Here is a 53,164-nt window from a genome sequence, read left to right on the forward strand (position 1 = left end):
GACCCACCCCACGAGCCACACCATGAATTGCTCCATGCACCCTGATGAGCGGGCCGCCCGCATCGAACTGGCCGCCTGCTACCGCGTCTTCGCCATGCTGGGCTGGGACGAACTGATCTACAACCACATCACGGTGCGCCTGCCCGACAGCGTGACGGGTGGTGAAAAGCAGTTCCTGATCAACCCCTTCGGCCTGCACTACGAAGAGGTCACGGCCAGCAACCTGGTGCGCATCAATGTGCGCGGCGAGGTGCTGGATGGTTCGCGGCATCCGGTGAATCCGGCCGGCTTCGTGGTGCATGCGGCCATCCACGACGGCCTGCCGGGCGCGCACTGCGTGATGCACACGCACACCACCTCGGGCATGGGCGTGGCCTGCCTGGAGCAGGGCCTGTCGCAAAGCAACTTCTACAGCGCCCAGCTGCACGGCATGGTGGCCTACCACGACTTCGAGGGCATCACCATCCATGCCGACGAAGGGCCGCGCCTGCTGGCCAGCATAGGCAACCGCAAGGCCGTCATCCTGCGCAACCACGGCCTGCTGAGCTGGGGCAGCGACCTGCCCCAGGCCTTCGTGGTGCTGTGGACGCTGCAGCGCGCCTGCGACGTGCAGATGGCCACCCTGTCCATGGGGGCGCCGCGCATGGTCTCCGACGCCATGGCCCGGCGCTGCAACGAGGACTCGCTGACCTTCAACGACAGCCACGGCGGTGCCCGCGATGTGTTCGACCACCTGGTGCGCCGCGTCAACCGGCGCGACAGCAGCTATCTCGATCTTTGAACCCGGAGCTTCCCGCGCATGACCATGGAACAGACAAGCATTTCATTCGACAAGGCCTGCATCTTCGGCGCCGGTGCCATCGGCGGCTGGATGGGCGCGGCCCTGGCCCGCGCCGGCTGCCAGCTCAGCGCCGTGGCGCGCGGCGCCGCGCTGCAGGCGCTGCGCACCCAGGGCCTGACCCTCGTGCACGGCGAGCAGCGCGAGCACTTCAGGCTGCGTGCCGAGCAGGACCCTGCCGCCTTGGGCGTGCAAGACCTGGTCATCATCTCCGTCAAGGCGCCGGGCATGCCCGATGTGGCCGAGCGCATCGCCCCGCTGATCGGTCCGCAGACCGTGGTCCTCACGGCCATGAACGGCGTGCCCTGGTGGTTTCTGCAAGGCGGTGTCGATGCCAGCGTGCGCGGCCGCCAGCTGAAGACGGTGGATCCCGAAGGCCGCATTGCGCGCGCCATACCGCTGGATCAGGTGCTGGGCTCCGTGGTCCATGCCAGCTGCTCCAACGATGCGCCCGGCGTGGTGCGCCGCCACTTCGGCAACAGCCTGATCCTGGGCGAGCCCCTGGCGACCGGCCCCGGCCAGTCGCCCACGCCGCGCCTGGCGGCACTGGCCCAGCTGCTGCAGCGCGGCGGCATCGAGGCCAGGCTGTCCGACAACATCCAGCGCGACGCCTGGTACAAGCTCTGGGGCAACATGACCGTCAATCCCGTCAGCGCGCTGACGGGCGCCACCTCGGACCGCATCCTGGGCGACGAACTGGTGCGCGGCCTGATCACGCGCGTGATGCTGGAGGCCAAGGAAATCGGCGCGCGCATCGGCCTGCCCATCAACGAATCGCCCGAAGACCGCCATGCGGTCACGCTCAAGCTGGGCGCCTTCAAGACCTCCATGCTGCAGGACGTGGAAGCCGGCAAGCCCGTGGAACTCGACGCCCTGGTGGGCGCGGTGCGCGAGATGGGCCAGCTGTGCGGAGTGGACACGCCGTTCACCGATGCGCTGCTGGGCCTGGCGCGGCTGCAGGCGCGGCAGAAGGGGTTGATGGACTGAGGCCGCGGCCATCTGGCTTGTGTCGTGCCAATGCGTAAAATGAGAATAGTTCTCACTCATTGGCCTGGATGACGCTTCGGGCCGCCTCCCATGCCCGGCGCCGAATCCGCACTGCACCCGTCCATCCATCGGCTCTACAGCGACCACCATGGTTGGCTGCAGGGCTGGCTACAGCGCAAGCTGGGCAATGCCTTCGATGCCGCCGACCTGGCCCAGGACACCTTTGTTCGCGTGCTGACGGCGCCCGATGACCTGCCTGAAAAGCAGGCCGGCTGGAACCTGCGCGAGCCGCGCGCCTATCTGACCGTGATCGCCAGGCGGCTCATGGCCAACCTGCACCGCCGCCGTTCACTGGAGCAGGCCTATGCCGAGGCGCTGGCGCTGCTGCCCGAGCCGCACATGCCTTCGGCCGAGCAGCAGGCCATCATTCTGGAAACGCTGCAGGAAATCGACGCCATGCTCGACATCCTGCCCGCCGCCGTGCGCCAGGCCTTTTTGCTGGCCCAGCTCGATGGCCTGACCTATGCCGAGATCGCGCAGCAGATGGCGCTCAGCGAGCGCACGGTCAAGCGCTACATGGCTCAGGCCATGGCACGCTGCATTCTGCTCACGCCATGAGCGCCCGCGACCCGAGGCCTGCGCCGCTCAGCGAGGCCGTGGCACTGCAGGCGGCCCAATGGTTTTTTCTGCTCCAGGGCGGTGATGCCAGCGAGCGCGATCACGCCCGCTGGAGGCAGTGGCACGAGGCCGACCCGCTGCATGCCCAGGCTTGGCAGCGTGCCCAGCGCGTGGGGCAGAAGTTCGCCATCGTGCCCAGGGACCTGGCCGGCCCTGCGCTGCAGCGTCCGGGCCGGGGCGAGCGCCGCCGCGCGGTCAAGGCGCTGGCCCTGCTGCTGATGGCCGCGCCTGCCGGCTGGCTGGTCTGGCAGCAGACGCCCGCACGCGACTGGCTGGCCGATGCGCGCACGGCCCGTGGCGAGCGCCGCAGCCTGGTGCTGGCCGACGGCAGCCGCGTGGACCTGGATACGGCCAGTGCCATCGACCTGCGCTTCGATGGTGAGCAGCGGCTGCTGCAGCTGCGCGCAGGCGCCATCCATGTGCGCACGGCCGCCGATCCGCAGCCACGCCACCGTCCCTTCATCGTTGCCACGGCCGAAGGCCGGATGCAGGCGCTGGGCACGCGCTTCACGGTGCGCCAGGGGCCGGGCCACACGCAGGTGGCCGTGTTCGAGGGCGCCGTGCGCGTGCAGCCCGCTCAGGCTGCACGCGATGGCTCTGGCGCCCTCGTGCTGCAGGCCGGCCAGCAGGCCGTGTTCTCGCCAACGGAGGTCCAGGCCGTGCAGCCCCTTGCAGCCCATGCGGATGCCTGGGTGAACGGCGTGCTGCAGGTGCGCGAGATGCGCCTGCAGGACTTTGCCCAGGCGCTGGGCCGCTATCGCACCGGCCTGCTGCGCTGCGACCCCGCCGTGGCCGATCTGCGCATCTCGGGTGCCTTCCAGCTCGATGACACCGATGCCGTACTGCAAAGTCTGCCCCAGGCCCTGCCCGTGCAGGTGCTGTGGCGCACGCGCTATTGGGTCACGCTGCAGGCGGCGCAGCACTGAACCGACGCAGCGCACGGCACGTATTTTTTCGCGGGGCGCGGTCCCCTGCTGTCACCTTTTCCGTTCTCGCGTGTGAAGTCTGGAGAAACAGCCATTTCACACATCCGAGGAGGAAGCTTTCCATGACCCATCCACCGTCATCCCATCTAGCTGCGGCCCTGTTGCTGGGCATGGCCTGCGCAGGCGGCGCGGCCACCGCGAACGCCGCGCCAGCAGTGTCGGAAGGGATTGCGCCGGCCGCCGCTGCAGCCTCCGAGCGCAGCTACCAGGTGCCCGCCGGCCCGCTGGACGAGGCGCTGGCCGGCTTTGCCGCCCAGGCCGGCGTGAGCGTGGTGATGGCGCCTGATCTGGTGCGCGGCCTGCGCTCTGCGGGCCTGCAGGGCCGGCACGGCGTGGCCGAAGGCTTTGCGCGGCTGCTGGCAGGCTCCAGCCTGCAGGCCGTGGCCAGTGGCGCGGGCAGCTATGTGCTGGGCCAGGTTCCCGAACTGCGCCCGGCCGCAGTCCCCGGTACGGCCATGCTGGGCGAGGTGCGCGTGACGGCCAGCGCCGAGACCGAGCAGGCCCTGGGCCCGGCCGGCGGCCATGTGGCGCGCCGCAGTTCCACCGGCAGCAAGACCGATGCGCTGCTGGTCGAGCTGCCGCAGTCCGTGTCGGTGATCACGCGCGAGCGCATGGATGACCTGGGCGTGCAGCACATGGGCGAAAGCATGCGCTACCTGGCCAATGTGCGGCCCGACAGCGGCGGCGCGCAGAACGCGGCCACCAATGTCTATATCCGCGGCTTCCAGTCGGCGGACTTCTATGTGGATGGCCTGCGCTACCGGCCGCTGGGATTTTTCGGAATGATGGCCGAGGAGCCTTATGGCTTCGAGCGCGTGGAAGTTTTCAAGGGGCCGGTGTCCGGCCTGTACGGGCAGTCCAACCCGGGCGGCATCGTGAACATGGTCTCCAAGCGGCCCACCGAGGTGGCGCGCGGCGATGTCGAATTCTCCACGGGGACGGGCGGGCGTGCCCAGGTGGCGGCCGATGTCAGCGGCCCTGTGAATGCCGACAAGACCCTGCTTTACCGCTTTGTGGCGCTGGGCCGCCAGGCCGATGCCTACATGGACCATCAGCAGGACGACCGTGTCTACCTCGCTCCCAGCCTGAGCTGGAAGCCCGACGCGCGCACGCGCCTGGACCTGCGTGCCGTCTACCAGAAGAACTGGGCGCTGGCGACCACCAATGTGCCCTGGGCGGCCGTCAACGGCAGCAGCCCGCACGGACGCATGCCCATGGATCGCTTTCTGGGCGAGCCGGGTTTCGACAGGGAATTCCAGGAACAGAAGTCGCTGGCCTATGACTTCTCGCACGACTTCGGCTCGGGCTGGAGCGTGCGGCAGAACCTGCGCTATGCCGACTTCAACAACCGGGAAAACTACCTGGCGCGTGCCAGCGGCCTGGTCAACGGCACGCAACTGATGCGCAACTACCAGCTGCGCCATGCCCACGGCAGCGTGCTGTCGCTGGACACCCATCTGCTGGGCCAGGTACGCACCGGCGCGCTGCGCCATGAGGTGCTGGCCGGCATCGACTACAACCGCAACCGCACGGTACGCGACGAGAAATGGGGCGTGGGACCGGTGCTGGGCAATGTCTTCGATCCGCGCTATGGGCAAAGCGTGGATACCTCGGTCCACACATCATGGGTCAACGACGGCAACGGCACGCGGCAGCTGGGCACCTATGTGCAGGATCGCATCCACTGGGACCGCTGGGTGTTCACGGCCGGCCTGCGCCATGACAGGGTCAGCACCGAGGTCACTGACCTCTGGACCGGCACGGTCAGCTCGGACCGCGACTGGTCGGCCACCACCGGCCGGGCGGGCGTCAACTATGTGTTCGACAACGGCCTGGCGCCCTATGCGGGCTATGCGCAGTCGTTCACGCCGGTCTCCGGGGCGACCTCGCCCGCGCGCGGCAGCAGGCCTTTCGAGCCCGAGACCGGGCGCCAGTTCGAGGTAGGCGTGAAGTACCAGCCTGAAGGCCGGCAGAGCTTTGTCTCGTTGGCATTGTTCGATCTGCGCCGCCAGAACGTGGCCACCACCGACCCCCAGGATGATCGCTACAGCGTGCAGACCGGCGAGACGCGCTCGCGCGGGCTGGAACTGGAAGCTTCGCTGCAGCTGCAGCGCAACCTGCGCCTGATTGGCGCCTACAGCTACAACGACATCCAGGTCACTCGGGACAACGCCAGCACCGATGGCTACACCGTGCTCGGCAAGGGCGTGTTCAAGGCGCCTGCGCACATGGCCTCGCTGTGGCTGGACCAGGCGTTCACGCAGGGCGCGCTGCAGGGCCTGAACGTGGGCATGGGCGTGCGCTACACGGGCTCGGCCTGGGGCGATGCGCTCAACACCTTCAAGGTACCGGGCTACACGCTGCTGGACCTGGCGCTGCGCTATGACCTGGCCCAGGCATCGCCCGCCTGGCGCGGCTGGAGCGCCAGCCTGCATGTGCGCAATCTGACGGACCGCTACTACGTGGCCTCGTGCTTCTTCGCGCTGGCCTGCAACATGGGCGAGGGGCGCACGGCCGTGGCCAAGCTCAACTACCAGTGGTGAGTCGCCAAGGCTGAGGGGGGCGAGGCGCGCAACCGTAGACTACGCCCCCATGACATCCGCCAAGAACCCCGTGTCGTCCTGGTCCACGCTGTGCGTGGTGGCCACCACTGTCCCCAGTGCCGAGGAGGCAGGCCATCTGGCCCGCAGCCTGGTGCAGCAGCAGGCCGCGGCCTGCGTGCAGGTGGAGGCCATCACCTCGCACTATGTGTGGCAGGGCGAACTGCACGCCACGCCCGAATGGCGCCTGGTCTGCAAGACCCTGCCCGACGTGCTGGAGCGCCTGACCCGTCTGCTGCGCGCCGGCCACAGCTACAGCGTGCCGCAGATCACCATGCGCACCGAGCGCTGCATGGCCGACTATGCGCAGTGGCTGCGCTCCCAGGTCTCGACCAGGGACGTGGCTGACGCTGCAGAGAAGGCCGCCGCGCCGCGCGTCACTGCGGCGTGACGTTGGCGGCCTTGATCACGGGCACCCAGGTCGCTGTTTCCTTGCGGATCAGCTCGCCAAAGGCGTTGCCCGTGACCACCCAGGGCTCGATCCCCTGCAGGTCCAGCTGCTTGACCACGGCCGGCGTGCTGAAGATCTCCTGAATATCCTTTTCCAGCTGCCTGAGCACGGCCGGCGGCGTCTTGCTGGGCGCCATCACGCCGTACCAGGACGAGATGGCAATGCCCGGCACGCCAGCCTGTGCCAGCGTGGGCACGTCGGGCAGGTACTTGCTGCGCGCCGGATCGGTCACGGCCAGCGCGCGCAGCTTGCCCGACTGCACATGCGGCAGCAGGGCGGGCACATTGCCCACGATCATGGGCACGGTGCCGCCCAGCACATCGTTGAGGCCGGGCGCCGTTCCCTTGTAGGCCACATGCAGGATATCGGCGCCGGTCTGCTGCTTGAACAGCTCGCCGGCCAGGTGCAGGCTGGAGCCCACGCCGGGCGAGGCATAGCTGATGGTGGCAGGCCTGGCCTTGGACAGGGCCACCAGCTCCTGAACCGTCTTTGCGGGCACGCCGGAGTGCACGGCAATCACATTGGCTGCCCTGGCCAGCGAGGCCACGGGCGCGAAGTCCGCCTCCACGCTGTAGCCGGGCCTGGCCAGCAGCGTGGGATTGATGGTCAGGTTGCCCTGGGGCACGACCAGCAGCGTATGGCCGTCAGCCGCGGCGCGTTTCACCATGTCGATGCCGATATTGCCGTTGGCCCCGGGCTTGTTCTCCACCACCGAGGTCTGCCTGTAGCGCTCGGCCAGGCCCGTGGACAGCAGGCGGGCCAGGGCATCGACCGGGCCGCCTGGAGGGAAGGGCGCGACGATGGTGAAGGGCTTGGCGGCCAGCTGCTGCTGCGCGGCGGCGTCCTGGGCCAGGGCAGTCTGGCATGCGGCTGCGGCCAGCAGGGCGGCGGTGCCGAGCAAGGAGGGGGCTTTCATGGGGTAACTCCGGGAACGAAGGCAAGGCAGGTACAAGCAAGAGAGATGCCTGTTGGCTATAGATTGTTTCTTTGATGAAACAATGTTCTTCTTATAAATCGACGCGAAGCATAAAACCTGCAGCTTGATCCGGATCAAGGGAAAACCCTTGGCTTGAGCCCCAGGGCCTGCCTGCGCCCTGCCGCCCATGAAAAAAGGAGCGCAGTGCGCTCCTTCGTGTGCTTTGCTCGCGGTGCTCAGGACAGCAGCGCCTGAGCGAACTCCCTGGCATTGAAGGTTTCCAGGTCCTCGACCTTTTCGCCCACGCCGATGAAATACACGGGAATCGGGCGTTCCTGCGCAATGGCAGCCAGCACGCCGCCCTTGGCCGTGCCGTCGAGCTTGGTGACGATCAGGCCCGTGAGCTGCAGCGCATCGTCGAAGGCGCGCACCTGGGCCAGCGCGTTCTGGCCGGTGTTGCCGTCGATGACCAGCAGCACCTCGTGCGGTGCCGTGGCGTCGGCCTTGGTGACCACGCGGCGGATCTTGCGCAGCTCCTCCATCAGGTGCAGCTGGGTGGGCAGGCGGCCTGCCGTGTCCACCAGCACCACATCCTTCTTGCGCGCGCGGCCGGCGGTGACGGCGTCAAAGCTCACCGCCGCAGGATCGCCGCCTTCCTGGCTGACGATCTCCACCGTGTTGCGGTTGGCCCAGACGCCGAGCTGCTCGCGCGCGGCGGCGCGGAAGGTGTCGGCCGCGGCCAGCAGCACGCTCTGGCCTTCGTCGGCCAGATGCTTGGTCAGCTTGCCGATCGATGTGGTCTTGCCTGCGCCGTTGACGCCGGCGACCATGACCACGGTGGGCTGGTGCTCGCCGATGATCAGCGGCTTTTCCAGCGGGCGCAGCAGGTCGGCCAGTGCATCGGCCAGCAGGGCCTTGACGGCGGCCGGGTCGGTGGCCTTGGCTTCCTTGACGCGGCGGCGCAGGTCGGCGAGCAGATGCTCGGTGGCCTTGACGCCGGTGTCGGCCATCAGCAGGGCATCTTCCAGCTCCTCGTACAGCGCGTCGTTGATCTGCGTGCCGGTGAAGACCGTGGCGATGCTGCTGCCGGTCTTGCGCAGTCCGGCCTTGAGGCGCTGCATCCAGTTCTGGCGGCTGGCGCCTTCGGCTTCGGGCTTGGCCGTGGGCTCGGGTGCGGCAATGAAGTCGGCAGGCGCGATCGTGGAGGCGGGTGCAACGGGTGCAGTGGCTGCCGCGGGCGGGGCGGCATCGCCCTTGCCGCCGCCGAAGGGCTTGCGCCACCAGGCGCTGCCCGCGTCGGCTGCGGCCGGGAGGTCAGGTGTGCCGGGGGGCAGGGCTGGGGCGCTGTCCTGCGGCGGGGTTGCGGGAATGCCGGCCTCTTCGGGCGCGACGCTGCGGTCCGCCGGGGAAATCTCGGCGGAGGAGGGGGTGGGCTTTTTCTTGAAAAAACTGAACATCGGCAGGTTCTTAGAATCACAGCATTCTATGAAACATGCACTCACCCTCCTGGGCTTAATGGCCTGCATGGGCACCGGGGCTGCTTTGGCAGCCCCGGATGCATCCTCTTCCATCCCTTCGTCGCTGCTGCAGACGGTTGCCAGCCAGGCCGCAGGCGGCACGCGCACCGGCACTTCGGCGCAGCAATTCACCCTGAAGAACGGCATGCAGCTCATCGTGCAGCCGGACCGGCGCGCGCCCACGGCCGTGCACATGGTCTGGGTGCGGGTGGGCTCCGTGGACGAGGTCGATGGCACCTCGGGCGTGGCCCACGCGCTCGAACACATGATGTTCAAGGGCTCGCGCAAGGTGGCTCCCGGCGAGTTCTCGCGCCGCGTGGCTGCCTTGGGCGGCCAGGAAAACGCCTTCACCAGCCGCGACTACACGGGCTACTACCAGCAGATTCCGTCCAGCCGACTGGAGGATGTGATGAAGCTGGAGTCCGATCGCTTTGCCAACAACCGCTGGCCCGACAGCGAGTTCAAGAAAGAGATCGAGGTCATCAAGGAAGAGCGCCGCATGCGCACCGAGGATCAGCCGCGCGCCGTGCTCATGGAGCAACTGATGGCGGCGACCTTCATGGCCTCGCCCTACCACCGCCCCGTGATCGGCTGGATGAGCGATCTGGACGCGCTGACGCCTGGCGACGTGCGCGACTTCCATGGCCGCTGGTACGTGCCCGGCAACGCCACCGTGGTCATTGCCGGTGACGTGGACGTGGCCAAGGTCCGCGCCTGGGCAGAGAAGTACTACGGCAGCATTCCCGCACGCGCCCTGCCGGTGCGCAAGCCGCGCACCGAGCCTGCGCAGATCGGCATCCGCCGCATCGAGGTCAAGCAGCCGGCCGAACAGGCCCTGGTGGCCCTGGCCTTCCGGGCGCCCTCGCTGACCCGGGTCAGCGACCTGCAGTCCGACGACCGCGATGCGCTGGCGCTGCTGGTTCTGTCGGCCGTGCTGGACGGCTATGACGGCGCCCGCCTGGAGCGCGCCCTGGTCCAGGGCGAAGGCCGCGTGGCCGACGGCGCGGGCAGCTCCATGTCGCTCATGGGCCGTGGCCCCGGCCTGTTCATGCTGACGGGCGTGCCTGCCACGGGCAAGACTGCGGCCGAGGTCGAGGCCGCGCTGCGTGCCGAAGTGGCCAAGGTCGCCAAGGACGGCGTGGAGCCCGCCGAGCTGGAGCGCGTGAAGACGCAGTGGATGGCCTCCAATGTCTACGAGCGCGATTCGGTCATGGGCCAGGCCCAGAGCCTGGGCAATTACTGGATACAGGGCATGCCGCTGGATGCGGAAGACCAGTTGCTGGCCCAGCTGCGCACCATCACGCCCGATGACGTCAAGCGTGTGGCTGCCAGGTACTTTGGCGATGACCAGCTCACGGTGGGCACCCTGGTGCCGCAACCCCTGCCCGAAGGTGGCAAGCCCCGTCGTCCCGATGCGGGTGCCGGCATCGGCGGACCCCTGCATTGATGGCCCCGAAGCACGCTGGAGTGAAGATGAAGAACATGAAGAAAATGGTGGCCAGCACGGTGCTGGCAGGCGTGGGCATGGGCTTTGGTGCCACGTCCGCATGGGCCCTGCTGCCCATCCAGCACTGGACCCAGCCCAGCGGGGCGCAGGTCTGGCTGGTGGACAGCCCGGGCATTCCCATGGTCGATGTGCAGATGGACTTCGATGCCGGCAGCCGGCGCGATCCCGCCAACCAGGTCGGCCTGGCCAGCGCCGTGGCGCTGATGGCCTCCAAGGGCGTGACCGCCCAGGGCGATGCGCCTGCGCTGGACGAGAACGGCCTGGGCCAGGCCTGGGCCGATCTGGGTGCCAGCTTTGGCGCGCAGGCGGGCCGCGACAGCTTCAGCTACGGGCTGCGCTCCCTGACCGAGCCTGCGCTGCTGCAGCGCGCCGTGGCGCTGGCGGCGCGCCAGATCGCCAACCCCAGCTGGCCGCAGGACGTGTGGCTGCGCGAGCGCGAGCGCTGGACCGCGGCCATCAAGGAATCCGACACGCGCCCCGGCACGGTGGCCGGCAAGGCCCTGAGCCAGGGCGTGTTCGGCACCCATCCCTACGGCGCGCGCGCCACGGGCGAGAGCCTCGCGCACATCGACCTGTCCGACATGCAGTCCTTCCACCGCCGCCTGATCGCGGCCTGCCGCGCCAAGGTCAGCATCGTCGGTGCGGTCAGCCGCGAGCAGGCCGACCAGCTGGTGCAGCAACTGCTGGCTCCGCTGCAGGCGGCGCAGGGCCAGGACGCCAGTGCCTGCGCGCCCCTGCCCGACGTGCCCAAGGTGCAGGCGCTCAAGGCGCCGGTCAACGAGAACATCCCCTTCGCCTCGGCCCAGGCGCAGGTGCTGATCGCCCAGCCCGGCATTGCGCGCAACAGCCCGGATTTCATGGCCGTGCTCGTGGGCAACCACATCCTGGGTGGCGGAGGCTTCACCTCGCGGCTGACCGAGGAAGTGCGCGAAAAGCGCGGCCTGAGCTACAGCGTCTACAGCGACTTCTCGCCGGGCCTGGACGCGGGCGCCTTCACCATTGCCCTGCAGACGCGCCCCGACCAGGCGGCCGAGGCCCTGAAGGTCTCGCAGGACACGCTGCGCCGCTTCGTGGCCGAAGGCCCGACCGAGAAGGAGCTCAAGGCCGCCAAGGACAATCTGATCGGCGGCTTTGCGCTGCGCATAGACAGCAACCGCAAGCTGCTGGGCAATGTGTCCAACATCGCCTGGAACGGCTTGCCGCTGGACTACCTGGAGCACTGGACCGAGCGCGTGCAGGCGCTGACCGTGCGTGATGTGCGCGAGGCCATGCAGCGCATGCTGCAGCCCGAGCGCATGGTGACCGTCGTCGTGGGAGGCCAACAATGAGCCGCAACAGCATCAAAATCCATACCCCTGCCGGCAAGCGCTGGCTTGAAAAGGCCACGGCCGAAGCCGCCGCGCCCAAGGCGACCGCCGCAGCACCGGCCACAAAGGCAAAGGCGGGCAAGCCGGCACCCTCGGGTGCGGGCGAGGTCCGCATCATCGGTGGCCAGTGGCGCCGCACGCGCCTGCCCGTGGCGCAGCACCCCGGCCTGCGGCCCACGCCTGATCGCGTGCGCGAGACCCTGTTCAACTGGCTGGGCCAGGACCTGACGGGCTGGCACTGCCTGGATGCCTTCGCTGGCACGGGCGCGCTGGGCTTCGAGGCCGCATCGCGCGGCGCGACCAATGTGCTGATGAACGAGCAGGACGCCACCCTGGTCCTGCAGTTGCAGCGCCTGCGCGAGCGCCTGGACGCCCAGTCCGTGCGCGTGCTGCGCGGCGATGGCATCGGCTGCCTGCGCCAGGTGGCGCCGGGCACGCTGGACCTGGTGCTGATCGATCCGCCCTTCGACCATGCCGATCTGTTCGAGCCGGCTCTGAAGGCTGCCGCGCAGGCGGTGTCCGCCACGGGCTATGTCTATCTGGAGGCGCCCCAGGCCTGGACCGAGGAGCAACTGGCCGAGGCCGGTGGCCTGCAGCTGTTCCGCCATCTGAAGGCGGGCGCCGTCCATGCCCACCTGCTGCGCAAGGCACCGCAGGACGAGTAAAGGGCGCTGCGGCGGCCGCGTTCCCTGGCAGGAGCGCGGCTGTCGCACAGCCGACCGGCCATGCTGCAGCGCAATGCATAATGCGCCATCCGTGCCGGACCAGGGCACGCGCAGCCAAGGAAAGTGAACGCCATGAGCCACGACGTGATTGCCGTCTACCCCGGAACCTTCGATCCGATCACGCTGGGCCACGAAGACGTGGTGCGTCGTGCGACCCAGCTGTTCAGCCACGTCATCGTGGCGGTGGCGGCGGGCCACCACAAGAAGACCATGTTCAATCTCGAGGAACGCATGGAGATGGTGCGCGAGGCCGTGTCCATCTACCCCCATGTCCAGGTCGAGAGCTTTCATGGCCTGCTGCGCGACTTCGTGGTCGAGCGCGGCGGCAAGGCCATGGTGCGCGGCCTGCGTGCGGTCACCGACTTCGACTACGAGTTCCAGCTCGCCGGCATGAATCGCACGCTGATGCCCGAGGTGGAGACGGTGTTCCTCACACCCAGCGACCGCTACCAGTTCATCAGCAGCACCTTCGTGCGCGAGATCGCCACGCTGGATGGCGAGATCGACAAGTTCGTCTCTCCCAGCGTGCGTACCCGTCTTCTGCAGAAGGTGCAGGCCAATCGCGCTCCCTGATCGCGCTCCCCTATCGCGCTCCCCGAACGCGCGCCCAGATGCCCTGACCGCCTGTCTGTCTTGAGGCCCGCCAAGGGCCAGGCTCCTCTGGCGATTCCTTCCTAGAAGGAAGCCTGCCGCGCAGCGCTCGCATTCACGGCGGCGTGCACGAATTCCAGCTTGCGCCTGGCCCCGGCCGAAAGGGCGAACGGATAGGCATCGCCATGGCCCAGGCTGCGGTTGAGGCTGTTGGTCAGCAGCGTCAGCGGCACCCACTGGTCGAGCATGGTGCCGAAGTCCGGCCGTGCATGGACCGCGAAAGGGTCCTGCACGCACAGCGCGGGCTGCGTGACCGAGCCTGTACTTGTCCCTGAGCCTCCAGGCATGGTGATGCAGGTGCCATAGCTGGCCGCAGTCTCCAGCAGATCCACCATGTGCAGGTAATGGGCCCAGCTTTCGGCCCAGTCTTCCCACGGGTGGGAGGTAGCATAGGCGCTGACGAAGTTGTCGCGCCACTGCCCGTCCATCGGGTCGCGTGCATAGTAGTTCTGCAGTGCCTGGCCATAATCCTGGCGCTCGTCGCCGAACAGGCGGCGGAATTCCTCGATACGGCCCGCTCCCACCACCAGCCTGTCCCAGAAGAAATGGCCGGATTCATGGCGCAGATGGCCCACCAGCGTCCGGTAGGGCTCGTGCAGGGCCTGGCGGCGCCTGGCGCGCTCGGCATCATCGGCCTCCACCACGTTCAGCGTGATGGTGCCGTTGGCATGGCCGGTCATCACGGGCGCCTGCCCGGGCAGGTCGGCCAGCAGCTCGAAGCGCGGCCCGTCCTCTCCAGGCCGGGGACCCAGGCCCAGGCGGGCCAGCGTGTAGAACAACTGGCGCTTGGCGGCCTCGATCCGGGTCCAGCGCAGCGCATTGGCCGGGTCTGACAGATCGGGCAGCCAGCGTGTCTGGCGGCAGGACTCGCACAGCGCATGGGGATCGTCTGCGGGCAGGGCGAAGTTGCACTGTCCCACGGGACCCCGGTGGCTGCACATCTTGTAGAGACGGCCTGGCGGCTTGCCGCTCGTCAGCGAGGACAGGCTCTCCCACAGCACGCTGTCCCGCGCGCCGGAAACCGGGCGCAGGCAGGCCACATGCAGTCGTTCGGGCAGGAAGGCCAGGGTGGCGCCGCAGTGCACGCATTGAACGCTGTCGAAGAAGACCGGGTGGCCACAGGCATCGCAGTTGAAGACTCGCATGTCGGTCACTTTACGCCGTATGTCCGGCGCCCGGTGGAAAGGGGTCGCGTCTGCCTTAGCCTGCAACGGCCGGCCGGCCGTCCTTGCGCCGGGCCCTGCGGCAGTGGATCCCTGGATGAAAAAAGGCCGGAAGTCTCCGGCCTTGTACTTGGCTCAGCCCCCGCAGGGGCCTGCATCAGGGACGAACCACGATGCTGTTGCGCACCTCGCGCACGTTCTTGGTGGTGCGGGCGATCTCGGCGGCGCGGGCCTTTTCCGATTCGGACTTGGCAAAGCCCGACAGCTGCACCGTGCCGTTCAGGGTCTCGACGCTGATGGAGGTGGCCGAGACACTCTTGTCCTCTGCCATCTTGGCCTTCACCGCAGTGGTGATGCCGGCGTCATCCACATACGAACCCACGGTCTGCTGGTCGCGGGCGACGGAGCAGGCGGTGGTGCCGAGCACGGTGGCGCCGGCGACGAGAGCGAAAGCGATGGCACGGGTGTACTTTTGCATGATCAATTCTTTCTCGGGTAAGAAAAGTGGGGTAACTGGACTGATAGCACTCGGGGACTCAAGGAACTTGGCGACCGCTCACTTGCGCGAGCGTGAGCTCATGAAGAACGCGGTGGCAAGGGCTGCGCCCGTGGCCGCGGCCAGCAGGATGGAGCGGCCCGGTTGCTCGATGACGTAGCGCGTGGTGGCCTCGGTGGCAGATTGCAGCTGGCGGCGGGCGCGGTCGGAGCTGTCGGCACAGAAGTTGATGCCGCGCGTGGCCAGTTCCTGGGCACGTGCTGCGAGGTCATCGATGACGGGGTTCAGCTCACGCTCGATGGACTGGACGCCCTCCTCGGCCTTGTCCAGCGCATTCGCTGCGGTGCGGCGCGTGGTGTTGACGGCTTCCTTGGCGGCATCCGCGACATCCTGTGCAACGTCCTTGGCGGTATCGGCGGCTTTGTTCACGGCTTTCTCGGCTTGGCTCATTGGTTCTATCTCCTCAAAACTGGCATGAATGCGAAAGGCGGTCGGGCTGCCGGGCTGGCTGCCCGCGGGAGGCGGGCTTGGGCTGGCAGGGGGCTGAAGGCGGCGCCGCCGCTACTTCTTGATCAGGCTCATCACAAAGGTGACGACGGCCATGATCACGAAAATATAGAACAGGATCTTGGCGATGCCTACAGCACCTGCCGCAATACCGCCAAAACCGAATATGGCGGCTACCAGGGCGATGACGAAGAACACGATGGCGTAGTGCAGCATGTAAAACTCCTTGGGTTGTTCGTTTCCAAGAAACGGCACGGGGCGGATGGGCCAAGTGCTGTTTGCATGGGTTCGACTGTACTGAGCCGTCCGAGGTGTATCTGACGGTGGCCGGCGTGGCATGGCGTCAGGGTTAGGCGGGGGGGTGGTGTAGGAATGCTCTGGCTGCACAGGGCTGGCAAGCGCCGCCGGCTGCAGCCAGCCTGGTGCGGGCATGAAAAAAAAGCCCCTGGCGCGTGGGCGCGCAGGGACTTTTGCATGGTGGATGCTGGCGCTTCAGGCGGCGGCGACCGTACCTGCGTTTTTGTCCGTGGAAATGGGCGCCAGCGGGATGACGGCGGAGATTGCCGTGCCCTTGCCCAGCTCGGACGACACGGTCAGGCGTCCGCCTGCGGCCTCCACGCGGTGGCGCATGCCGGCCAGCCCGTGGGAGTTGGGGCGCATGGCCGAGGTCTCGAAGCCTTCGCCGTCGTCCTGGATCTGCACCGTCACATAGGTCGGATAGTTGTGCACGGAGACCAGGACATGGCTGGCCTTGGCATATTTGCCGATGTTGGTCAGCGATTCCTGGACGATGCGGTAGACCGTGAGCTGGGTGGATTCAGGCAGTTCCACCTGCTCCAGATTGGCCGTGACTTCGATGCCGCTGCGCTCGCCGAACTCGCGCGCCAGGATTTCCAGCGCCGTCGTCAGGCCCAGGTTGGACAGGGAGGAGGGGCGCAGATCCTCGATGATGCGGCGCTTGAGGGCGATGCCGCTGTTGAGCGTCTCCACCAGATGGCTGACGCGTTCGCCCACGTCCGGCGCGCTGAGGTCGATCTTGGATTTGAGGCGCGCCACGTCGAGCTTGGCCGCCGTCAGCAGCGAGCCCAGCTCGTCGTGCAGTTCGCGCGCCAGGTGTCCGCGCTCGTCCTCGCGCACCTGCTGCAAGTGGTTGGCCAGCTCCGTCAGCGTGGCCGTGCGCTCGCGCACCAGGGCTTCGAGGCGGTTGCGCTCGTCGCGCTGGATCTCCTGCTCGCGCTGGTGGGCCTGCTGCAGCGCGTGGGCCTGGCGCAGGTACATGAAAAAGCCCAGCACGCCCAGGGCCGTGACCGTGGCGATGCCTATGCGCGACAGCGAAAGCGTGTGCTCGATGTCCTGCAGGTTCTTGGCCGAGCGCTGGTCTATGCCCGACAGCAGCTTGCCCGTGTAGTCGCGGATGGCGTCCATGTTCTCCATGCCCACGTCGGTGAACATGACGAAACGCCAGGCTTCCTCGTTGCCCTGGCGGTACAGGCGCAGGCTGAGTTCCATCTCGCTCATCTTGCGCTCGACCTGGCGCGCCAGCGGCGTGAAGATCGCCAGCTCCTGCGGGTCGTAGATGAAGATCTGGCGCAGCTCGTCCATGTTGTAGTTGATGGCCGTGATCGCCTTGCTGTAGGGCTCCAGGTAGCGCTCCTCGCCCGTCAGCAGGTAGCCGCGCAGGCCCGTCTCCGCATCCAGCATCAGCCGCAGCAGCTGGCTGATCTCCGAGCGGGTGGCCTGGGTCTGGGTCATGGCCTCCAGCGCCTTGGTGGAGCGCTTGTAGCTGGCCTCGTTAATGCTGACCAGCAGCACGGCCGCGACGATGGCAAATGCCAGGCTGATCGCAATTCTTCGGAAATTTATCCAACGCATAAGCATCCTCTCACCTACAAGATCTTCGCCGATATTCTGCATAATTCGTGTTATCGGCTGCCGGGGCAGTTCCTGCGCCGGCCGTTACCATATATTGTTTGCACGACCAGCGATCCCGCTGGTCCCCCGAAAAAGAGGTATTCATGATCAGAATTGGCATTGTGGACGACCATGCAATTGTGCGCTCGGGCCTGCGTCAGTTTCTCTCGGAACACGTGGACCTGCGTGTAGTCGGTGAGGCCGCCAATGGCCGCGAGGCCATCGATCTGGTGCGCGCCCACGAGATCGACGTGCTGTTGATGGATCTGTCCATGCCGGGGCAAAGCGGTATCGACGCGCTGGCCATGCTGCGCGCCAAGGCGCCGGACATGGGCATCCTGATCCTGAGCGGCTATCCCGAGGAGCACTATGCGATCAACCTGATCCGCCAGGGTGCCAGCGGCTACCTGAACAAGGAGTGTGATCCCCAGGAGATTGCCGAGGCCATCCGCACCGTGGCCCTGGGCCGCCGCTATCTGACGCCCGCCGTGGCCGACTTGCTGGCCCAGCAGCTCAACCGCAAGGATGATGCGCCAGCCCATGAACAGCTGTCGGAGCGCGAGTTCCAGGTCTTTCTCAAGCTCGCGCGTGGGGAAACCGCGGGTGATATTGCAAAGTCGCTTTCGCTGAGCGTAAAGACGGTCAGCACCTATCGCACGCGTCTCATGGAGAAAATGGGGTTGTCGTCCAACAGCGACCTGACGTATTACGCACTGAAGAACAGGCTGATCGATTGATTTTCAGTCAATAGAAAATACGGGCTGCACGATTATCAAGTCGTGCAGCCTTTTTTGATGAAAAATCAAATGCAGTGCTTTGGGTTCAGGCTGTTTTAAGTTGGTTGAGTGACGCCGCATCGATATTCATGCAATAGTCCATGAGCGCGTCGATTTCATTGGACTTGTCGAAGACGGCATCCACGCCGAGCTGGGCGCAGCGGCTGCGGATGTCGGGGGTGGCGTAGTTGCTGAGCACCACGATCTTCTGGTGCGGCTGGCGCTCGCGGCAGGCAGTGAGCACACCCAGGCCGCTGCCCTGGCGCAGGAACAGGTCGACGATGGCGAGATCCCATGCGTCGGGGTTCTGCTGAAGCCAGTCCGTCCCCGCGCTTTCCGTCTCGGCGATGCCCACGGCCTCGACATCGGCCAGTTCTTCGAGCGTGGCGATCAGGTTCTCGCGGATCGTAGGGTTGTCTTCAACAAGATAGGTGCGCAATTTCACGGCTGTATCCAATAGGGACGCGGATGGCAATCGGAGTCCGGCGGAACCCGGCCTCCATTGTCCTGCGCGACAGCGGGCGATTGTGCCAGTGGGGGATCGGCGTGGAAGTCAGTCGATTCCTACGCCTTGTTACCGCAAACGGGGCAGTCCGGCACACGGGTAGTTTGCATGCTACTCCAATCGAGGCTGCGGCTGTCGAACATGGTCAGGCGGTTTGTTGCAGGCGTGCCAAATCCCGCGACCAGCTTGAGGGCTTCCGCCGCCTGCAGCGTGCCCATGACGCCCACCACCGGCGCGAAGACGCCCATGGTCGAGCACTGCACTTCCTCGAACTGTGCCTCCGGCGGGAACACGCAGGCATAGCAGGCGCAGTTCTCGTCGCGCGGGTCCATGACCATGAGCTGGCCGTCCAGGCGGATGGCCGCCCCCGCCACCAGGGGTACCTTGTGGCGCACGCAGGCCGCGTTGATCATGTGGCGCGTGCGGTAGTTGTCCGTGCAGTCCAGCACCAGGCTGGCCTGGGGCACGAGCTCGTCGAGCAGGGCATCGTCGGCGCGCTGCTGGCGGCAGTCGATGCGGATGCCGGGGTTGATGGCATGCACGGCCGTGCGTATGGATTCCACCTTGGGCTGGCCCACGCGGTCCGTGGTGTGGGCGATCTGGCGCTGCAGGTTGGTCATGTCCACCGCATCGTCGTCCACCAGGGTGATGCGGCCTATGCCGGCCGAGCCCAGGTACAGCGCAGCGGGCGCGCCCAGGCCGCCTGCGCCGACGATGAGCACATGCGCTGCCAGGATGCGCTCCTGGCCTTCGATGCCGATTTCGTCGAGAAGGATGTGGCGCGAGTAGCGCAGCAGTTGATCGTCGTTCATTCGCGTCTCCAGACGTGAAAAAGCCGGGCGCGCGGCCCGGCTTGGTTGGGCGCGGACCCTGCCCGCGCCGCGCTGTCAGTTTTCCTTCTTCTCGGGCTCGCGCTCGGTCAGGGTCTTGCTGACCATGACGGGCTGGCCCTTGAGACGGTTGAGCGCCTGCTGCAGCTGGAAGTCCTTTTCGGTGCCGAACTCGGGCAGGCGGCGCTCGGCCGGCGGCTTCTTTGCTTCCTCTTCCAGGCGCTTGCGGGCTTCCTCGCGGGCCTTCTCGCGCACCTCGTCCTTGACCTCGGCGCCCTGTCCGCTGGACAGGTGCTTTTCCAGGTCGGCCTCGCGCATGCGCAGGGCGGCGAACAGGTCGCCTTCGGGTGTCTCGTCCACCATCACGTCGGGCACGATGCCCTTGGCCTGGATGGACTTGCCGCTGGGCGTGTAGTAGCGCGCCGTGGTCAGCTTCAGGCCCGTATCGGGGCCCAGGGGGCGCACGGTCTGCACCGATCCCTTGCCGAAGGTCTGGCTGCCCATGATGATGGCGCGCTTGTGGTCCTGCAGTGCGCCGGCCACGATCTCGCTGGCCGAGGCCGAGCCTTCGTTGACCAGCACCACCAGCGGCAGCTTCTTGAGCGAGGCCGGCAGGCGCTGCAGCGGGTCGCCCATGCCGCGGCGGGCATAGAAGCTGGGCGATGCCTTGTAGGTTTCCTTGCTCTCGGCCAGTTGGCCATTGGTGGAGACCACGGTCACATCCGGCGGCAGGAAGGCGGCCGAGATGGCGACGGCAGCGTCCAGCAGGCCGCCCGGGTCGTTGCGCAGGTCCAGCACCAGGCCCTTCATGTTGGGGTCCTGCTTGTACAGCTCCTCGACCTTGCGCACGAAGTCGTCCACCGTGCGTTCCTGGAACTGGCTCAGGCGGATCCAGCCGTAGCCGGGCTCGATCACCTTGCCCTTGACGGACTGCGTCTTGATTTCCTCGCGCGTGATGGTCACGGGGAAGCTGCGGCTTTCATCCTTGCGCAGGATGGTCAGCTGCACCTTGGTGTTGGGCTCGCCGCGCATGCGCTTGACGGCGTCGTTGAGCGACAGGCCCTTGACGGCCGTGTCGTCGATCTTGGTGATCAGGTCGCCCGTCTTGAGGCCGGCGCGGAACGCGGGGGAGCCTTCGATGGGCGAGACGACCTTGATCAGGCCGTCTTCCTGCGTGATCTCGATGCCCACGCCGACGAAGCGGCCCGAGGTGCCCTCGCGGAATTCCTTGTAGGACTTCTTGTCGAAGTACTGCGAATGCGGATCAAGGCTGGACACCATGCCGGAGATGGCATCGGTGATCAGCTTCTTGTCATCGACCGACTCGACATAGTCGGTCTTGATCAGGCCGAAGACGGCGGACAGCTGCTGGATTTCCTCCAGCGGCAGCGGGGTCATGGCACCGCGGGCCACGGTCTGCAAGGAAACCGTGGTCAGTGCTCCGGCGATTACGCCTACGGAAACCCAGCCGGCAATTTTGATTTTCTGGCCCATATCACCCCTTTAACCGCGTCAATATACACCCGCTTGGAAAGGCAGGCGCCCGCGTGGTTCCCTAAAAACGGCGCAGCAAGCGCAATTTCCGCAGCAGGCGCTCACCTCAAGCGGGTCCGGCTCAGGCCTTGCCCTGCGCGGCCACGGCGGCTGCAGCCTTGGCCGCAGCTTCTGCATCGCCCAGGTAATAGTGGCGAATGGGCTTGAGATCGGCATCCAGCTCATAGACCAGCGGAATGCCATTGGGCACGTTGACGCCGACGATGGCGTCATCCGAGATGCCGTCCAGGTATTTGATCAGCGCGCGGATGGAGTTGCCGTGGGCCGCGACCACGACGCGCTTGCCCGACAGGATGGCGGGCGCGATGGACTCGTTCCAGAACGGCAGAACGCGGGCCACCGTGTCCTTCAGGCATTCGGTCAGCGGCACCTGGCTGGGGTCCAGCTGGGCGTAGCGCACGTCGCTGCGCTCGCTGCGCGGGTCTTGCGGCTCCAGGGCCGGCGGGGGCGTGTCGTAGCTGCGGCGCCACACCAGCACCTGGGCGTCGCCGTATTGCTTGGCCATGTCCGCCTTGTTCAGGCCCTGCAGGCCGCCGTAGTGGCGCTCGTTCAGGCGCCAGCTGTGCTGAACGGGCAGCCAGGTGCGGTCCATTTCGTCCAGCGTGTGCCACAGCGTGCGCGTGGCGCGCTTGAGCACGCTGGTGTAGGCCAGGTCGAAGTCATAGCCTTCGGCCTTGAGCAGGCGGCCTGCGTTCTTGGCCTGTTCGACGCCGGTGGCGGTCAGGTCCACATCGGTCCAGCCGGTGAAGCGGTTTTCGAGGTTCCAGGTGGATTCACCGTGGCGGATCAGCACGAGCTTGTACATGGCGGCTTTCTAAGTCTCTCGATGCGACAAAGCTGGGCTGTCGCGGGGGCAAAAGCCAGCATTCTAGAATTGACAGGTTTGCCAACCCAAGGAATGACGTGAAATTCATCATCGATAACTGGTATTTGATCCTGATCGCGCTGGCTTCCGGCGTGATGCTGCTGCTGCCCCTGGTGCGCGGCGCAGGCGGCGGCTCGCTGACGGCGGCGCAGGCCGTGCAACTGATCAACCGCCAAAAGGCCGTGGTCATCGATGTCTGCGAGCCCGAAGAGTACGCGGCCGCCCATGCCAACGGCGCCAAGAATGTGCCGCTGAGCCAGTTCGAGGAAAAGCTGCCCACCACCGTGAAGAACAAGGCCCTGCCGCTGGTGCTGATCTGCACCAAGGGCAATCGCGCTTCGCGGGCCGAAGGCATTGCGAAGAAGCTGGGCTACGAAAAGGCCCAGGCCCTGGCCGGCGGCCTGAAGGCCTGGCGCGATGCCGGCATGCCGGTTGAAAAGGCCTGAGACGCCCCCATCTGACGGCGATGGAAGCCGCTGCTCCGCGCCCCGGGCGCCAGCCGGCGGAACGCCGCAAACTCGAAGAAAGTCGCACATGCAAGCCGTGAAGATGTACACCACCGCTGTCTGCCCCTATTGCATCCGGGCCAAGCAGATCCTCAAGTCCAAGGGCGTGGAGCAGATCGAAGAGATCCGCATCGACACCGATCCGGCCGCGCGCGACGTGATGATGCAGAGCACGGGCCGCCGCACGGTGCCCCAGATCTTCATCGGCGAGCGCCATGTGGGCGGCTGCGACGACCTGATGGCGCTGGACGCCGACGGCGGCCTGGTACCCCTGCTGCAAAGCTGAAACACGGGCACTGCATAATGCTGGCCCAGGTGCCCGCTGCGCAAGCTCTTGGCAGCGGGCATTTTGTTGGTGATTTTTTTGATGCCCTGGTCACCGCACCAGGGTTTTTTGCCCAGAAAGACTGATTCCATGGCCGAACAGGACACTCCCGTCTTCCAGATCCAGCGCGTCTACCTCAAGGACCTGTCGCTGGAGCAGCCCAATTCGCCCGCCATCCTGCTGGAGCAGGAGCAGCCCAGCGTGGACATCCAGCTTGGCGTCGAGGCGACTCCCGTGGCCGAAGGCATCTACGAAGTGGCCGTGACCGCCACCGTGCAGACCAAGATCCAGGACAAGACCGTGTTCCTGGTCGAGGCCAAGCAGGCCGGCATCTTCGAGATCCGCAACGTGCCCGAAGACCAGATGGGTGGCGTGATCGGCATTGCCTGCCCCCAGATCATCTATCCCTACCTGCGCGGCAACGTGGCCGACGTGGTCACGCGCGCCGGCTTCCCGCCCGTGCACCTGGCCGAGATCAACTTCCAGGCCATGTACGAGCAGCAGCAGGCAGCCGCCCAGGCGGACGGCAATTCGCTGCCGCAGTAAGCCGGTCCATTCCCGGCCGATGTGATTTGCGCCCAGGCGCGTCGCATCGCTGTGGTACAAGAAAAGAGGCCCGAGGGCCTCTTTTTTTCATCAACGTCGCTTCTTCAACGTCGAGCAGATATGAACATTGTGGTGATTGGCGCAGGCGCCTGGGGCACGGCGCTGGCGATGAGCGCGGCCTCGCGCGGTGACGGGCATGTCGTGACCCTTTGGGCGCGTGACGCAGCCCAGGCGCAGGCCATGCGGGACAGCGGCGAGAACGCACGCTACCTGCCGGGCGTGGCGCTGCCTGCTGCGCTGCAGGCGGTGCATGGCGAGATCGACGGCCATCTGGCGGCCGCCGACCTGATCGTGATCGGCACGCCCATGGCTGCCCTGCGCGAATGGCTGGGCCGGCTGCAGCATGTGCCCGCACCCGTGGCCTGGCTGTGCAAGGGCTTCGAGGCCGTGCCCGCAGGCGCTTCGGCCGCCGCCCATGGACTGATGGCGCACGAGGTCTGCGCCGAGGTGGCGCCCGATCTGCTGTGCGGCGTGCTCAGCGGCCCCAGCTTCGCGGCCGAGGTGGCACGCCACCAGCCCACGGCCCTGGTGGCGGCCAGCCGCCATGCCCAGGTCAATGACGCCCTGGTGGCCGCCTTCCACGGCGGCGCCATGCGCGTCTATGCCAATGCCGACATCGTGGGCGTGGAAGTGGGCGGCGCCGTGAAGAACGTGCTGGCCATTGCCACCGGCCTGTGCGACGGCCTGCAGCTGGGCCTGAACGCCCGCGCCGCACTGATCACGCGCGGCCTGGCCGAGATGACGCGCCTGGGCCTGGCTCTGGGCGCGCGCACCGAGACCTTCATGGGCCTGTCTGGCCTGGGCGACCTGGTGCTGACGGCCACGGGCGATCTGTCGCGCAACCGCAAGGTGGGATTGCTGCTGGCCCAGGGCCGCACGCTGGAGCAGGCCGTGGCCTCGCTGGGCCATGTGGCCGAGGGCGTGTACAGCGCGCGCACCGTGCTGGCGCGCGCGCGGCTGCTGAATGTGGAGATGCCGATCACCGAAACCGTGGTCGAGCTGCTGGACGGCCGGCTGCAGGCGGCCGAGGCCGTGCAGCACCTGATGGCGCGCGATCCGCGCGGCGAGTGATTCTTCGGTGTCCATGAAAAAGCCCCGGGGCTGGAAGGCTCCGGGGCTTTTTTTGCGTCAGAAATCCTGGCGCCTGGCGCGCTACAGGCCCAGTTACAGGCCCAGCTCCAAGTCCAGCAGTTCCTCCACCGTCTGGCGGCGGCGGATCAGGCGGGTGCTGTCGCCATCGACCAGCACCTCGGCGGCCAGCGGGCGCGTGTTGTAGTTGCTGGACATGGAGCTGCCATAGGCGCCCGTGTCATGGATGACCAGCAGGTCGCCCACCGAGGCGCCGGCCAGCGCGCGCGGCAGCACCACGCCGCCGTCGCCCTGGGTGAAAACGTCGCCCGATTCGCACAGCGGGCCGGCGACCACGGCGTCGCGCAGGGGCATGGCCTGGCCGTCGCGGCGCAGCACTTCCATGCCGTGCCAGCTGCCGTACATGGAGGGGCGCATCAGCTCGTTGAAGCCCGTATCGACCAGCACGAAATGGTTGCTGCCCGCATTCTTGGTGGCACGCACCTGGCCCAGCAGCACGCCCGACTCGGCCACCAGGAAGCGGCCGGGCTCGATCTCCAGGCCCAGCGCGTGGCCCACGATGGCCTCGGCGTCCTTGCGCGCCGCATCCCACAGGCCGTGGTAGTGGGCCGTGTCGATGGTGGCGTCACCCTCGCGGTAGGGAATGGACAGGCCGCCGCCGGCCGAGATGGCCTGCAGGTCATGGCCTGCCTGGCGGGTGGCGCGCACCAGCTCGACCATGGCGCCGCAGACCTGCTGCAGGTGGCCGTAGTCCACGCCCGAGCCGATGTGCATGTGCAGGCCGGCCAGCTTCAGGCCGCCGTCGCGGATGGCCTGCAGCGCCGCCAGCAGGTCGCTGTGCCAGATGCCGTGCTTGCTGTGCTCGCCGCCCGTGTTGGTCTTGTTGCTGTGGCCGTGGCCGAAGCCGGGGTTGATGCGCAGCCACACGGGATGGCCGGGCGAGGCCTGGGCCAGCTGGTGCAGCATGTCGATGGAGCCCGCGTTCACGGGCACCTTGTGCTCGGCCACGCAGGCCAGCGTGGCCTCGTCCATCACGTCGGCGGTGAACACGATGTCGCTGTGCAGGTCGTCGCCATGGCCAGCCGCGTAGCCGGCGGCCAGGGCGCGCAGGATTTCGCCGCGCGATACCGCATCCACCTTCACGCCCTGCTCGCGCATCAGCCGCAGGATGTGGATGTTGGAGCAGGCCTTCTGTGCAAAGCGGATGGTGTCGAAGGCCTTGAGCTGGGCAATGCGCGCGCGAATGGTGGCGGCGTCATAGACCCACAGCGGCGTGCCGTGCCGGTCGGCCAGGGCCCAGAGCTGGGCGGGCGGGAAGGGATTGGACATGGTGTCTCTTTCAGGGGAACTGCCACGCATCATGGTGGATGGCGGTCATTCAGTCCAATGCTTGTTCTTATGGTGTCTATTTGATTTGGATATGCTCTTGCCATGCAAGACCCCGAGCTGCCGCACACGTCTGCCGAGCCCCGCATCTCCCACCGCCACCTGGAGGTGTTTCGCGCGCTCATGCTCAGCGGCAGCGCCACGGCGGCGGCGCAGATGCTGTTCAGCTCCCAGCCCACCGTCAGCCGCGAACTGGCACGCCTGGAAAGCCTGCTGGGCTACGCCCTGTTCGAGCGTGCCCAGGGCCGGCTGAGGCCCACGGCGCGCGCCCTGTCGCTGTGGACCGAGGTGCAGCGCAGCTGGCAGGGCCTGGACCGGGTGGTGGAGCACGCGCTGGCCCTGGGGCGGCCGCACCAAGCGCGCATCAACGTGCTGTGCCTACCTGCGCTCAGCCATGCGCTGCTGCCCGCAGCGCTGGCGCGCCTGCACGCGGAGCATGGCCCCGTGGCCGTCAGCGTGGCCACGCAGGAGGCGCCGCTGCTGCAGGAATGGATGGCCGCCCAGCGCTACGACCTGGGCCTGGCCGAACTGGCCGAGGCGCCGCCCGGCACGCGTGTTCTCGCGCTGCCCGCCATGGACGAGGTGGCCGTGCTGCCGGCAGGGCATGTGCTGGCGGCGCGCCCGTTGCTGGAGGCGGGCGACTTTGCGGGGGAGGGCTTCATCAGCCTGGCGCGCGACGACCCCTATCGCCAGCAGATCGATGCCGTGTTCGAGCAGGCCGGCGTGCAGCGCCAGCTGTACCTGGAGACCCACAGCGCCGTGGCCGTCTGCGCCATGGTCCAGCATGGCCTGGGCGTGGCCATCGTCAATCCGCTGACGGCGCGTGCCTGCGCCGGGCCGCAGCTGGTGGTGCGGCCGCTGGCGTTTTCCATTCCCTTCCAGGTCCATGCGCTGCTGCCGCTGCACCGGCCGGCAGTGGCCGAGGTGCAGTGGCTGGTCGATGCGCTGGCACGCGAGGTGGCGGCGGTCGCCTGAAGGCAGAGGGCGGGGTGCGGGCTCAGCGCGCCGCGCTGTCCGGGCCAGGTGCCTTGTCTGCAGCGGGCTCGGGCGGCGGGCCCCACTCCATCCAGTCGTCGCCAAAGATCTCCACCGGGTGCTGGGTGCGGTCCGATCCATTGCCGCAGGCCAGCTCGTCGCGGGCGCAGTAGCGGTCGCAACCCCAGCAGGTGCGCTCGGGATGGGCGGGGTGGATGGGGAATTTCCTGGCCATGGCATCCAGCTTGGACCGCCATGGCCGCCAGGGTTTTGCGATGGATCAGAACTCCAGGTTGTCGATCAGGCGCGTCTTGCCCAGGCGCGCGGCGCCCAGGGCCACCAGCGGCGCACCGGCCAGTTGGGCGCCCTCGGCCGGCGGCTGCAGGTCGCGGCGCAGGCGCACGGTCAGGTAGTCGGGCTCCCAGCCCTGGGCGGCCAGGGACTGCATGGCCCAGGCCTCCAGTTCGGCCAGCGGAGCCTGGCCTGCGCGCGTGGCGTCGGCCAGTTGCTTGAGTGCCTGCGACAGCGCCATGGCCTGCTGGCGTTCATCGGGGCTCAGGTAGCCGTTGCGTGAGCTCAGCGCCAGGCCGTCATCGGCGCGCGCCGTGTCGCCGGCCACGATGTTCACGGGCAGGGCGAACTGCTCGACCATGCGGCGGATCACCAGCAACTGCTGGTAGTCCTTCTTGCCGAACACGGCCGTGCCGCCGCCGCTGGCGAAGAACACGGCCGAGAACAGCTTCATCACCACGGTGCACACGCCCGTGAAGAAGCCGGGGCGGAAATGGCCTTCGAGGATGTCGGCCAGCTGCGCGTCGGGCTGGATCCTGAAGGTCTGCGGCTCGGGGTAGAGATCGGCTTCGCGCGGGGCGAACAGCAGGTCGCAGCCTTCGCCCTCCAGCCTGGCGCAGTCCTGGGCCCAGGTGCGCGGATAGCTGTCGAAATCCTCGTGCGGCAGGAACTGCAGGCGGTTCACGAAGATGCTGGCCACGACGATGTCGCCGTGCTGGCGCGCGGCACGCACCAGGGAAAGATGGCCGTCGTGCAGGTTGCCCATGGTGGGCACGAAGGCCGGGCGGCCCTTGCTGGCCAGGATGGCACGCAGGTCGGCGATGGAGTGGACGATTTGCATGGGAAAACGGGGGAACGGGAAGCGGGAAGCGGAAAAACGGATCGTGCAGCCTGCCGGACTACCAGGCGTGCTTGCTGTCGTCGGGGAAGCTGCCGTTCTTGACGGCATGCACATAGGCCTCGAAGGCGCCCTTGACGCTGCCCGCATCGGCCATGAAGTTGTGCACGAAGCGGGCCATCTTGCCCAGGTTCACGCCCAGCATGTCGTGCAGCACCAGGACCTGGCCGGCCGTGCCGCTGCCCGCGCCGATGCCGATGGTGTGGCAGTGCGGCAGCTCGGCGGTGAGTTCGCGCGACAGTTGTGCCGGCACCATCTCCAGCACCAGCATGGAGGCGCCTGCATCCTGCAGCTCCAGTGCATGGCGGCGCAGCGTGGCTGCGCCCTCGTCGCTCTTGCCCTGGACGCGGTAGCCGCCCAGCGCATGCACGGTCTGCGGCGTCAGGCCCAGGTGGGCGCAGACGGGCACGCCGCGCTCGACCAGGAACTGCACGGTGGGCGCGGTCCAGCCGCCGCCTTCGAGCTTGACCATGTGGGCGCCGGCCTGCATCAGCTCGCAGGCGCTGCGCATGGCCTGCTCGCGGCTTTCGGCGTAGCTGCCATAGGGCATGTCGGCGATCAGCCAGGCCGTGCCCTGCACGCGGTGCAGGCCGCGCGCCACGCTGGCGGTGTGGTAGCACATGTCCTGCAGCGACACGCCCACGGTGCTGTGCAGGCCCTGGCAGACCATGCCCAGCGAATCACCGACCAGGATGCACTCCACGCCGGCCGCATCGGCCACGGCCGCGAAGGTGGCGTCATAGGCGGTGACCATGGTGATCTTCTCGCCAGCCTCGCGCATCTGCGCCAGGCGCGGAAGGCTCACGGGGCGGCGCTGGGGCAGCGGCGAGGCGGGAGGGATGGTGCCGTAGGGCGTGCCGGCGGTGACGGGTGCTTGGGTCATGGGGCGCTCGGAGGGGGATGGAATTGCCGCGAGTCTATGCGATGCGCGCGGGGGGCACCTGTCCCTGAGCTGTCCTTTGCTGTTCCGTCACCTTTCGGGCAGGCCACGCCATCGGCGCCACAGCGGAGACAGCAGGGCCACGAGCATGGCCGTGCTGGCTGCCACGGCAGGCGCGCCCATCAGCAGGTCCAGCCAGTGCTGGGTATCCGTCCAAGGGTCTGCGCTGCCGGCGGGTTGGGGCAACAGCAGTGCGGACCACTTGGACCAGGCGGCGGCGAGCCATATCAGGGCCAGCGACATGCCCAGGGCCAGCAGCACCGCGCCTGCCCAGGGGCGCTTGAGCACACGGATGCGCAGCCAGGCGACCGATATCAGCGCGGCTGGAAACAGCCCCAGCACATAGAGGTTGGTGATTCCCAGCATCCCGGCCAGAACGCTGCCAAGCAAGGTCAGGACCAGGCATGCGCCCCAGGCCACCAGCTGCATGGCAGGCATCAGGCGCACCAGCACCAGGGCCAAGGCGAGGAAAAAGCCAGCGCTGGCGGTCGCCAGCAACTGGGACATCCTTGGCCATTCGTCGTCGCGGGACCTGTCAGCGCGCCGCAGATGGCTTTCCTGGTAGGCCGGCAGGGCCAAGCCGTAGCGCGCGTGCTTCCATTGCACATGCTGCAGCGGGCTCCACCGGCTGTCGAACATCTCCAGCAGCATGAGCCACTCACGGTTGCTCTGAGCCAGATAGGTACCGAAGCATTTGCGCGGATCCGGCTCCAGATCCAAAGGCCTGCTGCGCCACAGGGTTGGTTTGCAGTTGGAGTTCTGCGCTCTGGATACCTTCTCGCCAGTCTCTGATGGTGGGCTGGCGGCCAGGTAGGCGCGCCATTCCTCGGCCAGGGGGGATTGCAGCGCGCTGCGGTAGCTGGCCAGCAGGTGCTCCGCCTCGTCCCGGGCGGAGCTGGCAGACTGGCGCACATAGCCTCTGGCCTGCAATGGCTGGCCGTAGCGCTCCAGCGTCGCGGCAATCGCGGCCTGATCTCCGCGCATCAACCAGACCAGGGCCTGGATGCTCGGGTACTTCGCCGGATCGACCTCTTCCTCGCGCAGCACACGTATCCATTCCACGAGCATGGCCGCCTGGCGTGGCGCGACAAGCGCCTCCAGGGCTGCGACTTGCTTCACAGTCTGGATCTGTGCACTGACATCCGTGTCCGACCATTGGCGCTGCATCCGGATTTCATAGATGGGCGAAAAGGCGATCGCAGGCGCGAACAATAGCGAAAGGAACAAGGCTCCCCACAGGTACTCCCGCCACAGGCCCCAGCGGCCCACGGGGGCGTGTTCGCGCCAGCGGTTGTGGATGCGCACGCGCAGCAACCACCACAGCGCCAGGCCGATCGCCACGATCCAGGCCACGACGGAGCCGATGTCCAGTGCCAATTGCTCGGGTGTTTGCCGGGCCGTGGACGCAACGCCGGGCAGGGCGCCCATCCAGCGCGCCGGCTCGGCCATCCATTGCATCCAGATGCCCAGCACCAGCACGCACCACAGCAGCGCCAGCGGCAGATACCAGTGCAGGCGCAGCTGCCACAGCAGGGGGCAGCGCATCAGCACCCATTGGTCCCAGCGGTTCGTCATATCGGAAAAACGTGGCATGGCTCAGTCCCTCACGAACAGGCGGCGGGTGGATGCGGTGATGTCGCGGAAATAGCGCACGGGCATCTGTGCCTGCACGGCCTGCGCCAGGAACTGCGCTGCCGTGAACGGCACGTGAAAGCTCACGATGTGGGTCTGGCCGCTGAGCTGGTGCGTATGGGATGGCAGCCGGTCCAGCCAGGGTTTCAGTTGCGCCATGGCCCAGCCGGTCTCGAACTCGATGGCGCAGCCTTCCATGGCGGCAAAGCTCTGCTGAACGCTGCGCGGCTGGCCTTGCTCCAGGAACAGCACCTGGTCGGCCACCTTTTCCACCTCGTACAGCTGCTGTGAGCTCAGCACCAGGGCCATGGGTTGCCAGGGCGAGCGCGCCAGCGACTGCAGATCGGTCAGCAGGGTCTGCTGGGCGTTGATGTCCAGATTGGCCAGGGGCTCGTCCAGCAGCAGTACACGCGGCCGGCACAGCAGGGCGCGCGCCAGCTCGAAGCGCATCTTGTAGCCCGAGGACAGCTGCTTCCACTGGTGACTTCGGAATGCGCGCAGCCCCAGCTGCGCGATGACCAGCTGTACCAGGCAGATGTTGCGTTGGCCCACGGCGCCATGGCTGCGCGCGGCGAATTGCAGATGGTCCATCAGGCGCCCGCCCCAGACGGCGGGACGCTGGGGGATATAGGCGAGCTGGGTGCGCAGCAGGTAGGCATCGGCGGCAGGAACGCCCCAGTCCAGTTGCCCTGCGTCGGGCGCCAGATCGGCGGCCAGCAGGCGCAGCAAGGTGGTCTTGCCGTTGCCGTTCTCGCCCACCAGTCCCAGGATGGTGCCGGGCTCCACGGTCACATCCACCGGCCCCAGCGCAAAGCCGCCGCGCCGGTAGCGCTTGACCAGCTGGCGCCCGTGCACATGGTGGGCACGGGGCTGGGATGGCTCGGCCTGCAGCGCCTGGCCCGGGGCATGGGCGGCATGCAGGGCATCGAAGGCCTGCTGCACCAGCGCACGACGGGGTTCTGCGCCGCCATCGGCCGCGAGGCCATCCCAGGCGTCCAGCGCGTCCAGCAGGCGCTGCTGGACAGCGGTTTCGGCTGGCAGGGCTGCGTCGATGAGTGCGCGCCACGCGCCATGCCATTGCTGGCTGGCGACCGCCTGTTCCACGGATTGCGCCCAGGCCACCACGGCGGACTGTGGCGGCGCAGGTGGTCGTACCGATTCAATGCTCGATTCCATGGACCCCTCCCTTTTTTATGTGCTGCGCGGTGCGGCCATCCGAGGGGCCGGACGGTGCGATTCCCGGCGTGCGACGAGTCTATGCGATCCCGCTATGCTGTACTTCCCGCGACGGACGACAGGGCCCGCACAGGCCCTGCGGATGCGCTTCAACGGTGTTGCCCCATGTCCGGTTCCTTACAGACATCTCCGCTCCTTCCCGCCGTGGCCTGGCAGGGCCTGCGCCAGGTCCATGTGCTGCAAAGCCTGCCCGACGAGCGCCTGGCCGAGCTGGCGGCGCAGTGCCGCTGGCAGCATCTGGCGCTGCACCAGACGCTGGAGGGCGCATACACCGATCAGCGTCTCTACATGCTCGTGCAGGGCGGCTTGCGCGTCAGCAGCTATGCCCCCAACGGGCGTGGGCTCACGCTGGGCGAGATTGCCCAGGGCGTGTTCTTCGGCGGCCTGCCGCAGCAGCAGGTGGGCTGCACGGCCATGCCCCTGGTGGTCGAGGCAGGCGTCCCCAGCCTGATTGCCTCGCTGGCCCATGAGGATGTGGAAGCCCTGCTCATGAATGAGCCCCAGGTCCTGCGCGCCTTCATCGGCCGGCTCAGCGACCTGGCCGTGGCGCTGGCGCGCCGCATGGTGGATCTGGGAACGCTGTCGGTGCGCAGCCGTCTGCATGCCCAGCTGCTGGAACGTGCCGAGCGCGCGGGCATCGACCAGGGCCAGGCCCTGCTCGCTCCCGCACCCCGGCAGAGCGACCTGGCCCTGATGCTGGGCTCCAGCCGCGAGGAAGTGGCGCGCGAGATGTCGCGCCTGGTGCGCCTGGGCCTGCTGCGGCGCGAAGGCCGCAACCTGCGCATCTGCCATGTCGAAGGCCTGCGCGTGCTGCTTGAGGAAGCACGCTGAGCCTTTGCCTGCCGCGGCTGTTTCAAGCCGCGAAAAACACTGTTTCAGGAACGCGTGAATTCGCCTTCTGTCGAGGGGAGCACGGGTGAAAAGGCAGCGGGCCGCCCGGGCCGGATGCGAAAACACGTGAGAAAACGCACAGACGAAGAATGCTGCAGCGCCGCATAGTACGTCCATGCCGTGAGGAAATGAATGCCGAGCGGCCTTTTGAAAGGATCTGACATGCGTACCCTCTCCGCTGCACTGGCCGCCCTGACCCTGGGCCTCGCCGGCACTGCAATGGCCCAAGAAGCCGTTTCCCCCTCGTCCTCCGCCACCGCAGGCCTGAGCCGCGCCGAAGTGCTGGCCGACCTCGAAATGTGGCACCAGGCGGGCATGACCTACCTGCCCTCGCCTTCGGCTGACCGCGACATCAGCTACAACTCGGCCGAATACCAGCGCGGCCTGGCCCGCTACCAGCAACTGCGCAGCGGCCCCGCCTACCGTGAGGCCGTGGCCCGCCTGGAAGGCCAGCACACCGTCACGCAGAAGTGATGTGAATGGATATGGGTCCGGCATGGTGCCGGGCCTGTTGGTGGAAAGCGTCCTTTCGGGACGCTTGGTTTGGCGCCCTTCGGGGCGCTTTTTTGTTATGTACGTTCTACACTGGGCGGCCCCGTGCCGGTGGATGCTATCAATAGCGGAGCTGCTGGCGAAAGTACAGCATGCTTTGACGGCCGTTTTGTGAATTTTCTGATCGATTTTCCCAACCCCCATGACGGCTCGGCTGCCCGGCTGCGCCATGCCTTCGGTGTGCCGCTGCGCAGCCTGGCCGCCCATGCGCCCGATCAGGTGCGTGGCGTGCTCGACGCCGTGCAGCAGGCCGCCCAGGCCGGCCTGTGGTGCCTGGGCTGGGTGCGCTACGAGGCGGCGGCGGCGTTTGACGCGGCCTATGCCGATGCCTTGCATCCCACGTCGGCCGGCGAGCCGCTGGCCTGGTTCGGCGTCTTTGAAGGCCCGCAACCCTGGCCCGAGCATTTGGACGAGGCGCCGGCCGTGCCCGTCCCCCTGGTGCAGTGGCAGCCCGGGCTGGAGCGTGCCGATTTCGATGCCGCCATTGCGCGCATCCATGAGGCGATTGCGGCCGGGGACTGCTACCAGATCAACTACACGGCCCAGTTCAAGGGGCGTCTGCTGGGCAACATTCCATCGCTGTTCGCCGCGCTGCGCCGTGCCCAGCCAGGCGGCTATGTGGCCTGCATGGACAGCGGCGATGAACAGGTGCTGTCCGTCTCGCCCGAGCTTTTCTTCGACTGGGATGGCGAGCGCATCCTCACGCGCCCCATGAAGGGCACGGCGCCCCGTGGCGCCACGCCTGCACAGGACGAGGCGAATGTCCAGGCCATGCGGTCCTCGCCCAAGGAGCGGGCCGAGAACGTGATGATCGTGGACCTGCTGCGCAACGATGTCTCGCGCATTGCCGAGCCTTTCAGCGTCCAGGTGCCGCGCCTGTTCCATGCAGAGCCCCTGCCCACCGTGTGGCAGATGACATCCGACGTGCAGGCGCGCACGCGGCCCGGCACGGGCCTGGCGGACGTGTTTGCGGCACTGTTTCCCTGCGGCTCCATCACGGGCGCGCCCAAGCGGCAGGCCATGCGGCTCATCCACGCGCTGGAGCCCGGCCCGCGCGGCGTGTACTGCGGCGCCGTGGGCGTGGTGCGGCCCGGCAGCACGCCGGGGCGTGTGCATGCCACCTTCAACGTGCCCATACGCACGGTGGTCGCGCAGGGAGATACGCTGCACTGCGGCATTGGCAGCGGCATCACCTCGGGTGCCGAGGCCTCGGCCGAATGGCAGGAGTGGCGGCACAAACGGGCTTTTCTGGACAAGGTGTGAAAGGGCGCTTGCCATGGCAGATACGGACTTCGATTTCGACATTCTGGAAACCCTGGCCCTGCGGGACGGCTGCCTTGTGAACCTGCCGCGCCACTTGGCGCGCATGCAGGATGCGGCGCGGCATTTCGGCCGGCCCTGCACGGATGCCGTGCTGGAGCAGGCGCTGCAGCCGCTGCGCATGGCGCACCCCGGAGGCGACTGGCGCGTGCGCCTAGCGCTGGATGCCGCCGGGCAGATCCAGACCCAGGCCGTGCCGCTGCCGCCTTCGGCCACGCCCGTGCGGCTGGCGCTGGCCGGCCGGCCGCTGCCCAATGCGGTGGCGCATGGCGACTGGGTGCGCTTCAAGACCTCGCGCCGCGCGCACTACGACAGCCTGCAGCCCACCGAGGCCTCGGTGTTCGATACCGTGCTCTACAACGAAGACGGCGAGATCACCGAAGGCACGCGCGGCAATCTGGCCATGCTGCTGGACGGGCACTGGGTCACGCCGCCGCTGTCCAGCGGACTGCTGCCCGGCGTGGGCCGCGCTGTGGCGCTGGACGAGGGCCGCGTGGCGGAGCACCCGGTGCGGCTGGACGATCTGCCGCGCGTGCAGGGCTGGGCCTTTGTCAACAGCCTGCGTGGCTGGCTGGACGCGGTGCTGCGCTGAACCGCACGCTGGGGCCGTGCCTGGGACTCATGGTTTTCAGGGATGGATTGCGCGCGGTAATGTCTGACAATTCGTAAATATTGTTGAGCAATATTGTTTTGATTGTTGGCTTATGCCGGCCTCCCCTTGAGATCGTTCCATGCGTGAATTCCGTTTTTTCCGCCGCGCGCTGGTCAGCGCTGCGGCCGTTGTGGCTACCGGCCTGATCGCCAACCTGTCGTACGCCCAGTCGCCCTATCCCAACAAGCCCATCCGCGTGGTGGTCGGCTATGCCGCTGGCGGCTCGGTCGATCTGGTGGGGCGCGTGGTGGCCGACATCCTGGCCAAGCACCTCAATGCCACCGTGGTGGTGGAGAACGTGCCCGGTGCCGCCGGCGTGGTGGCCGCGCAGCGCGTGGTCGGTGCCAAGGCCGACGGCTATACCCTGCTCGCAGGCTCCAGCAACGAATTGGCGGGCACGAAGTTCGTCAACGCCGCGCAGAAGTACGACCCGGCCACGGACCTGACCGGCATCGCGCTGACCGGCGTGCTGCCCAACCTGTGGGTGGCCGGCACCAAGATGCCGGCCAGGACCATCGACGAGTTCATCGCCCTGGCCAAGGCCCATCCCGGCAAGTACAGCTATGGCAGCCCGGGCATCGGGTCCACGCCGCATTTCTCGGGCGAGCTGATCAAGAAGATTGCCGGGGTGGACATCGTCCATGTGCCCTACAAGGGATCGGCCGCGATGACCAGCGACCTGGCGGGCGGCAACCTTGATTTCGCCGTCGTCTCTCCTTCGGTGGCGGCTCCGTTCATCCAGAGCGGCAAGATCAAGGCCCTGGGCGTGACCACGGCCCACCGCATCGCGGTGATGAAGGATGTTCCTGCCCTGGGCGAGAACGCGGCGCTCAAGGGCTACGCGCTGAGCGGCTGGTTCGGGCTGGCGGGACCCAAGGACCTGCCTGCCGATGTGGTGGCCAGCCTGCAGAAGGCCTTGAAGGCGGGCCTGGCCGATCCGGCGATGCGCGCGCGCCTGGAAGGGGCGGGCATCATTGCCGCCACGGGCGACGAAAACCTGGCCCAGATCATCCGCACCGACATGGGCAAGTACGCCGAACTGGTCAAGTTCGCGAATATTTCGGCAGACAACTGAAGCAGGGCCGGGAACGGAAAAAACGCCTCGTCGCCGGGGCGTTTTCTCATTCGGGCCTGTGCAGTGCATGCAGGGCCAGCAATCCCTCGAACGCATCGCGCAGCGGCTGCAGCGAGGGGCCGGCAGGCGCCAGCCGCTCCATGGCACAGGCCGTGGCCTCCAGCGTGGACAGCTGGCCCGGCGCATGCGCCTTGCGCAGGCGGCTATAGCGCGAGGCAGGCAGTTCGCCGCGCAACTCCAGGCGCGGCAGAACCTGCAGGCCGGGGTTGAGGTAGAGCATCTTGCGGCTCTTGCGCCAGGTGGCGTCCAGCACCACCAGGCGCAGGCCTTCGGGGGGCGGGGCCGGGTGGGGCCAGGGCGCCGACGTGGCCAGGCCCAGTTGGTCCCCATGGGGTGTTTCGGGATAGAGCAGCACGGGCTGGCGCATTGCATCGCCGGGCTGCCAGGGCGCGTGCAGCAGTGCCTGCAACGGCGAGGGCTCGAAGGCCTCGCCCACCGCCAGGCGGCTGGCGGGCAGGCACAGGTGCAGCAGCCGGCCCGTGCCCTTGGCCTGCAGTTCTTCCTCGGGATGCTGGAGCACCAGCAGCTGCACCGCATGCGGCACCGGCTGCACCAGGGGGCACAGGCAGGTGCGCTCAGGGCGCAGGCATCGCGCGCAGCGTGCGCGGGTGCTCACGGCGGACAAGGCCCGGCGCCTGCCTTACAGGCGACCCTTGTAGTAGCTGGGCTTGTCCATGTCGGCGATTTCCACGCTGAGCTGGACCATCATGCCGGCCGGCTGGGGCGTGAGGCGGCGCAGCACGGCGGCAATGCCTTCGGACAGTTCCTTCTTGGCCGTGTCGGTGCGGCCCGCCAGCAGGCGCAGCTGCACGTGGACGAAGCCGCGGTTGGCCGGTGCCGAGCCGATCTCGAACTGGCTGACCGGCAGCAGGCGGGCCTTGACGTCGGCCTCGTCCAGGATGCTGGGGTGGCTGCAGACGAAGGCATTGAGTTCGGTCAGCAGTTGCTGGCCGGGCAGGCCGGCGAGGTTGTCGGTGTATTCGACGTAGAGATGGGGCATGGATGTCTCCGTTCCGGTGGTGAAGAGGGGTTCAGGGCAGGGGTGGGGCCAAGCGCGAGGCCTCGTCCAGCGCCGTCAGCAGCAGCTGCACGTCGATGCGCGTATGGGAGGCCGACAGCGCAATGCGCAGCCGCGCCGTGCCTTCGGGCACGGTGGGCGGGCGGATGGCGGGCACCCACAGGCCGCGCTCGCGCAGGCCCTCCATCACGGCCAGGGCCGTGGCGTTGGAGCCTATGACCAGGGCCTGCACGGCAGTGCGCGAAGGCAGCAGCTGCCAGCCCGTGCGCGCCAGCAGCGGCGCCAGGCCGGCGCGCAGCTCGGCAATGCGTTCGGCCAGGGCCTCGCGGCGCTCGTCCTCGGCCTCGATCAGGGCCACGCTGGCCTGCAGCGCGCTGGCCAGCATGGGCGGCGCGGCCGTGGCGAAGATGTAGCTGCGCGTCTTTTGCAGCAGCCATTCGATGAGCATGTCGCTGCCCGCGACAAAGGCACCGGCCACGCCAGCGGCCTTGCCCAGGGTGGCCATGTAGAGCACGCGCGGCGAGGCGTTTGCGCCCGTGAGGCCCGCCTCGGCCAGGCTGCCCCGGCCTTGTGGGCCGAGCACGCCGAAGCCATGCGCGTCGTCGAGCAGCAGCAGCGCGTCGTACTGCTCGCACAGCGCCAGCAGGCCGCGGATGTCGGCCACGTTGCCGTCCATGCTGAACACGGCATCGCTGATGACCAGCTTGCGGCGGGCCGTGCTGGCGGCCAGTTGCGCGGCCAGGTCGCCCAGGTCGGCATGGGCATAGCGGTGGACCTGGGCGCGCGACAGGCGGGCGCCGTCGATCAGGCAGGCGTGGTTGAGCGCATCGGAGAACAGCGCGTCGCCCGCGCCCACCAGGGCCGGCACGATGCCGGCATTGGTGGCGTAGCCCGCATAGAAGTAGAGCGCGCGCGGCAGTTGCACGAAGTGCGCCAGCTGTTCCTCCAGCGCGGCGTTGGCCGTGCTGTGGCCGCTGACCAGGGGCGAGCCGCCCGAGCCCACGCCAAAGGCCTGGGCGCCCGCGCAGGCGGCGCGCACCAGGGTGGGGTGGCCGGCCAGGCCCAGGTAGTCGTTGCTGCAAAAGGCCAGCATGGGGTGGCCGTCCACCTCCATGTGGGCGCCGCTGGCGGCGCCCTGCAGCGGCGCCGTGGCGCGGCGGCGGCGGCGCAGGTGGGCGGCGTCGAGCTCGGCGATGCGCGCGGGAATGTCGTCCAGCCAGGAGCCGCTCATTGCCATTGCTCCGGCAGGGTGTAGGTGGTGGCGCGCGGGTCGGGGTGCTGCTGGAAGGGGATGTCGGCCAGCAGCGGCGCCTGCAGTTGCCGGTCCAGGTGCTGGCGCAGCCAGGCCATGTTTTCCTCGGGCACCAGCATGGCGGGGTCCACGCGGCTGGCAATCCAGCCGGCCAGGCGCAGTCCGCGCGCGCGGATGGCCTCGGCCGTGAGGGCGGCGTGGTTCAGGCAGCCCAGCCGCAGGCCCACGACCATGACCACGGGCAGGTCCAGCGCGCAGGCCAGGTCGGCGCCCGAGAGCTGGTCGGACAACGGCACGAGAAAGCCGCCAGCGCCTTCCACCACAACAGCATCGGCCTGTTCGGCCAGGCGCCGGTAGCTGTCCACGATGTGCGCGATCTCTATGGAGCGGCCCGCCCGCTGCGCGGCAATGTGCGGCGACATGGGATCGGGCAGCAGCACGGGGTTGTCCAGTTCGGGCGGCACGGCCACGGTGGAGGCGGCGCGCAGCGCAAGCGTGTCCTCATTGGCCCAGCCGCCCTGGCCGTCGGGCTCGGCGCCTGCGGCCACGGCCTTCATGCCCACCACGCGGGCATGGTGGCGCGCCAGCGCATGCAGCAGCCCGCAGGAGGCCAGGGTCTTGCCCACGCCCGTGTCGGTGCCGGTGACAAAGCAGCCAATGGTGCGGTGGGCGTTCACGAATGGTTCTCCTGGGCCAGGGTGTCTTCAAGGGCGGCCAGCGCGCTGGCGGCCAGGTGCTGCACGGCTTCTTCGTCCAGCAAATAGGGAGGCATGGCGTAGAGGGAGTTGCTGATCGGGCGCAGCAGCAGCCCGCGCTCCAGCGCCGCCGCGCTGTAGCGGCGCGAGAAGTCGGGCAGCGAGGTCTGCACGTCCCAGGCCCAGATCATTCCCTGGCGCCGTGCGTGGCGCACGCGGGCGTGCTGGTTCAAAGGGGTGAAGGCACCGTCAAGCCTTTGCGCAAGCGCGAGGTTGGCGTTGATGGCATCGGTCTGCTCGAACAGCTCCAGCGTGGCCAGGGCCGCACGGCAGGCCAGCGGGTTGCCGGTGTACGAGTGCGAGTGCAGAAAGCCGCGCGCCACGGAATCGTCGTAGAAGGCGGCGTAGACGGTCTCGGTGGTCAGCACGGCCGACAGGGCCAGCGTGCCGCCCGTCAGGCCCTTGGACAGGCAGATGAAATCCGGCCGTATGCCGGCCTGCTGGTGGGCGAACATGCTGCCCGTGCGGCCGAAGCCCACGGCGATCTCGTCCACCACCAGGTGCACCTCGTAGCGGTCGCACAGGGCGCGCGCCAGGCGCAGGTATTCGGGATCGTGCATGGCCATGCCGGCCGCGCACTGCACCAGCGGCTCGACGATGAGGGCGGCCGTGGTCTCGTGGTGCTGCTCCAGCCATTGGCGCAGGCCCTCGGCAGCGCGCCGTGCCACATCGGCCGGGCTTTCGCCGCCTTGCGCCCCGCGTGCATCGGGGCTGGGCACGGTGTCGGCCAGGCGCACCAGGGGCGCATAGGCTTCGCGAAAGAGGGGGATGTCGGTCACGGCCAGCGCGCCCACGGTCTCGCCGTGGTATCCGCCGGCCAGGCCCGCAAAGCGGCTCTTGGCGGGGCGGCCCAGGTTGCGCCAGTAATGGGCGCTCATCTTGAGGGCGATCTCGGTGGCCGAGGCGCCGTCGCTGCCGTAGAAGGCATGGCCCAGGCCGGTGAGCGTGGCCAGCCGTTCCGACAGCTCGACCACGGGCGCATGCGTGAAGCCGGCCAGCATCACATGGTCAAGCCGGGCGAGCTGGTCGGTGAGCGCGGCCTGGATGTGCGGATGGCTGTGGCCGAAGAGGTTGACCCACCAGGAGCTGACGCCATCCAGGTAACGGCGTCCCTCGGTGTCATGAAGCCAGGGCCCCTGGGCACGCGCGATGGCGATGGGGGGCGCGGCCTCGTGCCGCTTCATCTGGGTGCAGGGGTGCCACACAGCCGCAAGGCTGCGGGCGGCAAGCGATTGAGTCATCGCGCGATTGTCACACCGCAGCGCAGCTCACAGCTGCTGCGTGGGTACGTGGTGGCGCAGTTCCACCTGGCGGTTGGCATCGTCCACGAAGACCAGCTGCGGCCGGTGCTCCGCCACATCGGTTTCATGCACCTGGGCGAAGGAGGCAATGATCAGCAGATCACCCACGGCAGCGCGGCGCGCGGCCGAGCCGTTGACCGAAATCATGCCGCTGCCGCGCTGGCCCTTGATGGCATAGGTGACGAAACGCTCGCCGTTGTCGATGTTCCAGATGTGGACCTGCTCGTTCTCGACGATGTTGGCGGCGTCCAGCAGGTCCTCGTCGATCGCGCAGGAGCCTTCATAGTGCAGCTCGCATTGCGTGGTCTTGACGCGGTGGATCTTGGATTTGAGCAGGGTGCGGAACATGTTTTGTCTCTCGAGGGGCGCTTGGGCGCGATCTTGACGGTGGCGGGAACTGGCAAAAAAAGCCATCAAGTCTATCTGCGAACCGCCAAACCCATGATGGACGTGGAGTTGATGGGCGAAGCTGGAGTTCTCGCCCGGCCGGGCGTTCAGGTTTCGAAACGCGTTTGGACCCCGAATCTGTCAATGCGCATAAATAAACCTCGATGAAATCGTTGTGTTGGTGCAAAAGAAAGGGTTGTAACTGATGTTTCATTTTCATTTTGTTTAATGAGTTCCGTCCCCGGCAGAGGTGTGGCATCAGTCCAGGCCACCATCGCTGCAGGGGCTTTCTCTTTCATAAACACAGTGAACAGCATGAAACGACACCTCCTCGCCCTTGCCTCCCTGACCGTCTGCGCAGGCGCCATGGCCCAAAGTTCCAGCGTGACCATTTTCGGCGTGGCAGACGTCTCGGTCGCCCATATTTCGACGTCCGGGAAAAATGTCTCCGGCCTGGCCAACGGCGGCAATTCCAGCAGCCGCCTGGGTTTTCGGGGTGAAGAGGATCTGGGTGGCGGCCTGAAGGCCGGCTTCTGGCTCGAAGGCAGCCTGAGCATGGACGACGGCACGGCCGGCGGCTTCAAGTTCGACCGCCGCTCCACCGTCAGCCTCGTGGGCAACTTTGGTGAGCTGCGCCTGGGCCGGGACAAGACCCCGGCCTACCAGAACCTGGAAACCTTCCATGCGTTCGGCGACACGGGCATGGGCGCCATCAATGGTCACAGCCTGATCAGCGGCTCGGCTGCAGGCACGCCCGAAGGCTCCAACCCCAAGCGCTTCTCCAACAGCATCAGCTACCTGCTGCCCAAGCTCGGCGGCGTGTACGGCCAGCTGACCCACAGCTTTGGCGAGCAGGCCGGTGACAGCAGCCTGTCGAGCAGCACTGGCGTGCGACTGGGCTATGCCGCTGGCCCCTTGAATGTGGCAGCGGCCTACGGCATCGTGCGTGGCGGCACGGGCGCGGCCGGCATGGACTACAAGACCATGAACCTGGGCGCTTCCTACCAGCTGGGCGCGTTCACGCCCATGCTGTTGATTGCTTCGGATCGCGGCAACAACAAGCGCGTGGACCTGTACAGCATGGGCGTCAAGATGGCCCTGGGCCCGGGTGAACTGCGCGCCGCCTACACCATGTACAAGGACAAGAAGCAGGGCGATGCGGACTCCCAGCGCCTGGCACTGGGCTATGGCTACAAGCTGTCCAAGCGCACGGAAATCTATGTGGCTCTGGCCCATATGGGCAATGACGACAAGGCCTCGCGCAAGCTGGGCTCGGCCTTGAGCCCCACGCCTGCCGTGGGCAATAACCTGACGGGCTACGAGATCGGCCTGCGCCACAACTTCTGAGTGGCTGCGCAGGATGTGTGGCACCTGCCGTCCATCCTCGCTGATATTGAGCTTGCCAGGTCCAGCCTCCGGGTGGGGAAGCTTCCAGGCCTTGCAAGCCCGCCCCGCAGATGCGGGGCTTTTTTTCCTGGCCTCAGCCCAGATCCAGCACGCAGCCATCGCCGATGCTGTCGCGCCATACGCGGATGCGGCTGGGGGCGGGCTGCAGGTCGGCCAGGGAATCGGCAATGAACAGGCACAGGTTTTCCAGCGTGGGCTTGCCCAGGCCGGGGATTTCGTCGAGGAAGCGGTGGTCCAGCGCGTCGCCCAGGGTCTTCAGGCGCGAGCGCAGGTAGCCCAGGTCGATCACCATGCCGTTGTCCGGATTGCGCGGGCCGGTGACGCTGACTTCTGCATAGTAGGTGTGGCCGTGGATGCGGCGGCTGCTCTCGGTCTCGATGGCGCGCTCCAGCGTGTGGGCGGCATCGAAGAAAAAGCGCTGGTGTACGGTGAACTGCATGGCGTGGATCAGCGGATGCCGGTGAGCTTGTGGGTCTGCAGGCTCAGGCGCCAGGCCGGGCGCTGCAGGCATTGCGCTATGCAGGCGGCCGTGTTGTCGGCCTGAAGGACGTTGTCCATGGGCTGCAGGAAATAGCGGTCGAAACGGGTGCCGGCCTCGATGGCCTGCAGATCGAAGCCGGGCTGCGGCCAGACCAGCTTGAGCTCCTGGCCGCTGCGCTGCACCCATTCGGCGCCCGCCTTGGGGCTGATGCACAGCCAGTCGATGCCCTCGGGCGCGGCCACCGTGCCGTTGCTTTCCACGGAAATGCGAAAGCCGCGCGCATGCAGGGCGGCGATCAGGGGCTCGTCCACCTGCAGCAGGGGCTCTCCCCCGGTCAGCACCACCATGCGGTGCTGGCTGTCGGCGGCCGGCCATTGGGACAGGATGCGTTCGGCCAGTGCGTCGGCCGTGGCGAACTTGCCACCCAGCGTGCCGTCGGTGCCCACGAAGTCGGTGTCGCAGAACTGGCAGATGGCGCTGGCGCGGTCCTGCTCGCGGCCGGTCCAGAGGTTGCAGCCTGCAAAGCGGCAGAAGATGGCCGGCGTGCCGGCCTGGCCGCCCTCGCCCTGCAGGGTGTAGAAGATTTCTTTGACGCTGTAAGTCATGGTGCATGGAGGCCGGTGGAGCCGGCCTGTCGGTGTGCGCGTGCCTGTGTCCGTGGCCGCTAGACGGGCGTATAGGCCAGGCGCACGTAGATGGGCGCAAAGGCTTCGGCCTGGGTGATCTCGATCAGCGTTTCCTTGGCCAGCTCCAGCAGGGCGATGAAGGTCACGACCAGCACGGTCGATCCCTTCTCTGGCTGGAACAGGGTCTCGAACTCGACAAAGCGCCGGCCCTGCAGGGCCTTGAGCACCTGGCTCATGTACTCGCGCACCGAGAGTTCCTCGCGCGTGATCTTGTGGCTTTGCACAAGCCTGGCGCGCTTGAGAATGTCGCGCCAGGCCGATTGCAGCTCGGCCACGTCCACATCGGGAAAGCGCGGCTGCAGGTTCTGCTCGATGTGGATCTGGGCGCGCAGAAAGTCACGCCCGTAGTGCGGCACCTGGCCAAGCTGGTGGGCGGCCAGCTTGATCTGCTCGTACTCGAGCAGCCGGCGCACCAGCTCGGCGCGCGGGTCCTCGGCCTCTTCGCCGCCTTCCTGCTTCTTGGGCGGCAGCAGCATGCGCGACTTGATCTCGATGAGCATGGCCGCCATCAGCAGGTACTCGGCCGCCAGTTCGAGATTGCGGCTGCGCACCTCCTCGACATAGGTCATGTACTGGCGCGTGACGTCCAGCATGGGAATGTCGAGGATGTTGAAGTTCTGCTTGCGGATCAGATACAGCAGCAGGTCCAGCGGCCCTTCGAAGGCTTCGAGGAAGACCTCCAGCGCATCGGGCGGGATGTACAGGTCCTGCGGCAGGGCGAACAGCGGCTCGCCGTACAGGCGCGCCAAAGCCACCTGGTCGATCACGACCGGTGAATCGTCGCCAGGAGCGGGGGATGCGGCGCCGGCGCCCGCAGGCGCCAGTGCGGACTCAGCCTCGGCCATGCCTTGCTGCGCAGGCATCAGCTGCATGCGCACGGTGCCACAGCGAAACAGGCTGATGTGTCATCGCAGCCGAAATCAGGAGTTCGTCTGGTAGACGTAGGGCTTCTGGTCCACGCGGCCGGCGCGCAGGTCTTCCCAGACTTCGTGGTTGACGTCCTTGTCCCACAGCAGCGAGCGGCCGGCCACCTGCTGGCTGGGCAACTCGGGCTTTTGCTTCTTCAGCTCGTTGATGAAGTTCGTGGCGTCGGAGCGATAGTCGGGGCGGCGAAAGAATGACATAGTCTGATAACCTCTTGAATCGCGTGATTTTACCGGGACACCGCCGATGAACCTAGTTTCCCGTCTTCTGGGCGTCGCCGTGGCCGCGATGGGCATGCTTGCGCTGCCCGGCTGCGATCCCCAAAACATCAAGGAACTCGAAGAAGGCCTGTCCACCGAGGCCGACGTCCGCGCCCGCTTTGGCGAGCCCGAACGCATCTGGACCGAGCCCGACGGCTCGCGCACCTTCGAGTACAACCGCCAGCCCGCCGGCAGCCGCAACTACATGATCACCATCGGCACCGATGGCCGCATGAGCGCGCTGCGCCAGGTGCTGGCGCCGCACAACTTCGAGAAAATCCGCCCCGGCATGGACGAGGAACAGGTGCGCCGCATGCTGGGCAAGCCTGCCAAGATCACGCCCTACCAGCTCAAGCAGGAAACCGACTGGGACTGGAACTACATCGATCCCCCCACGCGCGACATGGAGTTCACCGTGACCTTCGGGCCCGACGGCCGCGTGCTGCGCAGCGTCGGCCGCGAGAAACTGCACGGCGGAGCCTGAGAGCCCGCGCCCAAGGGGCAGGTGCGTCTGCAGCACGACCTACTGCCCCTGGTCCAGGGCCGCCAGCCAGCGCCACAGCGTGGAGCGGCTCACCCCTAGCCGCCGCGCGGCTTCCACGCGGCGACCCCCCGCCTCCTTCAGTGCATCGCGCACGCGCCGGGCATGGTCCGGCGCCTGTGCGGATGCCTCGGCACAGGGCCGCGTGAACAGTTCGGGGCAGTCGTGGCGCAGTTGGACATGGTCCACGTCCTGTATCCGGGAAAACTGCAGAAGGAACACGGCGATGCGCTCGGCGATGTTCTCGAGTTCGCGTACATTGCCGGGCCAGTCGTAAGCCTGGAGGCGGGGCAGCAAAGGGGCCAGCGCGGTTCCGGCGTCAAGCGGGCTGCCCAGGCGACGCAGGCAGGCCGAGACCAGGGGCAGGGCCAGCTGCGAGATGTCCTCGCGCCGCTCGCGCAGCGGGGGCAGATGCAGGCGCAGGGTGTTGAGGCGGTAGTAAAGATCCTGGCGAAAGCGCTGGCGAGTGATCAGCTCGGCCAGCGGCTGGTGGGTGGCCGCGATCACGCGTACATCGATGGGAACCGGCGCCGTGGCGCCCAGGCGCATGATTTCGCGCTCCTGCAGCACGCGCAGCAGCCGTGTCTGCAACGGCAGCGGCATGTCGCCGATCTCGTCCAGGAACAGGGTGCCCGTGTGCGCCGCCTCGATCAGGCCCGGCTTGCCGCCGCGCCTGGCGCCCGTGAATGCGCCTTCCTCGTGGCCGAACAGCTCGCTTTCCAGCAGGGCCTCGGGAAAGGAGGCGCAGTTCACCGCCACGAAGGGCCGGCTGGCGCGCTTGCCGTGGTTGTGCATGGCCTGGGCAAAGACTTCCTTGCCGACGCCGGTTTCCCCGGTGATCAGTACGCTGAGGTCGGTGCCGGCGAAGCGGCGCGCGCTGGCAATGGCTTGTTGCAGCGCGGCGCTGCTGCCCGCCAGTCCCTCGAAGCCATGGCGCGCGCTGTGCTGCTGGTGGCGCTGCAGCCGGCGCAGGCTGGTGTCGGCATCCTGGATGCTGCGTGCGTCGTACAGCGTCAGCGCGGCGCCCACGGTCCGGCCGTGTTCGCGGATGGGCGTGCGGTGCGCCACCCAGTCGCGCTGCGCGAAGCGCAGGGCCACGGCCCGTTCCTGCTGGCCGCTGTCCAACGTTGCTCGCAGCGACAGCGCGGGCGCCAGCACCTGCAGCGGCTGGCCTTCCAGGCGCAGGGCCGGGCCGCCCAGCAATTGCTGCATGGGCGGGTTGATGGCAGTGATCCTGTCCTGGTGGTCCACGGCCACCACGGCCTCCTGCAGGTTGTGCAGCACGCTGTGCAACTGCTCGTAGCGGCCGGCTTCCAGCCGCGCCACGCGGGCCAGTTCCAGTGCGTCGTCCAGGCCCTGGCGGATGCTGGCCAGCGAATAGGCCAGCAGCCCGTGCAACCCGGCCTCCTCGGCCAGCTCGACGACGAGGCTTGAACCCACGATGACCTCGTAGCCCGCCGAGCGCAGCGCCTCGAAGCACTGGCGCGCATCGCCCGGGGTCTGGTAGGCATGCTGGCTGATCTCGATGTTGAGCAGGTCCTTGACGGCGTCCAGCTCGGGGAGGGTGTGGCCGTACATCACCACGCCCACGCGCACGGCGATGCGGCGCGCCCGGATCAGGGCCTGCAGCAGATCGAAGCCCGTCAGCTGTATGGTCGCCACGGGCGCCTGCTGTCCCGCGCGCAGGAGGCTGGCGTTCGAGCCCGCGCTCACGAAGGCATCGACGCTGCCGCGCGCGACCCGGTCACGGGCGATGGCGAGGGCTTCATCGAAGGAGCCATCCACCACCTCGATCTCGGCGCGGTCCTGGTAGGCGGCGAGCACAGGCATGGCGAATTCACGGATCTGCCGGTAGCTCAGAAAGCACAGCCGCGGCAGGCGTGGCGGGGCGAAGGGATGCGCCATGTGATGTCTCCTTGAAACGTTTTCTTGTCCCATGAGTGTTGCATGGAACGTTTTTTTGCCAGCGTCCATTCGCAGAATTCAATGAAATCAATGGTTTGGAGATGCCGTGCGGCCTGGCACGAGACCTGCAAAGACGGGGCATCACCGTCGATACAGGAGCATTTCAATTGGCACTCGAACACATCACCGTGCTGGACTTGACCCACATGCTGGCCGGTCCCTACGGCACCATGCTGCTGGCCGACCTGGGCGCGCGCACCATCAAGGTCGAGCCTCCGGGCTGTGGCGAGGGCACGCGGCGCCTGCTGGAGCACGACAGCGACTATTCGCGCGGCGGCATGGGCGCCTATTTCCTCACGCTCAACCGCAACAAGCACAGCGTCTGCGTGGACCTCAAGAGCGAGGCCGGGCACGCGGTCTTCCTCGATCTGGTGCGCCATGCCGACGTGGTGTTCGACAACTTCAGCGCCGGCGTGACCACGCGACTGGGCATAGACCACGCGGCGCTGGCCTGCGCCAATCCGCGCATCGTCACCTGCTCGGTCACCGGATTCGGGCAGACCGGGCCGGGCACCCAGCGCCCTGCCTTCGATCAGGTGGTGCAGGCCATGGGAGGCGGCATGTCGATCACCGGCACGCCCGGGACCGGGCCCACGCGCAGCGGCATTCCCATGGGCGACCTGGGCGGCGGCATGTTCGGCGCCCTGGGCGTGCTTGCCGCGCTGGTGGAGCGCGATCGCACTGGGCGCGGCCAGCATGTCGACGTGTCCATGCTCGATGCGCAGATCTCGCTGCTCAACTACATGGCCACCATGTATTTCATGTCGGGCAAGGTGCCCGAGGGCATAGGCAACGGGCACTTCGTGCATGTGCCCTACAACAGCTACGCCACGTCTGACGGCCACATCATCGTCGCCTGCATAGGCGATGCCTTCTTCGAGCGCTTTGCCGAATGCATGGACCTGCCCGCGCTGCGCGATCCCGCTTTGCGCGGGCAGCCCGCACGTTTCGCTGCCAAGGCGCGCATAGATGCCGTCGTGGCGGCCGAACTGCGCACGCGCAGCACGGCGCACTGGCTGGACTTGCTGCGCGCCGCGCGCATTCCCTGCGGGCCCGTCAACGACCTGGGACAGGCCCTGGCAGACCCTCAGGTACTGGCGCGGGACATGGTCGTCGAAGTGCCCATGCCGGGGGGCGAGCGGCTGCGCATGCCGGGCAATCCCGTCAAGCTGTCGGCTGCGCAAACGTTCGAACACCGGCCGCCGCCCTCCCTGGGGGCGCAGACCGACGAGGTACTGGCAGGCCTGCCTGGCTATTCGGGTGAACGGCTGGCGCGTCTGCGCGCTGCGGGCACGATCGCCTGAGGGAGGGATGCATGGATACCCTTCATATCACCGACGTTTCCCCGCGCGACGGGCTGCAGAACCAGTCCGCGATGGTGTCCACGCAGGACAAGCTGGGCCTGGTCGAGCGCCTGGTGGCGGCCGGCGTGCGCAGCATCGAGGCCACGAGCTTCGTATCCCCGCGCGCCGTGCCGCAGATGGCCGATGCGGGCGAACTGCTGCCGCGCCTGGCCGCGCGCTGGCCGCAGCTGCGCGCATCGGCGCTGGTGCCCAATCTCAAGGGGCTGGAGCGTGCGCAGGCGGCCGGGGCGCGCGAGATTGCCGTCGTGCTGTCGGCCACCGAGACCATGAACCGCAAGAACATCAACATGGGCTTGTCGGAGGCGCTGGACATCAGCGAGCAGACCCTGGAGCGTGCCCGGTCCCTGGGGCTGCGCACGCGCGCCTACGTGGCCGTGGCATTCGAATGCCCGTTCGAGGGCCCGACGCCGCAGGCCGAACTGCTGCGGCTGGCCGGCCGCATGCACGAGGCCGGCGCGGACGAGATCGTGATTGCCGACACCACGGGCGCGGCTGCGCCCGCCCAGGTCCGCGACCGGCTTGCGGCGCTGCGCGATGTGCTGCCCCTGCACCAACTGGCCTTGCACCTGCACGACACGCGCGGACTGGGGCTGGCCAACGCCTGGGCCGGCCTGGAGGCCGGCGTGCGGCGTTTCGACGCCAGCGTGGGTGGCCTGGGCGGCTGCCCCTTCGCACCCGGTGCAGCCGGCAACCTGGCCACGGAAGACCTCGTGCTCATGGCCGAGCGCAGCGGCCTTGCCACGGGCGTGGCGCTCGATGGCCTGCTCGAAGCCATCGGCTTTGCCGAAGCGGTGCTGGATCGGCCGCTGGGCGGGCGCAGCAGCGCCTGGCTGCGTCGTGCGCGCGGCGGCCGGACGGCGCCGGTTTCCGCATAGACCCTGCAGCATCCACAAGAGGAGACAACACCATGGCCCATCACCACCCCACTTTTCAGCCCGGCCGGAGAACGGCCCTGGGCGCACTGTCGGCTTTCGCCGCCTGGACGGCGGCACCTGGCGCTGCCGCTCTGGCACGCGAGCCCGCAACGTTCCCCAGCAAGCCCGTGACCATCGTCGTCCCCTATTCGGCGGGCGGGGGCACTGACATCGTCGGGCGCCTCGTGGCGCAACGCCTGTCCCAGCTGTGGCAGCAGTCCGTGGTCGTGGACAACCGGACTGGCGCCAACGGCGTGATCGGCTCCAGCCATGTGGCCAAGGCGCCGCCCGACGGCCATACGCTGCTGCTCGTGGTCGGCTCGCACGCCATCAATCCCGTGCTCATGAAAAGCCTGCCCTACGACACCATGAAGGCCTTCACGCCAGTGACCAATATCGCCACATCGCCCATGGTGCTGGTCGTCGCTGCGGACGGACCCTACAGGAAATTGCCGGACCTGATCGACGCCGCGCGCGGCCAGGGCGGCCAGGAACTGGCCGTGGGCTATTCCGAAGGCCAGACCCGCCTGACCGGCGAGATGATCCGCCAGGCCGGCAGCCTGCGCATGGCGGGCGTGGCCTACAAGGGCGGGGCGCCCATCATGGTGGACATCATCGGGGGCCACCTGCCGGCCGGCGTGACCAGCGTGCTCACGGCACTGCCCCATGTGCATTCGGGCAGGCTGCGCGTGGTGGGCGTGGCGGCGCGCGAGCGCATGGCGATCTTCCCCGATGCCATGACCTTCGCGGAGGCGGGCCTGCAAGGCGTGGAGTCGCTGAGCTGGTATGGACTTTTTGGCCCGGCCGGCCTGCCCGATGCCGTGGTCACGCAACTGCACCGGGATTTGCTCAAGGCGACCGCCGATCCTGCGGTGGCGCGCCAGTTGCAGGAGCAGGGCGCGCGCGTGGACCTGACGCCACCTGCCGAATTCGGCCGCTTCGTCGCGTCGGAGGCCGGCAAATGGGCGCAGGTGGCCAGGCGCGGCGGCATACGGGCCGATTGACCGGCCCAGAAAGGAGACAACACCATGAAAAAACTCTTGATGACCCTGTACATCGCCGTGGGCCTGGCTACGGGCCTGGGCGCGGCGCCTGCACGGGCCGACGACTATCCGACCAAGCCGGTCCGGCTCATCGTCCCCTTTGCGCCCGGCGGCGTCACCGACACTGGTGCGCGCGTGGTGGCCGAGCGGCTGGCGGCCCGCCTGGGCCAGCAGGTGGTGGTGGACAACCGGCCCGGTGCCTCGGGCAACATCGGCACGCAGATGGCGGCAGCCGCAGCGCCTGACGGCTATACGCTGGTCGTGGGCTTTGATGGAACCCTGGTCATCAACCCCCACGTCTATCCCAAGGTGCCGTTCGACACGCTCAGGGACTTCGAGCCCGTCAGCAAGATCGGCGACGCGGCCCTGGTCATCGTCACCCATCCTTCGGTTCCGGCCAGGGACCTGGCGGCGCTGGTGGCCTATTCCAAGGCCGGCAGCGCGGGCGTCTCCACGGGCGTCCCCATGGGCATCTCGTACGGGAGCGCCGGAACAGGCAGCACGCCGCATATCGCGGGCGAACTGCTGCGCGTGCGCACGGGTGCGAACTTCGTGCATGTGCCCTACAAGGGAGGCGGCCAGGCCCTGGCCGACGTCGTGGGCGGCACGCTGCCCATGCTCTACACGGCCGTGGCGGGGGCCCAGCCCTTCATACAGCGTGGACAGGTGCGCGCCATCGCGGTGTCCAGCGCGCAGCGCCTGCCTTCGCTGCCACAGGTGCCCACGGTGGCGGAGTCGGGCGTGCCGGGCTTCGAGGTCAGTTCGTGGATCGGCATTCTGGCGCCGGCCAGGACCCCGCCTGCCATCGTCGACCGGCTGCAGCGGGAGTTGCACGCCGTGGTGCAGGCGCCCGAGGTGCGCGAACGGCTGGCCTCGCTGGGCATCAGCGCCTCTGGCAATACCCCGGCCGAGTTCCGCAGCCAGATCGAGGCCGACCTGCGCAAGTACGCCGACGTCGTCAAGGCGGCCCACATCCGCATGGAGTGACCGGATTCCCTGTCGCGCCCAGGGTGGGGCGGGCGCAACAGCGTTTCGTGTCGATTCTCTCTAGAATCCGGGTTTGTACCTATGACACCCCATGGGTACGGCGAAGGCTCCGATCCGGGGTCTTTGCGACGATAGATCTGTCATCACCCCGACAATGTCCACGCCTTCCCTACCCGCTGCCGCGCCTGCTGCGCCTGTCCCGGCCACCGCTTCGCTGCGTCATGGCCTCTTCGAGGATGTCCAGGCCCTCTTCACCGGAACCCTGTTCGTGGGCATCGCCATGATGATGTTCGCCCAGGCGGGGCTTTTGACGGGCAGCACGGCGGGCCTGGCCTTCGTGCTGCACTACGCCACGGGCTGGCCGTTCGGCCTGGTCTTCTTCGCGATCAATATCCCGTTCTACTGGTTTGCCTGGACGCGCGTGGGCCGCACCTTCACGGTCAAGACCTTCATCTGCGTGGGCGCGCTGTCGCTGATCACCGAAATGGGGCCGCGCCTCATCCACATCGACTACCTGCACCCGGCCTTTGCCGCCATTGCGGGCGGCCTGCTCATGGGCTCGGGCCTGCTGTTCCTGGCGCGCCACCGCTCCAGCCTGGGCGGCGCCACCATTGCCTCGCTCTACCTGCAGGACCGCTACGGCATCCGCGCCGGCAAGGTGCAGATGGCCATCGACTGCTGCGTGGTGCTGCTGGCGCTGTGGGTCGTGCCCTTCGAGCGCGTGGCCTGGTCGGTGCTGGCGGCCGTGATCATGGGCGTGTTCCTGGCCGTGAGCCACCGGCCGGGGCGCTACGCCGGGCAGTAGTCTCAGGGTGTCAGAGGCTGGCCGTCGGGCGTGCGGTAGCGGACCGTGATGCCGCTGTTGTCTGCGGCTGCCCCGTCATCGCTCATCGCATCGACGGCCTTGCCCACTCCCTTGCCGACGATTTTTACCGTGCCCACGGCCGCATCCGCGGCCAGCCCCACGGCCGAGGCCGTGACGCTGACCGCGGTGGCCGTCACGGCGACCACGGTGCAGCCGGACAGCAGGGCTCCGGTGCACAGGCAAAGAAAAGCCCCCAGGGCCGGGGACCGTGAGGGCTTGCGGGACTTTGCCGACTTCATGATTGTCGTCCAACACACTGTGCGCAATCTTTGAAACCGGCAGAGCCTAAGTCAGGGACGCCGAGGAAGGGCCGCCCCGCACCGAGGGTGTCGTCCCCCTTCAGGGGGAAGGCGCGAAGCGACTCAGGGGGCATTTCAATGTATGCGCATGCCGGGTGTGGCGCCTGGGAAAGGCTCCAGCACATAGATGCCGGGATTGCTTTTCTCATCGGCGTGGCTGGCGGCCAGCACCATGCCTTCGGAGATGCCGAACTTCATCCTGCGCGGCGCCAGGTTGGCCACCATCACGGTGAGCTTGCCCTGCAGCTGCTCAGGACGGTACATGCTGGAGATGCCGGAGAACACGTTGCGCGTCTTGCCTTCGCCCACGTCCAGCGTGAGCTGCAGCAGCTTGGTCGAGCCTTCCACGGGCTTGCATTCCACGATCTTGGCGATGCGCAGGTCCACCTTGGCGAAGTCGTCGATGCCGATGGTTTCGGCAATCTCCTCGCCGCCGGGCAGGATCTTCTCG

At 67.6% G+C, this 53,164-nt stretch carries 59 protein-coding genes (1 of these 59 cut by a window edge); 28 read left to right on the plus strand and 31 right to left on the minus strand.

Annotated features, from left to right (window positions below; translation table 11 throughout):
• The first annotated feature begins 22 nt into the window (after positions 1-22).
• The 6 genes from A9976_RS00900 to cutA all read left to right on the plus strand — a co-directional run bounded on the left by A9976_RS00900 (position 23) and on the right by cutA (position 6,480).
• On the plus strand, positions 23-781 hold the full coding sequence (locus A9976_RS00900; RefSeq protein WP_088166235.1) for a class II aldolase/adducin family protein: 759 nt from the start codon (positions 23-25) through the stop codon (positions 779-781).
• A gap of 18 nt (positions 782-799) precedes the next feature.
• Complete coding sequence (locus A9976_RS00905) at positions 800-1,825, plus strand: 2-dehydropantoate 2-reductase (protein ID WP_183017422.1); 1,026 nt, start codon at positions 800-802, stop codon at positions 1,823-1,825.
• A 90-nt stretch (positions 1,826-1,915) separates the two neighbouring features.
• Positions 1,916-2,443 carry a sigma-70 family RNA polymerase sigma factor gene (locus A9976_RS00910; RefSeq protein WP_183017423.1) on the plus strand — a complete coding sequence of 176 codons (528 nt, stop codon included), beginning with the start codon at positions 1,916-1,918 and terminating at the stop codon, positions 2,441-2,443.
• Positions 2,440-3,429, plus strand: coding sequence for a FecR domain-containing protein (locus A9976_RS00915; RefSeq protein ID WP_183017424.1), 990 nt, complete (start codon positions 2,440-2,442; stop codon positions 3,427-3,429). The genes A9976_RS00910 and A9976_RS00915 overlap by 4 nt, the downstream gene beginning before the upstream one ends.
• A 122-nt stretch (positions 3,430-3,551) precedes the next feature.
• Positions 3,552-6,032 carry a TonB-dependent siderophore receptor gene (locus tag A9976_RS00920; protein ID WP_183017425.1) on the plus strand — a complete coding sequence of 827 codons (2,481 nt, stop codon included), beginning with the start codon at positions 3,552-3,554 and terminating at the stop codon, positions 6,030-6,032.
• A 49-nt stretch (positions 6,033-6,081) separates the two neighbouring features.
• Positions 6,082-6,480: a divalent-cation tolerance protein CutA gene (gene cutA / locus A9976_RS00925; RefSeq protein WP_183017426.1), complete on the plus strand. Its 399-nt coding sequence runs from the start codon at positions 6,082-6,084 to the stop codon at positions 6,478-6,480.
• On the opposite strand, the gene A9976_RS00930 is transcribed toward cutA, so the two are convergent.
• Together A9976_RS00930 and ftsY are read right to left on the minus strand one after the other, a co-directional pair.
• Positions 6,467-7,456 (minus strand): tripartite tricarboxylate transporter substrate binding protein, encoded by a 990-nt coding sequence (locus A9976_RS00930; RefSeq protein WP_183017427.1) that lies wholly within the window; start codon positions 7,454-7,456, stop codon positions 6,467-6,469. The genes cutA and A9976_RS00930 overlap by 14 nt on opposite strands.
• Positions 7,457-7,692: 236 nt before the next feature.
• Positions 7,693-8,913, minus strand: a complete 1,221-nt coding sequence (ftsY, locus tag A9976_RS00935; RefSeq protein ID WP_183017428.1) for a signal recognition particle-docking protein FtsY — start codon at positions 8,911-8,913, stop codon at positions 7,693-7,695.
• A 28-nt stretch (positions 8,914-8,941) separates the two neighbouring features.
• Between ftsY and A9976_RS00940 the strand changes: the two genes are divergently transcribed.
• From A9976_RS00940 to coaD, 4 genes are all read left to right on the plus strand, one after another.
• Positions 8,942-10,420, plus strand: a complete 1,479-nt coding sequence (locus A9976_RS00940; RefSeq protein WP_183017429.1) for a pitrilysin family protein — start codon at positions 8,942-8,944, stop codon at positions 10,418-10,420.
• A 26-nt stretch (positions 10,421-10,446) separates the two neighbouring features.
• Positions 10,447-11,808, plus strand: coding sequence for a pitrilysin family protein (locus A9976_RS00945; RefSeq protein ID WP_183017430.1), 1,362 nt, complete (start codon positions 10,447-10,449; stop codon positions 11,806-11,808).
• Positions 11,805-12,512 (plus strand): 16S rRNA (guanine(966)-N(2))-methyltransferase RsmD, encoded by a 708-nt coding sequence (rsmD, locus tag A9976_RS00950; RefSeq protein ID WP_183017431.1) that lies wholly within the window; start codon positions 11,805-11,807, stop codon positions 12,510-12,512. Before A9976_RS00945 ends, rsmD begins: the two co-directional genes overlap by 4 nt.
• A gap of 132 nt (positions 12,513-12,644) precedes the next feature.
• A complete protein-coding gene (gene coaD, locus A9976_RS00955) occupies positions 12,645-13,145 on the plus strand; it encodes a pantetheine-phosphate adenylyltransferase (RefSeq protein ID WP_183017432.1) in 501 nt (166 codons plus the stop codon).
• Between the two features lie 101 nt (positions 13,146-13,246).
• On the opposite strand, the gene A9976_RS00960 is transcribed toward coaD, so the two are convergent.
• The 5 genes from A9976_RS00960 to A9976_RS00980 all read right to left on the minus strand — a co-directional run bounded on the left by A9976_RS00960 (position 13,247) and on the right by A9976_RS00980 (position 17,261).
• Entirely contained in the window at positions 13,247-14,368 is a 1,122-nt protein-coding gene (locus tag A9976_RS00960) for a putative zinc-binding metallopeptidase (protein WP_183017433.1), read from the minus strand.
• 175 nt (positions 14,369-14,543) lie between these two features.
• Positions 14,544-14,864, minus strand: a complete 321-nt coding sequence (locus tag A9976_RS00965; protein WP_012203732.1) for a BON domain-containing protein — start codon at positions 14,862-14,864, stop codon at positions 14,544-14,546.
• 78 nt (positions 14,865-14,942) lie between these two features.
• Positions 14,943-15,332, minus strand: a complete 390-nt coding sequence (locus A9976_RS00970; protein WP_013803931.1) for a hypothetical protein — start codon at positions 15,330-15,332, stop codon at positions 14,943-14,945.
• A gap of 111 nt (positions 15,333-15,443) precedes the next feature.
• Entirely contained in the window at positions 15,444-15,605 is a 162-nt protein-coding gene (locus tag A9976_RS00975) for a DUF1328 domain-containing protein (protein ID WP_013803930.1), read from the minus strand.
• Between the two features lie 276 nt (positions 15,606-15,881).
• Positions 15,882-17,261, minus strand: a complete 1,380-nt coding sequence (locus A9976_RS00980; protein ID WP_183017434.1) for a CHASE3 domain-containing protein — start codon at positions 17,259-17,261, stop codon at positions 15,882-15,884.
• 143 nt (positions 17,262-17,404) lie between these two features.
• Between A9976_RS00980 and A9976_RS00985 the strand changes: the two genes are divergently transcribed.
• Positions 17,405-18,037, plus strand: a complete 633-nt coding sequence (locus A9976_RS00985) for a response regulator transcription factor (RefSeq protein ID WP_012203736.1) — start codon at positions 17,405-17,407, stop codon at positions 18,035-18,037.
• Between the two features lie 85 nt (positions 18,038-18,122).
• On the opposite strand, the gene A9976_RS00990 is transcribed toward A9976_RS00985, so the two are convergent.
• The 4 genes from A9976_RS00990 to gpmA form a co-directional block, all read right to left on the minus strand.
• A complete protein-coding gene (locus A9976_RS00990) occupies positions 18,123-18,521 on the minus strand; it encodes a response regulator (RefSeq protein WP_013803928.1) in 399 nt (132 codons plus the stop codon).
• A 119-nt stretch (positions 18,522-18,640) separates the two neighbouring features.
• Entirely contained in the window at positions 18,641-19,393 is a 753-nt protein-coding gene (locus A9976_RS00995) for a HesA/MoeB/ThiF family protein (protein WP_183017435.1), read from the minus strand.
• 75 nt (positions 19,394-19,468) lie between these two features.
• Positions 19,469-20,905 carry a S41 family peptidase gene (locus tag A9976_RS01000; RefSeq protein WP_013803927.1) on the minus strand — a complete coding sequence of 479 codons (1,437 nt, stop codon included), beginning with the start codon at positions 20,903-20,905 and terminating at the stop codon, positions 19,469-19,471.
• Positions 20,906-21,026: 121 nt separating this feature from the next.
• Complete coding sequence (gpmA, locus tag A9976_RS01005; RefSeq protein WP_034390756.1) at positions 21,027-21,770, minus strand: 2,3-diphosphoglycerate-dependent phosphoglycerate mutase; 744 nt, start codon at positions 21,768-21,770, stop codon at positions 21,027-21,029.
• Between the two features lie 98 nt (positions 21,771-21,868).
• Here gpmA and A9976_RS01010 point away from each other — a divergent pair, with 98 nt between their 5' ends.
• From A9976_RS01010 to A9976_RS01025, 4 genes are all read left to right on the plus strand, one after another.
• Positions 21,869-22,276 carry a rhodanese-like domain-containing protein gene (locus A9976_RS01010; RefSeq protein WP_013803926.1) on the plus strand — a complete coding sequence of 136 codons (408 nt, stop codon included), beginning with the start codon at positions 21,869-21,871 and terminating at the stop codon, positions 22,274-22,276.
• A gap of 88 nt (positions 22,277-22,364) precedes the next feature.
• Positions 22,365-22,622, plus strand: coding sequence for a glutaredoxin 3 (gene grxC / locus A9976_RS01015; RefSeq protein WP_088166240.1), 258 nt, complete (start codon positions 22,365-22,367; stop codon positions 22,620-22,622).
• 129 nt (positions 22,623-22,751) lie between these two features.
• The gene (gene secB, locus A9976_RS01020; protein WP_013803924.1) at positions 22,752-23,207 is read left to right on the plus strand and encodes a protein-export chaperone SecB; all 456 of its coding nucleotides are present in this window, start codon (positions 22,752-22,754) and stop codon (positions 23,205-23,207) included.
• A gap of 120 nt (positions 23,208-23,327) precedes the next feature.
• A complete protein-coding gene (locus A9976_RS01025) occupies positions 23,328-24,338 on the plus strand; it encodes an NAD(P)H-dependent glycerol-3-phosphate dehydrogenase (RefSeq protein WP_183017436.1) in 1,011 nt (336 codons plus the stop codon).
• 93 nt (positions 24,339-24,431) lie between these two features.
• Here A9976_RS01025 and lysA read toward each other — a convergent pair whose 3' ends face one another.
• Complete coding sequence (lysA, locus tag A9976_RS01030; RefSeq protein WP_183017437.1) at positions 24,432-25,685, minus strand: diaminopimelate decarboxylase; 1,254 nt, start codon at positions 25,683-25,685, stop codon at positions 24,432-24,434.
• Positions 25,686-25,787: 102 nt separating this feature from the next.
• Here lysA and A9976_RS01035 point away from each other — a divergent pair, with 102 nt between their 5' ends.
• Complete coding sequence (locus A9976_RS01035; RefSeq protein WP_183017438.1) at positions 25,788-26,717, plus strand: LysR family transcriptional regulator; 930 nt, start codon at positions 25,788-25,790, stop codon at positions 26,715-26,717.
• 22 nt (positions 26,718-26,739) lie between these two features.
• Here A9976_RS01035 and A9976_RS01040 read toward each other — a convergent pair whose 3' ends face one another.
• From A9976_RS01040 to A9976_RS01060, 5 genes are all read right to left on the minus strand, one after another.
• The gene (locus A9976_RS01040) at positions 26,740-26,952 is read right to left on the minus strand and encodes a DUF3079 domain-containing protein (RefSeq protein WP_183017439.1); all 213 of its coding nucleotides are present in this window, start codon (positions 26,950-26,952) and stop codon (positions 26,740-26,742) included.
• A gap of 45 nt (positions 26,953-26,997) precedes the next feature.
• A complete protein-coding gene (panC, locus tag A9976_RS01045) occupies positions 26,998-27,849 on the minus strand; it encodes a pantoate--beta-alanine ligase (RefSeq protein ID WP_183017440.1) in 852 nt (283 codons plus the stop codon).
• A gap of 58 nt (positions 27,850-27,907) precedes the next feature.
• Entirely contained in the window at positions 27,908-28,789 is an 882-nt protein-coding gene (panB, locus tag A9976_RS01050; protein WP_012203749.1) for a 3-methyl-2-oxobutanoate hydroxymethyltransferase, read from the minus strand.
• Between the two features lie 87 nt (positions 28,790-28,876).
• Entirely contained in the window at positions 28,877-30,439 is a 1,563-nt protein-coding gene (locus tag A9976_RS01055) for a hypothetical protein (protein ID WP_183017441.1), read from the minus strand.
• A gap of 3 nt (positions 30,440-30,442) precedes the next feature.
• A complete protein-coding gene (locus A9976_RS01060) occupies positions 30,443-31,654 on the minus strand; it encodes an ABC transporter ATP-binding protein (RefSeq protein WP_183017442.1) in 1,212 nt (403 codons plus the stop codon).
• A gap of 165 nt (positions 31,655-31,819) precedes the next feature.
• Between A9976_RS01060 and A9976_RS01065 the strand changes: the two genes are divergently transcribed.
• The 5 genes from A9976_RS01065 (at position 31,820) to A9976_RS01085 (ending at position 36,204) form a co-directional block, all read left to right on the plus strand.
• A complete protein-coding gene (locus A9976_RS01065) occupies positions 31,820-32,545 on the plus strand; it encodes a Crp/Fnr family transcriptional regulator (RefSeq protein WP_183017443.1) in 726 nt (241 codons plus the stop codon).
• Between the two features lie 222 nt (positions 32,546-32,767).
• Positions 32,768-33,079 (plus strand): DUF4148 domain-containing protein, encoded by a 312-nt coding sequence (locus tag A9976_RS01070; RefSeq protein ID WP_013803916.1) that lies wholly within the window; start codon positions 32,768-32,770, stop codon positions 33,077-33,079.
• Between the two features lie 189 nt (positions 33,080-33,268).
• A complete protein-coding gene (gene pabB / locus A9976_RS01075) occupies positions 33,269-34,420 on the plus strand; it encodes an aminodeoxychorismate synthase component I (protein ID WP_183017444.1) in 1,152 nt (383 codons plus the stop codon).
• Between the two features lie 13 nt (positions 34,421-34,433).
• The gene (locus tag A9976_RS01080; RefSeq protein WP_183017445.1) at positions 34,434-35,069 is read left to right on the plus strand and encodes an aminotransferase class IV; all 636 of its coding nucleotides are present in this window, start codon (positions 34,434-34,436) and stop codon (positions 35,067-35,069) included.
• A 139-nt stretch (positions 35,070-35,208) separates the two neighbouring features.
• The gene (locus A9976_RS01085) at positions 35,209-36,204 is read left to right on the plus strand and encodes a tripartite tricarboxylate transporter substrate binding protein (RefSeq protein WP_183017446.1); all 996 of its coding nucleotides are present in this window, start codon (positions 35,209-35,211) and stop codon (positions 36,202-36,204) included.
• A gap of 46 nt (positions 36,205-36,250) precedes the next feature.
• On the opposite strand, the gene A9976_RS01090 is transcribed toward A9976_RS01085, so the two are convergent.
• The 7 genes from A9976_RS01090 to A9976_RS01120 all read right to left on the minus strand — a co-directional run bounded on the left by A9976_RS01090 (position 36,251) and on the right by A9976_RS01120 (position 41,294).
• Positions 36,251-36,889: a tRNA-uridine aminocarboxypropyltransferase gene (locus A9976_RS01090; RefSeq protein ID WP_183017447.1), complete on the minus strand. Its 639-nt coding sequence runs from the start codon at positions 36,887-36,889 to the stop codon at positions 36,251-36,253.
• A 15-nt stretch (positions 36,890-36,904) separates the two neighbouring features.
• Positions 36,905-37,264, minus strand: a complete 360-nt coding sequence (locus A9976_RS01095; RefSeq protein WP_034390779.1) for a 5-carboxymethyl-2-hydroxymuconate Delta-isomerase — start codon at positions 37,262-37,264, stop codon at positions 36,905-36,907.
• A gap of 31 nt (positions 37,265-37,295) precedes the next feature.
• Positions 37,296-38,513: an 8-amino-7-oxononanoate synthase gene (gene bioF, locus A9976_RS01100; RefSeq protein WP_183017448.1), complete on the minus strand. Its 1,218-nt coding sequence runs from the start codon at positions 38,511-38,513 to the stop codon at positions 37,296-37,298.
• Positions 38,510-39,211: a dethiobiotin synthase gene (gene bioD, locus A9976_RS01105; RefSeq protein WP_183017449.1), complete on the minus strand. Its 702-nt coding sequence runs from the start codon at positions 39,209-39,211 to the stop codon at positions 38,510-38,512. Before bioD ends, bioF begins: the two co-directional genes overlap by 4 nt.
• On the minus strand, positions 39,208-40,530 hold the full coding sequence (gene bioA, locus A9976_RS01110) for an adenosylmethionine--8-amino-7-oxononanoate transaminase (protein ID WP_183017450.1): 1,323 nt from the start codon (positions 40,528-40,530) through the stop codon (positions 39,208-39,210). Before bioA ends, bioD begins: the two co-directional genes overlap by 4 nt.
• 27 nt (positions 40,531-40,557) lie before the next feature.
• Positions 40,558-40,938 carry an aspartate 1-decarboxylase gene (gene panD, locus A9976_RS01115; protein WP_016449047.1) on the minus strand — a complete coding sequence of 127 codons (381 nt, stop codon included), beginning with the start codon at positions 40,936-40,938 and terminating at the stop codon, positions 40,558-40,560.
• A 146-nt stretch (positions 40,939-41,084) separates the two neighbouring features.
• Positions 41,085-41,294 carry a hypothetical protein gene (locus A9976_RS01120; RefSeq protein WP_183017451.1) on the minus strand — a complete coding sequence of 70 codons (210 nt, stop codon included), beginning with the start codon at positions 41,292-41,294 and terminating at the stop codon, positions 41,085-41,087.
• On the opposite strand from A9976_RS01120, the gene A9976_RS01125 reads away from it, so the two are divergent.
• Positions 41,293-42,324 carry a porin gene (locus tag A9976_RS01125; RefSeq protein WP_183017452.1) on the plus strand — a complete coding sequence of 344 codons (1,032 nt, stop codon included), beginning with the start codon at positions 41,293-41,295 and terminating at the stop codon, positions 42,322-42,324. The genes A9976_RS01120 and A9976_RS01125 overlap by 2 nt on opposite strands.
• 133 nt (positions 42,325-42,457) lie before the next feature.
• On the opposite strand, the gene A9976_RS01130 is transcribed toward A9976_RS01125, so the two are convergent.
• From A9976_RS01130 to A9976_RS01145, 4 genes are all read right to left on the minus strand, one after another.
• A complete protein-coding gene (locus A9976_RS01130) occupies positions 42,458-42,823 on the minus strand; it encodes a 6-carboxytetrahydropterin synthase (RefSeq protein ID WP_016449046.1) in 366 nt (121 codons plus the stop codon).
• A gap of 8 nt (positions 42,824-42,831) precedes the next feature.
• Positions 42,832-43,470 carry a 7-carboxy-7-deazaguanine synthase gene (queE, locus tag A9976_RS01135; RefSeq protein ID WP_063327091.1) on the minus strand — a complete coding sequence of 213 codons (639 nt, stop codon included), beginning with the start codon at positions 43,468-43,470 and terminating at the stop codon, positions 42,832-42,834.
• A 59-nt stretch (positions 43,471-43,529) separates the two neighbouring features.
• Positions 43,530-44,396 carry a ScpA family protein gene (locus A9976_RS01140; protein ID WP_374620449.1) on the minus strand — a complete coding sequence of 289 codons (867 nt, stop codon included), beginning with the start codon at positions 44,394-44,396 and terminating at the stop codon, positions 43,530-43,532.
• Between the two features lie 75 nt (positions 44,397-44,471).
• Positions 44,472-44,675 (minus strand): DUF3460 family protein, encoded by a 204-nt coding sequence (locus tag A9976_RS01145; RefSeq protein ID WP_183017454.1) that lies wholly within the window; start codon positions 44,673-44,675, stop codon positions 44,472-44,474.
• A gap of 46 nt (positions 44,676-44,721) precedes the next feature.
• Here A9976_RS01145 and bamE point away from each other — a divergent pair, with 46 nt between their 5' ends.
• Positions 44,722-45,219 (plus strand): outer membrane protein assembly factor BamE, encoded by a 498-nt coding sequence (gene bamE, locus A9976_RS01150; RefSeq protein WP_183017455.1) that lies wholly within the window; start codon positions 44,722-44,724, stop codon positions 45,217-45,219.
• Positions 45,220-45,258: 39 nt separating this feature from the next.
• Here bamE and prpR read toward each other — a convergent pair whose 3' ends face one another.
• A complete protein-coding gene (gene prpR / locus A9976_RS01155; RefSeq protein ID WP_183017456.1) occupies positions 45,259-47,181 on the minus strand; it encodes a propionate catabolism operon regulatory protein PrpR in 1,923 nt (640 codons plus the stop codon).
• Positions 47,182-47,348: 167 nt separating this feature from the next.
• Between prpR and A9976_RS01160 the strand changes: the two genes are divergently transcribed.
• The 5 genes from A9976_RS01160 to A9976_RS01180 all read left to right on the plus strand — a co-directional run bounded on the left by A9976_RS01160 (position 47,349) and on the right by A9976_RS01180 (position 52,354).
• Entirely contained in the window at positions 47,349-48,545 is a 1,197-nt protein-coding gene (locus A9976_RS01160) for a CaiB/BaiF CoA-transferase family protein (RefSeq protein ID WP_183017457.1), read from the plus strand.
• Positions 48,546-48,556: 11 nt separating this feature from the next.
• Positions 48,557-49,480 (plus strand): hydroxymethylglutaryl-CoA lyase, encoded by a 924-nt coding sequence (locus A9976_RS01165; protein ID WP_183017458.1) that lies wholly within the window; start codon positions 48,557-48,559, stop codon positions 49,478-49,480.
• Positions 49,481-49,512: 32 nt separating this feature from the next.
• A complete protein-coding gene (locus A9976_RS01170) occupies positions 49,513-50,523 on the plus strand; it encodes a tripartite tricarboxylate transporter substrate binding protein (protein ID WP_183017459.1) in 1,011 nt (336 codons plus the stop codon).
• Positions 50,524-50,547: 24 nt separating this feature from the next.
• A complete protein-coding gene (locus A9976_RS01175; RefSeq protein ID WP_183017460.1) occupies positions 50,548-51,549 on the plus strand; it encodes a tripartite tricarboxylate transporter substrate binding protein in 1,002 nt (333 codons plus the stop codon).
• 154 nt (positions 51,550-51,703) lie between these two features.
• Positions 51,704-52,354 (plus strand): YitT family protein, encoded by a 651-nt coding sequence (locus A9976_RS01180; RefSeq protein ID WP_063327090.1) that lies wholly within the window; start codon positions 51,704-51,706, stop codon positions 52,352-52,354.
• Positions 52,355-52,356: 2 nt separating this feature from the next.
• Here the strand turns inward: A9976_RS01180 and A9976_RS01185 are convergent, their stop codons facing one another.
• Positions 52,357-52,653, minus strand: coding sequence for a hypothetical protein (locus A9976_RS01185; protein WP_183017461.1), 297 nt, complete (start codon positions 52,651-52,653; stop codon positions 52,357-52,359).
• 135 nt (positions 52,654-52,788) lie between these two features.
• Positions 52,789-53,164 carry the 3' end of a methionine--tRNA ligase gene (gene metG, locus A9976_RS01190; RefSeq protein WP_183017462.1) on the minus strand. Its footprint extends 1,703 nt past the window's final position, so 376 of the gene's 2,079 nt are visible here — the last part of the coding sequence; its start codon lies off the right edge, out of view; its stop codon occupies positions 52,789-52,791.

The organism is Delftia sp. UME58 (assembly GCF_014170385.1).
Classification (GTDB): domain Bacteria; phylum Pseudomonadota; class Gammaproteobacteria; order Burkholderiales; family Burkholderiaceae_C; genus Comamonas; species Comamonas acidovorans.

What these genes read in the sequence shown, in the direction of transcription:
- A9976_RS01140 (WP_374620449.1), bottom strand. Translation starts at nt 44,396, where the DNA reads ATGGCCGAGGCTGAGTCCGCACTGGCGCCTGCGGGCGCCGGCGCCGCA.
- A9976_RS00960 (WP_183017433.1), bottom strand. Translation starts at nt 14,368, where the DNA reads ATGCGAGTCTTCAACTGCGATGCCTGTGGCCACCCGGTCTTCTTCGAC.
- cutA (WP_183017426.1), top strand. Translation starts at nt 6,082, where the DNA reads ATGACATCCGCCAAGAACCCCGTGTCGTCCTGGTCCACGCTGTGCGTG.
- A9976_RS00985 (WP_012203736.1), top strand. Translation starts at nt 17,405, where the DNA reads ATGATCAGAATTGGCATTGTGGACGACCATGCAATTGTGCGCTCGGGC.
- grxC (WP_088166240.1), top strand. Translation starts at nt 22,365, where the DNA reads ATGCAAGCCGTGAAGATGTACACCACCGCTGTCTGCCCCTATTGCATC.
- A9976_RS01165 (WP_183017458.1), top strand. Translation starts at nt 48,557, where the DNA reads ATGGATACCCTTCATATCACCGACGTTTCCCCGCGCGACGGGCTGCAG.
- queE (WP_063327091.1), bottom strand. Translation starts at nt 43,470, where the DNA reads ATGACTTACAGCGTCAAAGAAATCTTCTACACCCTGCAGGGCGAGGGC.
- A9976_RS01025 (WP_183017436.1), top strand. Translation starts at nt 23,328, where the DNA reads ATGAACATTGTGGTGATTGGCGCAGGCGCCTGGGGCACGGCGCTGGCG.
- A9976_RS01080 (WP_183017445.1), top strand. Translation starts at nt 34,434, where the DNA reads ATGGCAGATACGGACTTCGATTTCGACATTCTGGAAACCCTGGCCCTG.
- A9976_RS01085 (WP_183017446.1), top strand. Translation starts at nt 35,209, where the DNA reads ATGCGTGAATTCCGTTTTTTCCGCCGCGCGCTGGTCAGCGCTGCGGCC.
- lysA (WP_183017437.1), bottom strand. Translation starts at nt 25,685, where the DNA reads ATGTCCAATCCCTTCCCGCCCGCCCAGCTCTGGGCCCTGGCCGACCGG.
- A9976_RS01035 (WP_183017438.1), top strand. Translation starts at nt 25,788, where the DNA reads ATGCAAGACCCCGAGCTGCCGCACACGTCTGCCGAGCCCCGCATCTCC.
- A9976_RS00975 (WP_013803930.1), bottom strand. Translation starts at nt 15,605, where the DNA reads ATGCTGCACTACGCCATCGTGTTCTTCGTCATCGCCCTGGTAGCCGCC.
- A9976_RS00965 (WP_012203732.1), bottom strand. Translation starts at nt 14,864, where the DNA reads ATGCAAAAGTACACCCGTGCCATCGCTTTCGCTCTCGTCGCCGGCGCC.
- A9976_RS00945 (WP_183017430.1), top strand. Translation starts at nt 10,447, where the DNA reads ATGAAGAACATGAAGAAAATGGTGGCCAGCACGGTGCTGGCAGGCGTG.
- A9976_RS01175 (WP_183017460.1), top strand. Translation starts at nt 50,548, where the DNA reads ATGAAAAAACTCTTGATGACCCTGTACATCGCCGTGGGCCTGGCTACG.
- A9976_RS01040 (WP_183017439.1), bottom strand. Translation starts at nt 26,952, where the DNA reads ATGGCCAGGAAATTCCCCATCCACCCCGCCCATCCCGAGCGCACCTGC.
- rsmD (WP_183017431.1), top strand. Translation starts at nt 11,805, where the DNA reads ATGAGCCGCAACAGCATCAAAATCCATACCCCTGCCGGCAAGCGCTGG.
- A9976_RS00995 (WP_183017435.1), bottom strand. Translation starts at nt 19,393, where the DNA reads ATGAACGACGATCAACTGCTGCGCTACTCGCGCCACATCCTTCTCGAC.
- panB (WP_012203749.1), bottom strand. Translation starts at nt 28,789, where the DNA reads ATGACCCAAGCACCCGTCACCGCCGGCACGCCCTACGGCACCATCCCT.
- ftsY (WP_183017428.1), bottom strand. Translation starts at nt 8,913, where the DNA reads ATGTTCAGTTTTTTCAAGAAAAAGCCCACCCCCTCCTCCGCCGAGATT.
- A9976_RS01125 (WP_183017452.1), top strand. Translation starts at nt 41,293, where the DNA reads ATGAAACGACACCTCCTCGCCCTTGCCTCCCTGACCGTCTGCGCAGGC.
- A9976_RS01000 (WP_013803927.1), bottom strand. Translation starts at nt 20,905, where the DNA reads ATGGGCCAGAAAATCAAAATTGCCGGCTGGGTTTCCGTAGGCGTAATC.
- A9976_RS01185 (WP_183017461.1), bottom strand. Translation starts at nt 52,653, where the DNA reads ATGAAGTCGGCAAAGTCCCGCAAGCCCTCACGGTCCCCGGCCCTGGGG.
- A9976_RS01180 (WP_063327090.1), top strand. Translation starts at nt 51,704, where the DNA reads ATGTCCACGCCTTCCCTACCCGCTGCCGCGCCTGCTGCGCCTGTCCCG.
- bioA (WP_183017450.1), bottom strand. Translation starts at nt 40,530, where the DNA reads ATGACTCAATCGCTTGCCGCCCGCAGCCTTGCGGCTGTGTGGCACCCC.
- A9976_RS00915 (WP_183017424.1), top strand. Translation starts at nt 2,440, where the DNA reads ATGAGCGCCCGCGACCCGAGGCCTGCGCCGCTCAGCGAGGCCGTGGCA.
- A9976_RS01095 (WP_034390779.1), bottom strand. Translation starts at nt 37,264, where the DNA reads ATGCCCCATCTCTACGTCGAATACACCGACAACCTCGCCGGCCTGCCC.
- A9976_RS00920 (WP_183017425.1), top strand. Translation starts at nt 3,552, where the DNA reads ATGACCCATCCACCGTCATCCCATCTAGCTGCGGCCCTGTTGCTGGGC.
- A9976_RS00980 (WP_183017434.1), bottom strand. Translation starts at nt 17,261, where the DNA reads ATGCGTTGGATAAATTTCCGAAGAATTGCGATCAGCCTGGCATTTGCC.
- A9976_RS00910 (WP_183017423.1), top strand. Translation starts at nt 1,916, where the DNA reads ATGCCCGGCGCCGAATCCGCACTGCACCCGTCCATCCATCGGCTCTAC.
- A9976_RS01130 (WP_016449046.1), bottom strand. Translation starts at nt 42,823, where the DNA reads ATGCAGTTCACCGTACACCAGCGCTTTTTCTTCGATGCCGCCCACACG.
- bioF (WP_183017448.1), bottom strand. Translation starts at nt 38,513, where the DNA reads ATGAGCGGCTCCTGGCTGGACGACATTCCCGCGCGCATCGCCGAGCTC.
- secB (WP_013803924.1), top strand. Translation starts at nt 22,752, where the DNA reads ATGGCCGAACAGGACACTCCCGTCTTCCAGATCCAGCGCGTCTACCTC.
- A9976_RS00905 (WP_183017422.1), top strand. Translation starts at nt 800, where the DNA reads ATGACCATGGAACAGACAAGCATTTCATTCGACAAGGCCTGCATCTTC.
- gpmA (WP_034390756.1), bottom strand. Translation starts at nt 21,770, where the DNA reads ATGTACAAGCTCGTGCTGATCCGCCACGGTGAATCCACCTGGAACCTC.
- A9976_RS00900 (WP_088166235.1), top strand. Translation starts at nt 23, where the DNA reads ATGAATTGCTCCATGCACCCTGATGAGCGGGCCGCCCGCATCGAACTG.
- A9976_RS01065 (WP_183017443.1), top strand. Translation starts at nt 31,820, where the DNA reads ATGTCCGGTTCCTTACAGACATCTCCGCTCCTTCCCGCCGTGGCCTGG.
- panD (WP_016449047.1), bottom strand. Translation starts at nt 40,938, where the DNA reads ATGTTCCGCACCCTGCTCAAATCCAAGATCCACCGCGTCAAGACCACG.
- prpR (WP_183017456.1), bottom strand. Translation starts at nt 47,181, where the DNA reads ATGGCGCATCCCTTCGCCCCGCCACGCCTGCCGCGGCTGTGCTTTCTG.
- A9976_RS01120 (WP_183017451.1), bottom strand. Translation starts at nt 41,294, where the DNA reads ATGCTGTTCACTGTGTTTATGAAAGAGAAAGCCCCTGCAGCGATGGTG.
- panC (WP_183017440.1), bottom strand. Translation starts at nt 27,849, where the DNA reads ATGCAAATCGTCCACTCCATCGCCGACCTGCGTGCCATCCTGGCCAGC.
- A9976_RS01055 (WP_183017441.1), bottom strand. Translation starts at nt 30,439, where the DNA reads ATGCCACGTTTTTCCGATATGACGAACCGCTGGGACCAATGGGTGCTG.
- A9976_RS01060 (WP_183017442.1), bottom strand. Translation starts at nt 31,654, where the DNA reads ATGGAATCGAGCATTGAATCGGTACGACCACCTGCGCCGCCACAGTCC.
- A9976_RS01170 (WP_183017459.1), top strand. Translation starts at nt 49,513, where the DNA reads ATGGCCCATCACCACCCCACTTTTCAGCCCGGCCGGAGAACGGCCCTG.
- A9976_RS00930 (WP_183017427.1), bottom strand. Translation starts at nt 7,456, where the DNA reads ATGAAAGCCCCCTCCTTGCTCGGCACCGCCGCCCTGCTGGCCGCAGCC.
- A9976_RS00940 (WP_183017429.1), top strand. Translation starts at nt 8,942, where the DNA reads ATGAAACATGCACTCACCCTCCTGGGCTTAATGGCCTGCATGGGCACC.
- A9976_RS01070 (WP_013803916.1), top strand. Translation starts at nt 32,768, where the DNA reads ATGCGTACCCTCTCCGCTGCACTGGCCGCCCTGACCCTGGGCCTCGCC.
- A9976_RS01145 (WP_183017454.1), bottom strand. Translation starts at nt 44,675, where the DNA reads ATGTCATTCTTTCGCCGCCCCGACTATCGCTCCGACGCCACGAACTTC.
- A9976_RS00970 (WP_013803931.1), bottom strand. Translation starts at nt 15,332, where the DNA reads ATGAGCCAAGCCGAGAAAGCCGTGAACAAAGCCGCCGATACCGCCAAG.
- bamE (WP_183017455.1), top strand. Translation starts at nt 44,722, where the DNA reads ATGAACCTAGTTTCCCGTCTTCTGGGCGTCGCCGTGGCCGCGATGGGC.
- coaD (WP_183017432.1), top strand. Translation starts at nt 12,645, where the DNA reads ATGAGCCACGACGTGATTGCCGTCTACCCCGGAACCTTCGATCCGATC.